We start from the raw sequence: 57,671 nt of genomic DNA on the forward strand, positions 1-57,671 counted from the left end.
CAATTCATATAAACCACAACACGACCTCTCTTCCCAGAGAAGTCGTGTTGTTGTCTTAGCAATAAGACTCTACAAACCTAACATAAAAACACATTTACTATTATGCAATTCTTCTCATATAACTAATGATTTTACGCTAAGATACTAACAATCTATACTAACCCTAAAACTAAAAATCATTGATTAATTTCGATATTCATGAGATGGAGAAAACCGAGGGAGATTACTCTCGGCTGAGGCTTTCTCACATTGCAAAATTATATCTATTCTGAGGCACACGCAATACATCAATGGTTAAATTGAGGCTTTATAAAGTAAATTTAGATATTCCTGTATTGATAATCAGCAGAATACATACTTTGCAATAAATAAAAATATAGAATGTTATGTGCTCTAATTGAGATAAAATATATCGTTTTGTATATTTATGTGCAACAAATGATACCCCTTTTCCAAGTCATGAAACAGATTTTATATTCATTAGATCACCCTCAAATGTCTCTCTTGAGATAGCTCTATTCTTAAGTTTGTTGCGATATGTATAAATGGTGTATACCGAATAGTTCATCATTTGAGCGATACGCGAACTTTCCTCTATTCCAAGTCTCATGAATGCGATAATGCGCAAGTCGGTGTTGAGTTTTTCGCCTTCGCGCAATACAATTTGCTCCTCTGGGCGAAGAAGCTTGTTGACCTCTGCTACAAAGTTTGGATATATATGGAGAAATGCATCATCAAACACATCATAGAACTCTTTTGAGTGCTCTTCAATATATTTGCCTTGCTTGGTTATTTTGAGTAGATCATCAACCTTTCCGGTGGTTATTTTTCGGTTGACCATCTTGTTGAATTGCGTCAGTTTGTCCATGTATATCGAACACAAGTTCAAAAATTGCGATATATATACATCTTTAGTGCTATTGGCTTCTTCCAGCCGTAGCGCCATGCGATTCATCTGCCGATTTTTTCGATGGAGCACATAAAGCGTAATAGCAAGTATCATCAACAAAACCGCCATAACCACCATAATGACATACAGTCTTATGTGGGCACTCCTGATTTCTGCTTTTTGGGCCCTTTCGATTATCGGCAACACTTGCGAAGACTGCAGTATGCGCAATGGAGCATTACACTCTACCGCATCTGACAAGGCTACGGAGAGATAGTCATAAGCATGCTGCACATCGCCATTGAGATAAATAGTCTTGCCAAGCTCCTGTAGGGATGCCACTTCAAGAGTAGCACCACGGGTGTCCGCAATAGCTGACAACGCCAAATAGTATTCATAAGCATAATGCTCCCCTCTCGCCTTTGATATTTCGGCGAGCAGATGACAGGCTCGCGCATAGAGATTGTCCTCCGGTTGCAACTGATCAATCAGCAGCATCGCAAGTGCCTGGGTTTTGGAATACTCTTTATTATAATAGTAGTATTCGCCCATATTCAACATATATCGCGGAGATCCTTCCTCCAGGTGCCCGATCAATGACTTTTGGGCATCATGAGATTTGGCCATATATCGGTCATATACATCCGGATAATTAACATAGTAAGCTGCAATATAGAAATACATCTGCCGTGCAGCATCGAAATACTCTTCCTGAAGACCCTTGGGAAGTGACCTGAAATCAATCCGCGAGAGCTCGTCCTCAGCCTGACTGATAAACGCCAAAAGCGGCAGATAGGTCAGACGCCTCAACTCAAAGCGCACTGCTACAGAATCCTGTTTCAGATCACGTGCCAGACTAGCCCCTTTATCATAGATAGAAACAGCAGAATCCGTATTATAAGCATTATACATATCACCAAGCATCAGGAGCGTAGACAAGCGATCGTCAGAAGAGATCGAGCTGCATTTCAGCACGTTCTTGAGGGAGTCAATAGACGTGCGACGCCTGGATATATACACCTCGCGATTCTCAAGCTCTGAGTCAAGAGTCTTGAGCATTGAAGCGACCTCCCTGCGGCCGATAGTCTCACTGCCGGCCACAAGGAGGTTTGCAAAAATCATCAAAACGGCAAATACTTGAGTTTTGCCGAATCGACCTGATACGTTAGAGAATCTGAACATTAAGTTTGTCATATGCTCGTTCCGCTTTTGCTCTTGCTTCTTCTACTGAGTCTGCGGTGGCGAGTATCACGCCCATGCGGCGATGACCTTTGACTTCGGGCTTGCCGAATATACGCATCTGCACACCGGGCTCTTCAAGAACTTTTTCCAGATTATCCATAATAACCTCAGTACTGTCACCTTCAACCACGACCGCACGAGAGGCCGACGGGCCGAGGAAACGTATTTCCGGAACGGGCAGACCGGTCAGTGCACGTGCGTGGAGGGCAAACTCGCTAAGATCTTGTGAAATCATGGTTACCATGCCTGTGTCATGCGGACGCGGAGAAACCTCGCTGAAAATCACTTCATCACCACAAACAAACAGCTCAACGCCAAAAATGCCATATCCGCCAAGCGCATCAGTCACTTTACGGGCGATTTCCTGAGCAGCCTCCTTGGCCGCGGAATCCATCGGCTGAGGCTGCCAGGAATAACGGTAATCACCATCTACCTGAATATGCCCAATTGGTTCGCAGAACGAAGTGCCGGCAACAGAACGCACTGTAAGCAGTGTGATTTCATAATCAAATTTTACAAAACCTTCCACTATGACACGTCCTGCTCCAGCGCGGCCTCCTTCTTGGGCGATCTTCCAAGATTTTTCAATATCTTCTGCTGTTTTAATTACACTTTGACCATGACCGCTTGATGACATGATCGGTTTCACAACGCATGGAATGCCAATAGCTTCTACGGCAGCCTTGAATTCCTCAAAATCAGACGCGAAACGATATGGCGAGGTCTTCACTCCAAGTCCTTCAGCAGCCAATCGGCGTATTCCCTCTCGGTTCATGGTCAGCAGGGCCGCTTTTGCAGTTGGAGTAACGTGAAACCCCTTTTCTTCAAGTCCAACCAATACCGGAGTAGCAATAGCCTCTACTTCGGGAATTATATGATCAGGCTGTTCCTCTATTATCGCAGCACGCAGCGCATCGGCATCAAGCATGCTGAACACACGACTTCTGTCGGCTACGTGCATGGCGGGAGCATTGGCATACTTGTCACAAGCGACAACCTCCACTCCCATGCGCTGGAGTTCGATTGCCACCTCTTTACCTAACTCGCCACTGCCAAGGAGCATGGCTTTGCGACCGCTTTTGGTCCACTTGCTTCCAATCTTTGTCATCTGGATCTAATAAATGATAATGAGTGATTACAATATGCTGCAAATTTACCGATTTTCCACGAAATATCGTTCAAACTAACAATTTATTTTGTAACTTCGCCCAAACGCCGGAATTTCCACCGGAGAACAAAACATAGTGTTTCACCCTGCCGGAATGGTGACAGAATCACCTATCATGAAAATATATCTGCAGCAAAAAAGGCCGGGCCGTACGCGGCAAGCAATAGTGCCCTGCCCCATAGAACTTCCTGCCGGACTGAATACCACAGGCGAATTGATCAGTTCGCTTGTGCGCATTATAGTATCGGCATACAACGATCGCATTGATGATGTCCCGGCTGATCCAGACGCCGACTACCAGGTAGCCCCGATGACTGAAGATCAGGTTAATAATCTTGCAGAAGCAGGTCGCATTGCATTCGGACTTATCTATAATAACAGAAAGGAAGATCCTGAAAAAGCCATAGCCAATGCCCTGCAATGCCATGAAGACGGCATTTTCAAGATCTTCCTCAACGGGAGCCAGCTCGGTTCGAATGAAAGTCAAGTCGAAATCGCCGAGGGAGACACCCTTACAATAATACGCCTAACCATGCTATCAGGCAGAATGTGGTAAAAAAGCATCAAACTTATGAGAATTCATTGGAACAACAGCTACAACGACCTTTGTGTGTCCTATATTGAAAAATTGAGAAGCGGGTTAAACAACACTCGCAATCTATCCGGCGAAGCACATGAACTTCTCAGGCATTTTTTCAATGATATCGATCAGACGTGCCATGAGTCGCACTTCGAAACAGCATTGCACAGCTACTTTAAACAGCGCGGGGTCTGGAATACATTGGAGTTTCTCGAATGGGGATTACGTCCTGCAATAGACTATCTGTTTGGCAGCAGCTTGGATGGCCCTGCCTCCTGTAAAGAGTGGACAGACCTCTTCGGAGAGTATATCAGACTTGAAGCCAAAGCTCCATATACCACAGGCTATACCCGACATTCCTTGCGTTCCGCTCGTATCAGCCTCCACATTTGCAAAATAGCGCAGGCTCTACGCCAGTTTGTATTGCTCAAAGCTACCGGGTTTTCAACTGCTCAGATCCTACGTAAAGGGCGAACACCTGATGAACAACAGGAATTTTCCACCATAATCGACATTGACAGCTGGCTTGCAGCAAAAATCTCGATTGGAGACAGGGAGTGTATCGACTATCTGACCGAAGCCATGATATCGGAAAATAATACCAATCGCATGTATTTTGATCATTTCCGAGCTATCTCTCTAAGTGGCAATCACGAATTGTTAGAACTTGAGGGCAGATTACTGCTTGCTGCACGTATGCAGGAAGGGCTCCGGCAAGCTATAGTAGAGACTATGGATGAAGGCCAACCGGAAAGTTTCATATATCTACTGAAGATTATAATAGACAATAATCTTCAGCGGTTTTCAGCTATAAAAAGAGGGCTTGCCGTGGCAACGGGATTTGGAGATCAGGAAGCATCAGAACGTATAACAGAAAAATTCTTCACGCTTGTATCCCATCTTATATCAGACCGTGATAATGCAGCGAAAGCGATTGGCTGTGATGACCCCATGACTATTTACTTAGCGCTGTGGGCTATGGCATTCTTTGACACAGACAGCGTGAAGCTGCCTGTCAGAGAGTTGCTTGAGCACTCCCCTGCCCATATTGCAGAAGCAGCTGCTTTGTTTATTGGATATCTTCAGGATGTCGAATTAATAAACGAAATGACATCTCTCGCACTTCGCGTCCGATCTCAAGACCACAAAGTAATAGCAGGACTTCTTGACATGTATCTGAGGGACACACGTTTTCAACTCTATCTGAGAGCAAATGAAAATGACATGCGAATCCCAGACCTCAGCTTTTATTTTGACTCCAGAGAAGATGCTGAAGCTGACTTTACTTTGCTGACAGTTCTGTATACCTCAGTCAAAGACAAAGAGGTCTTTGACCCATATGTGTTCCCTTGGGTCAGCAGAGTCCTTACAAAAAGCCGGATTGCGCAGAAAATTTGCAGACTGGCACTGCTGATATCCTCTCCGGACTATACAGAAAAGGCGCTTGATTATGTTTGTTCGCTGGATCCGTACGACAGAGGGCTTTACATCAAATATCTTTTATATAGGTGTCAGACGCGGCGCCAAGTCGAATTCGCCGTTGCCATGATGGCTGACAAAGGCAGCGATGCTCGTGATCAAGCCTGCCGGATAGTCAGGAATTTGCATGACTGGAATGATTTGGTAGATGAAGACTATCTTGCAATGGAATCACACCTGCGCCTCAAAGCGGCACCGATGCGCACATGTATTATAGAAATTCTCGGTTCACGCCCTGACAACAAAGCCATCAGCTCTGTAAGGCGTCTTTTTTCAGACAAATCAGCAGACCGCAGACTGGCCGGGCTCAGCATACTAAAAAACTGGATTGCCAAAGGCGAGAAAGCCGAAGCCATAAACGCACTTAAACCCGAACTTTCGGCCATAGCCAATCCAACATCCAAAGAACGGGTGCTGCTTGAGTCCATTTTTGCCGAAAACGATTCAAAAGAAAACATATACACACCGGAAAATGGATTCGGTCTATATTCCTGCGATGCCAAAATTTCTGTCTCCGTAACATGCCCGGCTGATTTCAGTTCGGAAAAAGCGCTGACTTTCAAATCTGATGAAAATATCTTAAAGAAGATCCTGCAAAAAGGAAATAACCATGCCGTAGAACTGATTCAGGCTATTATCAATTTGATCGAGAAACATGCCGATTACGAATTTACGGATCGTTATGGAAACATTTCACGCTTAGGCAATACCGTTCTAAAATCATATAAGCTGGGGCTTGAGTCTCTCGCCATGCCCGAAGTCTGGAAAGAGTTTTACTATAATGAGATCCGCTCTCCGGAAAATATTTTGCGTCTTTGGCTTGCAACAATCACCTCCAACGTCTCTGACAAGCCGTTTTATCCAATATTGAAACGAATATTAGGCCGAGCTTTCGATCCTGGCATTCTGAACCCGGTTAAAAATTCCACTTACTTTCATTCGGCAATTGACATAGTATCCGCTTTGGCAGAAGAATACTGTTGCGGGCAGGCCATTTTGGAAATCGCGACCGATTTCATATCGGATTTCGCACTTCGCATAAAAGCAGATGAATGTATAAGGAGCTATAAAGCCCATACATGGGAATTGCCACAAGACCACTGCATTTACAACGTCCAGCCGATAGCCACACTAATGGCAATCTGCAAAAAATCAAGCAGCGACATGCCAGATAACCTGTTTCTGCGGTCCTTTGCCGCTCGCTACGATTTAATATGCAAGACGAAATCCTGCATAGCCGACAACAACTTCTACCTAAACCCGCTCAATGTCATGGAATATCTCCGCGCATGGAATCTCGGAGCGATTTCAGATGAAGCCATGCTTAAAGAAATGATGTCAGGAGCCATGAGAAAGAGCATGATTGCTGAATTTTCACAATGCTTGCCGGCAGCCGAAAAGCCACGTTGGGCCCAACAGCTCACACCACTCAGCGGTCACGAATGCAGACTGATCAACAAGGCCATTGAACGCATACTTGACATCGAGCTGAAAAGGGGTGATTCAGAAACTCCGGTTTCTCCTTTAGCCTATGAAATCAGAGTCATCAGCGGAATCGACAGGCTATTGCAGATCTTGCAGGCCCTTGGAAAAGACAAGCCCGTAGCCAAAGGATATTATGCCAATCTAAATAAACGTGAAATACTGAGTTCCTTACTTCAGGCCTGCACTCCGGCAGACTCAGACACTCCACAAGAGCTAAAGCAAAAAGCAAAAGCAGCCGGAATTACAGATGAACAACTTGCTGAAGCAGCGATGTTCTCCCGACGATGGCTGGAAATCACCGAAGAAGCCATTGGCTGGAAAGGGCTTTCAAGCGGTGCATATTACTTTATGGCTCATACAGCTGACATCCTGGATGACCGCGCTAAGTCGCGCATCTCAAGATACTCAGCGGTAGAACCTGGCGATTTTGCTGATGGCGCCTGCGACCCGGCATGGTTTCATGAGATCTACAAGGCATTGGGACGTAAACGCTACGAATTTATATATGCCTCGGCAAAACATGTGGCCGACGGCAACCGCCACAGTCGTTCCCGGAAACTCTCTGATGCTCTTCTCGGCAATCTGAAAGCAAAACAAGTTATGGAAGAGATTTCAGAGAAAAGAAATAAAGATCTGGTAGTATCCCTTGGCTTGATACCTCTGGGGCGCAACAGACATAGCGACCTCAAAGAACGCTATATTTTTCTTAACAAATTTCTGAAAGACAGCAAGCAGTTTGGCGCACAGCGTCAAGAGAGCGAGGGACGTGCAGTTAAACTCGCTCTTGACAATCTCGCCCGCACGGCAGGTTATGGAGACTCCACACGTCTGACATGGAGCATGGAAGCCACCCTCATTAAAGATGCCGAAAAATACCTTGTTCCAAAACATTTCGGTGGCGTCAGCTTAAGACTGCTTATTGATGACGGTGAGCCTGAGATAATCTGCGAAAGCAACGGCAAGATTTTGCAAAATATTCCTTCAAGACTCAAAAAAGAGACTTATGTAAGACATCTGAAAGAGGTGTATAAACAATTAAAAGAGCAACACACCCGTGGCCGGGCTTTACTCGAACAGGCGATGATAGAATCCGCTGAATTTTCCGGGTATGAGATCAGCAGCCTTAAAGAAAACCCTATAATATGGAAAATGTTTTCACGCCTTGTGCTTGTAACGGACAGCGGGCAGACCGGTTTCCCAGGAGAAGACGGAGCATCAATCATTTCAGCTGAAGGTGTAATCAATGCCATAAGCGCAGACAATCGTCTTCGCATCGCCCATCCTTTCGACCTGTTTTCCAGCAAAGAATGGAGCGCATATCAGTCTTTTGTTTTTGATCATCAGTGGAGGCAGCCGTTCAAGCAGGTGTTTCGTGAACTATACATCCCTACAACTGAAGAAAAAGGTTCAAACCGATCCATGCGCTATTCCGGCAATCAGATCATGCCGTCTCGCGCTGCAGCTCTACTTAAAAAGCGACAGTGGACTGTAGACTATGATTACGGACTCCAAAAAATATGCTTTAACAGCAATGTGACAGCTGTGCTATATGCAATGGCCGATTGGTTTTCACCCGCTGACATTGAATCGCCGACATTGGAATATGTCGAATTTCATGACCGCAGAACATTCAAAGACAAGAAAATTTCAGAAGTCTCCCCGATCGCATTCTCTGAAATCATGCGTGATGTTGACCTTGCCGTGAGTGTGGCCCATGCAGGAGGCGTAGACCCGGAAACCAGCCATTCTACCATTGAAATGCGACGTGCCATTGTCAGTCATACATTGCCTATGTTCGGCATTAGTAATGTCAGCCTGGTCGGCAACTTTGCAAAGGTAAGCGGACAACTCGGCTTTTACAACATTCATCTCGGCAGCGGAACTATCCACAAGGAAGGCGGAACACAGATTGCCGTTCTGCCAGTCCATGCTCAAAATCGTGGGCGCATCTTTCTTCCATTTCTTGACGAAGACCCGAAAACCGCAGAAATCATTTCCAAAATATTGCTTTTCGCAGATGACTCCGGCATCAAAGATCCTTCAATCCTTAATCAACTATGACATGAAGCCGACATTTGACGGCCAAAGGCTTCAGCGAAACAAGATAAGTTGGATTTCTGTTTGAATTATTCATCGGAAATCGTTAATTTTGTCAGCGAATTTTCAACCCAATTTTAATTAAGGTAAAATGAGAAAAAATATCGTAGCAGGCAACTGGAAAATGAACACCACGCTGCCCGAAGGAATCAAGCTCGCCGAAGAAGTCAATGCGGCTCTCGCCGGTGCCGAGCCCAAGTGCGACGTTGTCATCTGTGTTCCTTTCACTCACCTTGCATCAATCAATAATGTGATTGACAAAAACAAGCTTGGTCTTGGAGCTGAAAACTGCGCAGACCACAAATCAGGCGCATACACCGGTGAAATTTCAGCCCCTATGGTTGCCTCGACAGGCGCTACCTATGTGATCCTCGGCCACTCGGAACGTCGTCAGTACTACGGCGAAACTTCTGAAACTCTCCGTGAGAAAGTGCGTCTCGCCCTTGACAATAACCTCACCCCCATTTTTTGCATCGGTGAAGTTCTCGAACAGCGCGAAGACGGTAGCTTCTTCGAAGTAGTAAAAGCACAGATCGAGGAAGGCCTCTTCAACCTTGACGCTGAAGAATTCGGCAAAATCGTTCTCGCTTACGAGCCTGTATGGGCCATCGGAACCGGAAAAACCGCAACTGACGATCAGGCACAGGAGATGCATGCGTTCATCCGCAAGACTATCGCTGACAAGTACGGCAAGGAAGTCGCAGACAACACCTCGATACTCTATGGAGGCAGCTGCAAACCTTCAAACGCAGCCCAGCTTTTTGCCAAACCCGACGTAGATGGTGGCCTCATCGGTGGTGCCGCTCTTGAAGCAGCGTCATTTATGGGCATTGTAAATGCATTCTGATCAGATTTAAACATATATTCCCGCACGTGATCTGAACGACTCTTGGCTCAATCATTTTCCGTGCGGGAATTTCTACTTAACCCAATTACTCCGTCAAACAACACTATCAGCCATGAAGAAAATCCTGCTTCCGCTTGTCGCATTGCTGACCGCTCCGGCAGCTATTGCTGAAACCGAGGTTGTGACCATTGTAGATCACATCACAAGCGGCACATCAAACGTCATCAATCAGCCGGAAGAGCTGCTGAAACGACTGCTCCCGGTCGAAGGTGTTGAAGAGGAGTCAAAAGAAGAAATCGCGCGTCCGGTCAACGGACGCATGGCCGGATTTCGGGTACAAGTGTTTAGCGACAACAACGCGCGTACCGCCAAAAATGAGGCACGCTCCAAACAACGCATCATATCATCCCGTTTTCCGCAGTATCAGACGTATGTCATGTACACATCTCCTTACTGGCGACTGAAAGTGGGAGATTTTCGCACCCAGCAGGATGCAAACGCTGCGGCCGATGAACTTCGCCGGGCATTTCCTGCCTACAGCAAAGAAATTCGCGTGGTGCGCGACCGCGTGACTGTACATGAATAATAAACCACTCACAACAACACAATGGCTGCTGAAATTAGTGACGAGACTATCCGGGAAATCGCATCCCACTACGAAGCTATACTGAAACTTTTAGGCGAAGACACTACCCGCGAGGGATTAGTCAAGACCCCCATGCGCGCGGCAAAAGCTATGGTTTATGCCACTCGCGGCTATCGACAAGACCCTGATGTCATTATCAATGATGCCGTTTTTTCATATGAAGGCTCTCGGATGGTAATCGTCAAGGATATCGAGTTTTATTCTCTGTGCGAACATCACATTCTGCCGTTTTTCGGGAAAGTATCAGTCGGATATATTCCTGACGGCAAAACTATCGGACTGAGTAAACTCGCAAGACTCGTCGACTTTTATGCTCGCCGTCTGCAGGTTCAAGAACGCATGACAGCCCAGATCTGCAATATTATAATGGAGAAACTAAATGCCAAAGGTGTAATAGTTGTGTGCTCTGGCGAACATCTGTGCATGAAGATGCGTGGAGTTGAGAAACAAGACTCAACCACAACTACCATTGAAACAGCCGGTGTCTTCTCAGACAGCAGCACCTTGCGTGATGACTTTTTTCATGCGCTTTCACACTGATCAAGCCGGCAAATCCGTCAGCTCAGACTACTTAAAGGCCCTTTTTATTGGTTGTGTTGCCTGATCAGTTTCGATACTGTTAGAGCCTTCCCATATCAGCCTTTATCTCGTCAAGCTTGACAAGATTTGACACAATAGCATAAATTGTAAGACCTGCAGGAGTGTGGATGTGAAGTTTGGCAGCTATATTTCGGCGATGCGTCATCACGGTATTGACTGAAACCCCCATTTCAGATGCAATTTCTTTATTGGACAAGCCCTTAACAATTCCCACTATAACCTCCTTTTCACGAGGACTAAGATCTTTTCCTCGGTCATCGGCATCTTCAGAATCTATATTGCGCCGCATTATATCTATGATGGAATCCGCCGGATCATAGATGGAAAATGTATCATCAAACCACTTTAACAAACCCTGAGGATATTGCTGGCAGAGCAAAGCTATCAATTTTAACGGATGAGAAGATGCACTTTTCAGCACACTCCAGTCAATACCTATAACAGCCGGATCAACAATAAGTACCGACGGATGAAATGCCGCAATCTCCTCAAGATAATTCAACGCACTGATATCCTTGACAGTAACATTCCCATCCTGAAATCTTCGCAATATGCTTGCCATGCCCGATGCCTGTATGACAGAAGGCAGGAGAAGTCCGATGTTTATATGGCGCATCATTTTATAGGCTCTGATTGTTTTCCATTCGTGTCATAAGAGGGATCAATATATTATTCTCTATATGGGCATGAGAATTCAGATCTTCCTCACAGTTATATATATCCGCCAAGGCATCATACATTCTGAACGGCATGGAAGTAGAATAGTAGCGCAATATGATATTTTTTAGGTCGGCAAGCTTTTCTGCAACCTCATCGTCATGTGAACGGCGGAACACATCAATACTATAATCAGACTGACGACCTTCACACATATCCTTTACATACGGGAATACCACGGTCTCCTCATAACTGAAATGCTTTCTGACAAGATCTGTGTAGTCATCAAAAAACTTTACAATTATAGGATTTATATCACTATGTGTATCATCAAGAGCATTGCAGAGATTCGCACGGATGTGAGGCAGTTTGTATGAAAGATAGTAGTCATGCGAATTGTGAAGAAAATAGACCACATCAACCGGAGAAATCCGGTGTAGCGCCTCGGCGTCAATCTCTCCTGAAAGGAGAAAATTTATTATCAATAAAAACGAATCGGTGTTTATGCCTGATTCCTCACAGAGTTCCTCTATGGTTTTGTTGCCAAAACCAAGAGGAAGTGAGAAACGACTGAGGACAGTGAGGACATTATAGTCATAATCTATAAGATCTACAACACTATCTTTCGCTGCAAATTGTTTGCTGAGCATCACGCAGGTTTTTAAGCTTCAGGTTCTGCGTTTTCTTCCGAAGCTTCTTCCGGTTTGAACTCTGTAATACCGCCTGCAAGCAGCTGATTGTACCAAGTCAGAAGCTTGCGGATATCTGAAGTGTAAACCTTCTCACGGTCAAAATTCGGAAGAATGCCGGCGAAGTATTCACGCACGGCAGCATCGTTGCCGATAGACTTGATATCAACCTGCTCGCCATTGCTTTTTACTTTAACAGATTCAAGAACTTCCCACAGAGGCACATCTCCTTCATCGGTGTAAATTGAGATATCGCCCAATGAAATAACTTTATCACGGGCATATGCAGGAGTGCGCTTACCATCGGCAATAGACTCTACAATCAGCATGTTTTTACCGCGGTTTGACAAGCGGAACAATCCGGGACGACCGGATATTGAAAGAATATTTTTAAGCATGTTTCTTTTTTTAGTGATGAATTTAGTTAGTTGCAGACAAAGGTACAAATTTTGATGGTTGTCTCAAAATTTATCCGAAAAACCATAAAGCGTAAAACCGGCCGGAATCACATTCAGCCACAATGTATGACCAATTTTCACCCTTGCTTATCAGATGTAGTTCCTCCAGCATCTTGTTCAGATGTATAACTGTTAGTCAGAAACACAGTGAAAATCGGGAAAAATATAAGTCCTACTGCCGATAGCACGACTCCAAGAACCCTCCCGGTCACCGTCATCGCATGAATGGAGCATCCGGCCGTTGTCAGGCTCATGATTGACCATAAAAGCGATGACCAATAGTCTGTAACTCCCGGATTGACACCATTCTCTGCGACAAAAAATGTGAGTGAGCAAAAGTAAACACCGACTATCAACACTATCAGATAAGTGGCAAGCATGTTCTTGACCCACTTTGACGAGGTGGTTGCGCCGGTAACTATTGTAAAGACGTAAGCCGCGCGGATCATCGGCACAAATTTCAGCAGATATTCGGCATGATTGTCAAGCGGGATATCAAAATAATGCAATATGTTCAGATAAGGCACCGAAACAAGCAGAAAGAACAGATGGTTTATCAGATATTTGCGTTTTTTAACCGAAAAAAGCATCTCTACAAACACATCGGCCATAAAGAACAGGCAACACCAAAACTGAACTTTCAGATAGGTAGTATCGGCAAGAAAGGAGACATTACGCAATGTATCCAGCGTAATGAGAACGATAAGCAACAAAGACAGTATCACCACATCGAGGTGCATCATTTTCATTATCCGGTCTCTGACTTTTAAATCCGCAGTTGAAACATTCATATGACAACAGACTCTACATTATTATTTATACAACGGTGTAAAGTTTGTTTTTGTTGATTTGTCATATGCCTCGCCCCTACTACTCTGCCGGTCAGCAACCGGCATTCACCACTGCTGATTTTCGGAATTGCGCGAGTTGATAGTAGACCATCACGGCTGTCACCATAGTCGCAACGAGGTCTGACAGCGGGAATGCTGTCCAGACTCCATCGAGCCCCATGCGTGGCGGAAGAACAAGCAGAAGAGGTATCAGGAAGAGCACCTGCCTCGTCAGAGAAAGGAATATGGAAGATTTTGCTTTGCCTATAGACTGAAAAAGAGTAGTGGATACGACCTGAAATCCGACAACCGTAAACGCCAGCAATGAAATATGCAGGCAGCGTGCAGTCTCGCTGATCAAAGCCGGGTCATTTGAAAATGCCCGACCGATATATTCCGGAAACAACAATCCGATTGTCTGACCGGTAGTCACAATGACGGTTGACACTCCTACAGCAAGCCAGAATGTCCGGTGCAGGCGATCAAGCCGTCCGGCACCATAATTGTAGCCTATTATAGGTTGCATTCCCTGGCATATGCCGACAACAACCATTGTCATCATCGAAGTGTAAGAAGTGAATATACCTGCAGCAGCTACCGCCATATCCCCGCCATGAAAATAGAGACTTTTGTTTATAATTACATTTATAAAACAAGCTGCGGCATTGACTACTGAAGGCGCAGCTCCGATGGATAGCACCGGTAGTACTATTTTAGCCTTCAGCCTATACATTTCACGGCTTCCGGAAAAGTGCAATGTGCTTTTCCTTGAGAAAAAATGAGACAGGACAAAGAAGGCTGAGATCATCATGGAGATATCCGTTGCGATAGCAGCTCCTTTAATACCCAGTTTCAAATAGAATATGAAGATAGGAGCAAGTACCAGATTGCAACCTGCACCGATCAGCATTGTCAGCATTGCCTTGACCGGATAGCCTGATGCCCTCATGAAGTTATTGAATGTAAAAGCGAAGTTGGTCATGAACATTCCAGGCAGAATATACAGCATGAACTCACGGGCATAAGGCAGTGTAACTTCACTTGCTCCAAACGCAATGAGAATCTCGTCAATAAATATGGCGAAACAACACAGATAGCAGCACACAATTGCCATCAGAAGTATGAGTGAACTGCACAAAGTGCGTCTTGCATCATCATAATTTTTAGCACCAAGCAATATTGACAGTCGCGCCGATCCTCCGGCGCCGATCAAGACCCCCAAGGCGGCCGACAGATTCATAACCGGGAATGTTATGGCCAGTCCCGCGATAGCTTCCGGCCCTACACCCTGACCTATGAATATGCGGTCAATTATGTTATAAAGAGACATAACCAACATGCCAACCACAGCAGGGAGGCTATACCGCCACAGCAGTCTTCCTGCCGGCGACTCGCTGAGCTCTCTTAATTTTGAGGCATCGTTACCAGACATTTTCATAGTGTTTCTATTACAAAATTACAAAAAGTTCATCTGGCAATTCAAAAATTAGTATTTTTTAGCGTTTAATTGAGATATAAATACTAATTTTGTTTTCTAAGAAAATAAGAATGGTCATCAAAACTCCATAATGAAGTCTGTTAGTTTCGTATTGTTTTTTTTTATGAGCCTTATCTGCAAGGCCAACGATCTCCCTATGTTTTGCCTGGCCGGACCGATTGATTCGCTATGCGTCGTCATGGATGATGCCGGTCTTGAATGGCAAAACGAGTACACCTTTGACTCTGATGGTTCTCTTATCGAAATTGATGGTGACGAAGTAGACTGCGAACGCGATTCAGCCGGACGAATATCATCAATCACCCTCATTGAGGCTACTGAAGATGACGAAGACACATACACCACAATAAAAATGAGGCTGTTTTATGATAAATCCGGTCGGGTTGTCAGAGTCGAGGCCGTTTCAGGTGACGAGCAATGGGTCCAGACTTATGCCTACGATTCAAGCGGGCATCTGACGGAACAATGCTATAATATGAACGGTGTCGAAGAGGTCAGAACATACACGTATCTGAAGCATGACAGATTCGGCAACTGGACAGAACGCCTTGAGAAACTAAAGTCTATGGATCAGACCATCCGGCAATGCCGCAATATAATCTATTTGGAATAACCTTAAATCAATAAACCAATCACTCCAACAATATTCTCTATGTCAACGTACAAAATTATTGAGAAAGAGCATTTTTCCGAAAATGTAGTCAAACTTGAAGTGGAGGCACCTCTGATAGCCCGTTCCCGCCGTCCGGGACACTTCGTAATTGTTCGCACCGGAAATGGGGGCGAGCGCATTCCTCTTACAATTGCTGATGCTGATCTCAAGAAAGGCTCAATCACATTGGTTGTGCAGGCTGTCGGAGAAAGCACACGCAAGATCTGTGCTCTTGAACCCGGAGAGTGCCTGACAGACATTGTCGGGCCACTTGGACAAGCCACACATATAGAGAAGGTCGGAACCGTGGTTTGCTGCGGAGGCGGAGTGGGCGTTGCGCCGCTGCTCCCAATTGTAAAAGCGATGAAAGAAGCCGGCAATCGTGTGGTGTCAATTCTGGCGGCAAGGACTTCTGAACTGATAATACTCGAAAAGGAAGTTGCTGAGTATAGCGATGAAGTTATCATAATGACAGATGACGGATCAAAAGGACAGAAAGGCCTTGTAACCGCCGGCCTTGAAGACGTGATCGCACGAGAAAAAGTTGATCAGGTCGTAGCAATAGGCCCTGCCGTGATGATGAAATTCGTTGCCCTGACTACCCGCAAATACGAAATTCCGACTATGGTCTCACTCAACACCATCATGGTTGACGGCACAGGTATGTGTGGCGCCTGCCGAGTGACTGTTGACGGCAAGACCAAATTTGTCTGCATTGACGGCCCTGAATTCGATGCGCACAAAGTCGATTTCGATGAAATGATAATGCGTCTGAGAGCCTATAACTGATTTTTTCAGAGCAACTCATCTGTGCAACAACCATAATCCAGCCTCTTATATTAACCTCAATATCCTTATTCAGAAATGGATCAGAATACAAGCCGCGATGCAAAGTGGCGTGAAGAACAGCGCAATTCATTAAGCGCAAAACAGCGTTCATCAATACCTCGCACCATAATGCCTCAGCTGAACGCAGCCTATCGTATCACGTGCAACCATGAAGTAAACCAAGGTCTTTCAGCCGAGCAGGCAATTATCGAGGCCACAAGATGCCTTGACTGCCCCGATCCGCAGTGCATCCACGGATGTCCGGTGTCTATCAACATCCCGTCGTTTATAAAGAATATCGAACGCGGAGAGTTTCTTGCTGCCGCAGCGGTTCTGAAACAGACCAGTGCACTGCCTGCGGTCTGCGGGCGTGTCTGCCCGCAGGAAAAGCAGTGTGAATCACGCTGCATATATAATAAGATGAAAAAGGCGCCCGTGGCAATCGGTTATCTTGAACGATTTGCCGCTGATTTCGAACGCATGAACAATCAGGCAAACGGCATCAAGCCGAATGGTGATTCATCAGTCGCAAGAAACGGCCGGAAAATAGCCGTGGTCGGTTCCGGACCTGCCGGACTGTCATTTGCCGGAGACATGATCAAAAAAGGCTATGAAGTCATAGTTTATGAAGCACTCCATGAAATTGGCGGAGTTCTGAAATATGGCATTCCTGAATTCCGTCTGCCGAATTCAGTTGTTGAAGCCGAGATCGATGCTCTCCGCGCTGAAGGAGTGGATTTTGTCAAAGACTGTGTGATCGGGAAGACAATCTCTTACGACCAACTCCACGAGTTAGGGTTCGATGGGATTTTTGTGGCATCAGGAGCCGGGCTCCCCCGATTTATGGGTATTCCAGGAGAGAACCTTATCGGCATCATGTCATCAAACGAATATCTTACACGTATCAACCTCATGGGTGCCGGGCGTCCCGGAGAAGACACTCCGGTGCTGAAAGGCAATCGGGTAGCCGTGGTAGGCGGCGGAAACACAGCAATGGATTCTGTGCGCACAGCTCTCCGCCAAGGGTCTGAGAAAGCAATGATTGTCTATCGCCGAAGCCTTGAAGAAATGCCGGCCCGCGTTGAAGAAGTACACCATGCTCAGGAAGAGGGCGTAGAATTCATTACCCTCTGCAACCCGGTGGAATATCTCTCAGATGACAAAGGCCGCGTCCGGGCCATGAGAGTGCAGCGCATGGAGCTTGGCGAACCTGACGCATCAGGCCGGCGGTCACCGGTGCCGATAGAAGGAGCCATTGACGAAATCGAAGTGGACCTCGTGATTGTCAGCGTAGGAGTCTCCCCCAACCCGCTTATTCCCCATGCGATTCCTGAACTTGAGATTTCCCGTCGAGGCACAATTGTGGTCAATGAAGAGACTATGCAGTCATCATTGAACGACATCTATGCCGGAGGAGATATAGTACGCGGTGGTGCGACAGTCATCCTCGCGATGGGCGATGGACGACGGGCTGCAGCTGCTATGGACAAGGCCCTGTCCGGACAAGACTGACGACAGAGGTTTGCGTATCTGCCCGAATTTTACTAAATTTGGGCATCCAAACCGAATTTCATATACTGACCATATGACTAAACTATTAAAAAATATAGTTATCCTTTCAGCCTTACTCGGAGCGGCAACCCCGCTCCGAGGGGCTGACAATACTGAAATTTCGGCGGCTATCAGTGCAGCCAAGGACGCACCAAGAAATCAGGCAGCAAATCTGAAAGCAGCAGATCTGCTGAAAGATGCCGGCCGTTTTCAGGAAGCTATTCCATTCTATCTAAAAGGTGGCAACTCCGGTAATCTTGGCATTGCAGAGAGTTACTTCTACCTATATGATTTTGACAAAGCCGATGAATATCTTGACAAATATCTGGCCAAACGGACAAAAAACGAAGCCGCCAAAGATATGGGATTTTCTTACGGCAACGGAGATGAAACTCTTGACTGGACTGACTATCTGCGTTCAAGGATAGATCTCGGACGCAGTATGCTTGACCGTGTGGAAAAAATCCAGATTGTAGACAGTATAAACGTTCCGGCTGATCAATTTTTCAAATTTATCAAACTTGCCAAGAGCGCCGGCCGACTGGCTGATGAATTTGAAATCGAGAGTATTGTCCCGAAAGAGTATCTTGATTCTGAATCAATCTCAGGCTTATGGGCTCCTGCATATATTTCGGAATCCGGAGAGGATATGATCTGGTATGGATCAGCAAATGACGGCGAATCGAAAATGTTTGAATCTTACCGCCTGGCCGACGGAAGCTGGGATAACCCGGCGGCTTTGTTTGATTATAAATCCATTTTCGGCAATTCAAACGGCAGCTGGGTCGGTTACCCCTTCCTGATGGCCGATGGGATAACTCTCTATTTCGCCGCTGATGGAGAGAATTCATTGGGAGATCTGGACATATTCATTTCACGCCGTGATGAAGACGGGTTCCTGCAGCCATCTAATATCGGTATGCCGTACAACTCGCCTTACAATGACTATATGTATGCCATAGACGAGCAGACCGGTGCCGGATGGTGGGCCACAGACCGAAACGGGCTGAAAGATTCAGTTACAATCTACACCTTCATTCCTCAGGATCTACGAATCAATTATCCGGTAGACACCCCAAATCTGGCCGATTACGCAAAAGTCACATCAATCGGCATGACTCAGAATCCGGATAGAGATTATTCTAAATTCAGAGACAAAATCGCATCACTGGAATCATCAAAAACATCAGGCAGCAACCGCAGATTTGAATTTGCATTACCAAACGGCAAAATCATAACTTCAGTGTCTGACCTCGCCTCCGGCATGGCACGCGAAGCGATGAGACAGTATCTGGACGAGCAGAAAGCCTACGATGATGCCGTGGCCCATCTCGCCGAACTCAGAAAGGCATATGCTGCGGGCGACAGAAGCGTCGAGCATGAAATTCTGACTCTTGAAAATGGGCTTGATCACCGCCGTGCAGAGCTGAAAAGAATAAAAAACAGCATTATCACGGCTGTGATGGACTAAGACTTGTCTAAGCAACAGACATTCCCAAATGATTGTGTCAGCACAAGCCAAAGAATCCGCTACTGAAACAAATTACTCTCTAACCAATCAAACCGACCGCTTATGGAAGTAACCCTGATTTTGATTCTGATCGCACTGGTGATCATTATCTGCATTTTCTTCTATTATGTTCCATTCTTTCTGTGGATTTCAGCTCGTGTCAGCGGTGTACGAATCTCACTGATGCAGCTTTTTCTGATGCGCATACGAAAAGTGCCTGCATCAGTAATCGTCCGGGCCTTGATCGAAGCTCACAAGGCTGGTCTTAACGATGTGTCACGGGATGATCTTGAAGCCCACTATCTTGCCGGAGGCAATGTAGAGAAGGTAGTCCATGCCTTGGTGTCGGCCTCAAAAGCAAATATTGATCTTGGCTTCAAAATGGCGACAGCTATAGATCTTGCCGGCCGAGACGTATTTCAGGCCGTACAGATGTCAGTGAATCCTAAAGTCATTGAAACTCCTCACGTCACAGCAGTTGCTAAAGACGGCATCCAGCTCATTGCCATAGCCCGCGTAACAGTGCGCGCCAATATCCGGCAGCTTGTAGGCGGAGCAGGAGAAGACACCGTGCTCGCCCGTGTAGGCGAAGGTATTGTCTCTTCTATCGGCTCATCTGAAAGTCACAAGCAAGTACTTGAAAATCCTGACAATATTTCCAAACTCGTATTGCGTAAGGGGCTTGACTCCGGTACTGCTTTTGAGATTCTCTCTATTGACATAGCAGACATTGACATAGGCAAAAACATTGGAGCGGCTCTTCAAATTGACCAGGCACAGGCTGATAAAAGCATTGCCCAGGCCAAGGCCGAGGAACGTCGAGCTATGGCTATAGCTCTCGAACAGGAGATGCGGGCAAAAGCCCAGGAAGCCCGCGCGAAAGTAATTGAAGCTGAAGCCGAGTTGCCACGGGCAATGGCTCAAGCATTTCTTTCAGGGAATCTTGGCATCATGGACTATTACCGCATGAAGAATATCGAATCAGACACGAACATGCGACAGAACATAGCCAATCCTCCCACTGCTAAGTAAAACATCCTACGAGCATTACCAATGCTCAGACCTGAAAAGCATACCATATTATAGCCGATATGACCGTTAAGGAAATCATCTCATCAACGAGATCTTATAACCTGCATTCACACACTCAATTCTGCGATGGGCGCGCCGATATGGCGCGCTTCGCAGATGCGGCTGTGAAAGCAGGCTATAAGCACTATGGCTTCACCCCTCACTCTCCAATTCCTTTTCATTCTCCATGCAATATGGAGCAATCACAGGTTGAGGAATATATCGCTGAATTCAATCGTCTTAAAGACGAATATCGCGGCAGGATTAATCTGTATCTTTCCATGGAAATTGATTATCTGGGAGAGGCCTGGGGTGCTTCACATGACTATTTTTCCTCGCTTCCTCTTGACTACAAGCTTAGTTCAATCCACTTCATACCGGTTGCTGACGGAGAAACGATGATTGATGTCGATGGGCGCCCGGAGAATTTTCTTGACAAAATGAGCAAATATTTTGACAATGATATCCGCTATGTGGTTGACAAATTCTATGAGCGCACTCTTGAGATGATAGAAGCCGGAGGCTTTGATATTATCGGGCATTTCGACAAGATCGGCTTCAATGCTTCACATTTCAAGCCTGGCATAGAATTGGAACGCTGGTATCAGAAACATCTCGACAATGTTATCGACGCAATCGCAGCCAAGGGGATTATAGCAGAAGTGAATACCAAAGCATGGGAAGCTCCGGTCGGGGCTGCTCCAAGCCAGATTGCCACATACGCCCCACGATTATTCCCATCACCTGACACAATAAGAAAACTCGTCTCCGCCGGAATACCAGTTGCAATCAACAGTGATGCTCATTATCCTGAACGAATCAGTGCCGGGCGAGAAGCTGCGTTCCAAATTATCGATTCATGACCAGTAAAACGACAAAGGACCTTACACACACTCTAATGCGTCATGGGGAAACTAAAACTGTTTTGTGAAATATCGCCTCTTACATATCAAATTTCAGTCAAGAAGAACATCTTTCTGCGCAAGATAAAGGACGCTCTGAGCAGACAGCGATTTGCAAGAATAAAGAGCTATGAAAAGCTCCCGGTCATGATCTACAAACACGCGTCCCTCATCCGAATACAGACTTGGAGTTGCAAGAAAATAAAGCGGTCAATCTGGCTCTTTCCGCACCCAAAGTGAACGGAATCCTAATCCGCCCCGGAGAGACATTTTCTTTCTGGCATCTCATCGGTCCTGACACAGCCCGACACGGGTATAAAGTGGGGCTTACAATTTCAAATAATAAACCGTCAACAGGTGTAGGAGGCGGACACTGCCAGTTTACAAACCTTATCCACTGGATGGTGCTGCATTCAGATCTCACGATTGTGGAGCATCACCATCATGACGGCTTTGATCTATTCCCTGACTACAAGCGGCAAATACCGTTTGGTACTGGAACGAGTATAGTCTACAATTATCTTGACTACAGATTCCGGAATGATACAGACAATGTATATCAACTGCTTGTATATACGGATGGAGAATACCTCCAGGGCGAACTCAGGGCCAGTAAAGAACAGAAATCGACATATCATATCTGCGCTGAGAACGAATTCTTCTCCAAAGAAGATGGCATTGTTTTCAGGAACGGAACTGTGATTCGAAAAAAGATCGAGAAGAGAAGCGGTGTCTGCATTCATGAGGAAACTATCCGGACGAATCATGCGCGGGTCATGTATGACACTTCCGGTCTTGAGATCCGAAAAACCGCACCGTCATCAATCCGGGAATAAAACAGTGCGGTCTTTCCGTGCGGCAGGTCCGGCCAATTCTTCAGGGATGAACTTCCAGCCTGATGTAATTTTCGGGGTTATTGACCCGCGCTGTTCAAGAAGTTTTATCAGATAGTAACGCAGATCCTTGTCTGTAGATTTGAGAATGCGCGATTTCAGATCTTCATGAGGTATGCCGGCCCCCTTCGTCAGCAGATCTCCTCCGCCATTGCCCCGATAGGAATTTACAGCAACCTTATATACTTTGTCAAAGTCAAACGGACTACCATCAGCCATCGACTTTATAATAATCTTATCACCCTGTGGCTTGGTCACATCTACATCATAAATTATGCCGGCAGCTGAATCAAAATTGTAGGCTGGATTCTGCAATTTCGCGTAATCACCCTTTGCCGGAGATGTGCCCTCTTTTGTGAAAAGCAACAAATGATCTTCCGGATCGGCCATCTCTGATGTCCAAAGCGAATAGCTCATCTCAAGATAGTTTTTGATCTCCCGACCTGTCATGGCCATTGTATAGAGCATATTCTCATATTTGTACAATGTAAACATGTCGCTCATATGAAGATCTCCTTTGCAGATAACCGCATCAAAAGACAATGGAGCGGCAAAAGAAATGTCAGCACCACTGATTTCAAGCTGAAGATCATGCAGAAGGTCCATAAATGCAGAAGGCCCGAAGTATGCATCTCTCACAGAAAAATCGCCGGTGGCAACACCTATCTTTCTGTTTACAAAGCTGTCAATTTCCTCTTTGACATTGCTGAATTCAGTCATGAAAACTGAATCAGGAGTCAGATCTGTAAGCGGGACAATCCGACCACTTATTTTTTTGCCCAATACCTTCCCTCTGCCGTCAAGAGTAAATTTAACCTCTGCTTCGGCCAGATTCACGGCATTATTGGCGGGATTGAGAACCAGAGGTGACTTTCCATCGCTATCGGCCACCTGTTCCGAATTATAGACCTGATGATCATGGCCCATAAATATAATATCAAAACCCGGCACTTCTTCTGCTACTTTCAAAGAAGCGTTTTCAATCCAGTCACCGGTCTTTTTCGAAGAATCATGACCGGAGTGGAAAAGTCCGACGATTAGATCAGGAGCCTCTTTTACCTTTATGACAGGAATCCATCTGGCAGCGGATTCCACCATATCCTCAAATTTCAGACCGCTCCAGAGATTTTCAGGGAGCCACGCAGGGATGGCCGGAGTAAGAAGTCCGAACACTACAATCTTGATCCCATCACGCTCTATGACATGATATGGTTTGAAGTAAGGCTTACCGGTGGCGATGTCTATGACATTCGCTCCGAGCAGTGGTATTTGGCCAAGATCATTTTTATAACGGTCATATACGGCGTGACCGGCCTCTACGTCATGGTTGCCAATTGTTTCGGCATCATAGCCAAGAGATTTCAGCATCATCGCCACGGGATGTGGTCTGTCAGTGGCTATGAAATTATAATAGTAGGCCGTCGGCTGTCCTTGCAGGATATCTCCGTTGTCCAGAAGTATGACATGATCACTACCGATGGAATCTCGCAGACAGCGGACTCTTGAAGCCACTCTGGCAAGGGAGCCTTCTCCCGGTGTGCGCGTAATGAAATTATACGGAAAAAAGTTGCCATGAACATCGGTTGTCGCTACGATCTTATATGTAAGCTCCTCTGCCGAAACCGATGCTGCGGAGAGGAGCTGCGATGCAATTGTCATTGCCAATAATGCCTTTTTCAAAACCAATATCTTTTATTGCCACAAATAGAGCATATCTGTCAGGGATTGGGACCTGTGTAAAGTGCACGGACTTTGCCTACAGGGAGTGACCCTTCCACCTTGAGCGGTATGCGTTGCCCATCAGTGGAGATCCATCCAGAAATAGGAGCTGAACTTTCTACACCCTTACGTGTAAAAGTGAAGTTTATATAGTACGTAGGGAATTTGCCACCATTGAGAGAAATGGTCTGGGTTCCCATATAAGTTATTTTCAGTTTTTCTTTCTTAGAGCCTGAAAAAATATTGACAGTGACGCTCTGTCCTTTCTTCATGTTAGGAAAATCGAGGGTGCGCAGATAAAAGAACGAGCTCAACATGTCAACTGTCATTCCCTGGGCTTCAAGATGAAGTGTTGAACTTGTCATCGGCTTCCCTTTCCCCGGCTTTTTATACCTGACTGCTTCTGCTGAAAATGTATTTCCTGTATGCGAGAATTTCAATACGTCTTTTTTATATTTTCCATTTTCATGCGCTATGTAAGTATATGACACCGGAAAATATCCGTCTTTTGTCATAGTAGAGTACAATGTGTCTCTCAGCATATAGATGCTGTTGGCCCACGGAGCGTTCTCGGCAAAAACCGAAGCACGATAGAGATCTCCGTCATTACGAAGTGACATAGTGGCATATCCCGCGACTTTGTTTATAAAGCCCCATTTGTAAATCACATCATACGTCAGGGTCTCATCAACCAAAGAAACCGGATTGGCCGCTTGTGCCACCGGCACAAGTCCTGCAAAAGCTACCAGCAGTGAAATCAGTTTCAGTTTCATGATAAATCAGAGTGTGTTTAGGAGGCTTTTTTGCGGCCCCGAATTTCAGTCTTTGGCCAACTCCCTGAACGGAAGTATGGAGCGATAGGACTGTTCTATCCTCTTGTTGCGCCAACATTTGCGACATACAGCGATATATCTGTCATCACCGCCTATTTCGACCTGTTCTCCTTCTTCAACAAAATCTCCATTGCGGTCTATGCGGGCATTTATAATTGTTTTACGGCCACAAGTGCATGTGGATTTTACCTCATCTATCGTATCGGCAATCTCAAACAGTCTGCGCGACCCTTCGAAAAGGTGGCTCTGAAAATCTGTACGAAGCCCATAACAGATGACATTACTGCCAAAGTCATCCACGACTCTTGAGAGCTGGTCGACCTGCGCTGTGGTCAGAAACTGGGCTTCATCAACCAGAAACCAGTCAATAACTGCCATAGACTCCTCAAAAAGACTCTGAGCGAGTTCATAGAGATCTGTCTCGTGATAGATCCACTTGCATTCACGCTGGATTCCAATGCGCGATTTTATAACGTTTGTAAGATCACGGGTGTCGACAACCGGCTTGAGGCAGACATATTTCATCTTTCTCTCCTCAAAATTATAGGCTGTGGTCAGCAACAGAGCAGTCTTGGCAGAGCCCATTGTGCCGTATCGAAAATATAGTTTGCCTTTCCTGTTCATTCAAAGGGTGTATTTTAGATTGAATTGTCAGGCAAAGATAAGCAAATTTTCTTATTGAGCAGCACTCTGACGGGTAAAGACGTAATCGGTATCGCCTATTTCAAATTTCATCAACGGCCCTTTGATTTTCACATCATCCAGTTTCCGGATAGCTGAATATCGGTTTACAAGAGCCATTTTAAGGCTTTGCCCGATTGCCGATGCGACAGACGGCTTGATTGAATCCACGCGAGGCCCGTTCATTTCAGTAATAACTCCATTTACCACTACTGCGTCCGGATCGACACTGACAGTCAAGGTCGACGGATCAAGGCTTACAGCTACTTCATCGTCATCAATCACAGTCCAGGTGCCGCTAATTGTAGAACGACCGCTTACAGTCAGCCCAAGTGGTTCGACGAATCCAGGCTGCCCCACAATCTGAGTATTAGCCGAAAGCATCCCGGCAATAGTCAAAGTGCCGCCATGTACACCTTTTGGCATCATATCCGGATTTGAGGAAATATCAATTGTCTCAATGATCGTAGCCGTCACCGATGCATTATCAGTGAAATTTTCCGGAGTCCCGGCCCAGCTGCCAGGCAGTTCTTTTGCCAGTCGGGCTGTTTCGTCACATGAAACCATTGAAAAAGCTCCTAAAAGTGTCAATCCGTAAATCAGACCTTTCATATTATACATCTTTGTGTTTTGAGAAACTATTTAGATTATTTATGTCATATACATAAACGCACAGGGGTTAAAATTTGTTTCATATACGCTAAAAAATGATTAATTTTGCCATTGTCTAACAAAAATCCGAAGAAAACGTGAGCGTCAATAAAGTCATATTAATAGGCAATGTCGGGACAGATCCTGAAATACGTTATATTGAGACGAGGCCTATCGCTTCGTTCCGAATGGCGACAAACGAGCGAGAGCGCACACTGCCTGACGGATCAAAAATCCCGGAACGCACCGAATGGCACAGTATCGTCATGTGGGATGGAGCTGCTGAATTCGCAGAGAAGTATATCCGCAAAGGGTCACGTCTTTATGTGGAGGGCAAAATTCGTTATCGAATCTGGGAAGACCGTAACGCCATCAAACGTAATGTGACCGAGATATATGTGGACAATTTTGAATTGTTAGGATTCAAATAGTCCCTGATCGAACAGAGACGGGTATGACGAAGAGCTGGCAGCGGGCTGCTCTTTGTGGGGTGCGGATGGATTATTATTAATGACCATTGTGTGTTGCTGCACCCACCCTTGGGTGCTATTGCGCAAATATAATGTCATGACTCCCTTATGCCCCTGAGCTGTGTTCAATACATGACGATAGACTTCAGTGAGGCTACTGACTCCACTGACGCTAAGTGTAGCCAATGTTCTGCGCCCAATCATGACTGTGAGATAGAGTCTGTCAGTGGAGTTAATTGGATTAGTTGTTCTCATAAGCCTATTGTTTTTTTACAAAGGCAAAGGTAAATGCACGCATGGGCAACATTGATGCACACAAAAGTTAATTACATGTAATGCCGATTCTATTTCTTTATGTCATAAGTTGAAATCAATAAACCCTTTTCAGATAGTGGATGTTATAATTTCAACTATTTTTGACTATGAGAAAAATATTTTACGCTTTAACTATTTTGAGTGGAATCGGATGCGCTTCAACACGAATTTCCGCAAAGGATAACAGCACAGGCTATTTGAATGAGAATATGCCTGCAAGCTGGAATTATTCTACATCTGTCACTGCATCTGAACCGCCGGAGGATACTGACTGGTGGCTAAACTTTGACGATCTACTGCTTGATTCGCTTATTGATGAAGGTCTGAAAAACAATTACAATGTCAGTATGGCGGTGAAGCGCATCAACGTGGCAAATATACAAGTCCGTCAGGCTATGTCAGGCTATTATCCGACTGTCGGTCTGAGCGGAGCTTATAACTATAGCCGAAACGCCGGTGCGATTTCAGGATCTTCAGTTCCATCATCGACATCAAGCCATTTTTCGCTTGGAGCTAAGATGAACTGGGAAATTGATCTATTCGGGAAAATAGCATCTCAAGTGAAAGATAAAAAAAGCCTGCTGAAAGTAAGTAAAGCCGATTTTGACGGGGCCATGTTGAGTATCGCCGCCAACATAGCCACTTATTATATGAATATGAGGACATTTCAGGAGAAAATATTTGTCACGAAAGAGCATCTTGCCTCTCAGGCAAAAGTAGTGGAAATTGCAAAAGCACGTTTTGAAGCAGGCCTTGTGTCCAAACTTGATGTAACCCAAGCAGAGAGCGTATATTACTCAACTGAAGCACAGATTCCACAACTTGAGACTTCGCTAAACGAAGCTGTCAACGCGCTTGCTGTATTGTTAGGTGTCTATCCTGATGCCATCCGGCCACGATTGTCAGCAGCTTTCATTCCTCCTCAATATCGCCATTTGGTCGCAACCGGAATTCCCGCAGATCTGCTCCGCAGGAGACCGGACATCATAGCGGCCGAAGCTCAGCTTGAGTCATATGCAACCCGAATCGGAATTGCCAAAAAGGACTATCTCCCCAATCTGTCATTGGAAGGCACAATCGGTGTTGCCGCTCATAACGCAAAAGACCTTTTCGGCAAAAACAGTGTTGAATATTCCATCACTCCTACCCTTTCATGGACTCTATTTGATGGCTTCAGTAGAAAATATGCAGTTCAAGAAGCTAAAGAGCAACTTGAAGAAGGGATTGACAATTACAACCTGACTGTACTGACTGCTGTCAATGAAGTTGACAACGCAATGAGTTCATACCTTGCCTCACTGCAGACAATGGACAGCAACTCCAACGGTCTGAAACAAAGCACAGAATCGTTTGACCTGTCAGTCAGTCTCTACAAACAGGGGCTTACCCCATTCACCAATGTGGTAGATGCTCAGATTAATACACTGACATATGCCAACTCCCTCATAACAGCCCGTGGGGATGCTCTTGTGTCACTGATCAATCTTTACAAAGCATTAGGAGGCTCCATCACAGCCCAATAACACGCAACATAATCCATAAACGCAAAACCAGACGAAAGACATGAATACAAAGTTTATATCATCAGGCATACTCCTTATAGCCACCATGCTGGTTTCATCTTGCAGCAAGAGTCATAGCCATAATTACGAAGATGCTGAGGAAACAGTTGATGTGGCATTCCCTGAAACTGATTCTGTGACTCTGACCAATACTTATCCAGGATATTTCACTCCTGAGGCCAAAGTCGATGTCGTGGGTCGTGTCAGCGGACAGTTGCTTAGCAAAAATTTCAGCAATGGGCAATACGTCAATAAAGGGTCTGTGCTCTTTCGCATAGAAGCCAGCAAATATCGCGATGCCGTGCAGCAGGCGCAGGCTGAACTCGCTACGGCAAAAAGTTCCAAAGACTATGCCCAAAGCCACTACGATGCAGTAAAGAAAGCGCTGGAAAGTGATGCGGTTTCTAAAATGGAAGTCATTCAGGCCGAAAGTGACTTAAGACAGGCAGAAGCAGATATAAAAAATGCACAGGCTGCATTGGAGACCGCCACGACAAACTTAGGATACTGCACAGTCATCGCCCCTATATCCGGCTATGTCACATCGGCCTCTTATGATGTCGGATCATATATCAACGGAGAAGGGAGTCCGGTGATCCTTACTACTCTCTACAATAATTCGACTCTGACGGCTCAGTTTTCAATTGAAGACGAAAAATTGCTGGAACTTCTACACAACAATGATTACCGGAATATGCCTGAACTGAGAAATGTCGAACTGAGTTTTTCAGACACCATCGGTCACAGATATTATGGCGATCTAACATATATGGCTCCTATGGTAGACACATCAACCGGGACTGTCGCGTTGCAATGTAAGATTGATAACAAATATGATGAACTCCGCCCCGGAATGTTTGTCAAGATCAATCTGCCATATAAGAAATTAAAGAAGGCAATACTGGTAAAGGACTCTGCTTTGAGCACAGATCAGCTTGGCAAATATCTCTATGTTGTCAATGATTCAGACAAGATCGTGTACACACCTGTATCCATTGGTCCGCTCTATCACGATTCTCTGAGAGTGATCCTTTCAGGCATCTCCCCCGATTCCCGTTATGTGACAAAGGCCATGCTGAAAGTCACTGACGGCATGAAAGTAAAGCCTATCATTGTTAAATAATCACAACCTGAGTCCCGAATCTTCCTAAACGCACATTTATGTTCTCCAGATTCTTCATAGATCGTCCGATTTTCGCCACGGTCATCGCTATAATAATGGTATTGATTGGGTTGATGACTGTCAAAAGCCTGCCTGTGTCACAATATCCCGACATAACACCGCCTACAGTTATGGTGTCAGCATCCTATCCGGGGGCGGATGCAGCAACCATTGCCGAAGTCGTCGGAACTCCGATCGAAGAACAGATCAACGGAGTCGAGGGCATGATGTATATGAGTTCGAGCTCAAGCGATGGGTCATACAGCCTGACCATTACTTTCGAAAACGGAACAAATCTTGACGATGCTGTCGTCAAAGTCCAGAATCGAATTTCATTAGCCGAAGCCACTCTTCCTACAGCTGTAAAGGAGCAGGGAGTCTCGGTCATGGCCGAATCTTCAGACATCATACTTTTCATTGCGCTCGAAGGAGATAACCCCGACCGCTACAACGCCTTGTATCTGACCAATTACGCACAGCTCAATATTATCGATGAGTTGTCAAGAATTGATGGTGTGGGAGGCGCAGGTGCGTTCGGAGCCGGCAAATACAGCATGAGGGTGTGGCTTGACCCTGAAAAAATGAGAGTCCGCGGCATTACGCCTTCAGATGTCAGCGAAATGATCCAGTCTCAGAATCTTGAAGTTTCATCAGGCAGTGTCGGAGCACCGCCGGCGCCATCCGATGTCGATTTTGAATTTACTTTGACGTCCGACGGGCAATTGCAGACTGCTGAAGAATTCGGCAATATCATTTTGAAAACAGATCCGAACGGTTCGATATTACGGCTGAAAGATGTTGCAACCGTTGAATTAGGCAGTGAAAGCTATTCAACTATCTCACATGTGTCCGGTAAGCAAGCCGGGCTGATCGGTGTGCAGCAGCGTCCAGGCGCCAACGCGCTTGATGTCGCAACAAAGGTCAAAGCTAAAATGGATGAGCTTTCTGAATATTTTCCGGATGGAGTCCACTATGAAGTGATCATGGACACGACATCGTTTGTCAACGCTTCTATCGACGAAGTGCTTGTGACATTCGTAGAAACAACCCTCATTGTGATGATCGTCATCCTGATTTTCCTGCAAAGCTGGCGAGCAGTAATCATTCCGATGATTGCGATTCCTGTTTCACTGATAGCAACATTTGCAGTAATGAAACTGCTTGGATTCTCCATAAACACTCTGACTTTATTCGGCCTTGTACTTGCGATTGCAATTGTGGTCGATGATGCAATTGTGGTGGTGGAAGACTGCGCCAGACTCGTGCAGGAAGGGAAACTCACGCCAAGACAAAGTTCAGAGAAAGCTATGACGGAACTGCAAGGGCCTGTGGTTGGCGAGGTCCTTGTGTTGTTGTCAGTCTTTATACCTACCGCTTTTATCAGTGGTATTACCGGTGAGCTCTACAAACAATTCGCCCTTACGATTGCAACCGCTGTTGCATTTTCCGGATTTAACGCTCTGACATTCACTCCGGCTATGTGTGCACTTTTTCTTAGAAAAAAAGAAGGCCCTAATCCTCATTTCTTTATTTACAAATGGTTTAACAAAGGATATGGGAGTGTCATGAAGAAGTACACATCCGCCATCGGATGTTTGCTCCAAAGGCCATTGATCGCCATAGGAATATATGTCATCATATGCCTTTTCGCATTCTGGGGATTCATGAAACTACCTACCAGCTATATCCCGCAGGAGGATATGGGTTATTTCATGACATCCGTGCAGCTTCCGACCGGAGCATCGCTGGACCGAACGGATAAGATTGTGACAAGCCTGGCAGATCAGATAAAAAAAATACCTGAAGTAGATAATGTGATCTCTATTTCAGGTTCATCCATGATGGGCGGAGGGTCTGGCACCAATATGGGATCATTATTCGTTGTCCTCAAACCCTGGAGTCAGCGCAAAGGCAAAGGACAGGATGTGGATGCCATCATGGCTCATGTCAGTGAAATCGCTGGCAGCTACCAGGAACCCATAGTATTTTCAATCAATCCTCCTGCCATACCCGGTTTAGGCATGACCTCCGGGATGCAAATGCAGATACTCGACATAAACAACCTCGGCGCAGATGCCCTTCAGAAAGTACTGGCAGCAATGAAAGAAGCGGCTAAAAAGGATGACAGAATCGCACAACTCACCACCCAATATCAGGCAGGTGTGCCTCAATATGCAATCAGAGTGGACCGTGACAAAGCCAAACTGCTCGGACTCTCTGTTGATGACATATATTCTACACTTGCTCAATTCATGGGCGGTAGCTATGTGAACGACTTTGTCAAATTCGGGCGTACATATCAGGTAAATCTGAGTGCTGACAGTGAATCCCGTAGCCGTATAGGAAAACTCGGCAGACTCTCTGTGCGCAATGCAAACGGAAACATGGTGCCGTTCTCTTCATTCATATCTATAGAACCCGCCATCGGACAGTCAACAGTCAGCCGATATAATATGTACACCACCGCCTCAATTACCGGGACTCCGGCCGGCCATGTGTCAAGCAAGGAGACCATAAAGGCGATGGAGGAAATTCTGGATGAAGCCGCAGGTGACCAGTTTGCATATGCCTGGACCGGAGAAGCCTATCAGGAAACCCAGGCTGGGACCACAATAACATTCGTATTGCTGTTTGCTGTCATCGTTACAGCCCTGGTTCTCGCAGCACAATATGAAAGCTGGACCGATCCGATAGCTGTTGTCATATCTATGCCTACGGCGATATTAGGCACTGTGATCGGGTGTCTGCTTCTGTCACAATCGATTTCAATCTACACACAGATCGGCATAATCCTGCTGCTCGGCCTTTCTGCAAAGAACGCCATACTCATAGTCGAATATGCACGCGACTTCCACCAAAGCGGCCAGACTGTCAGACAAGCAGCATCTGATGCTGGTGTCATTCGTTTCCGCCCCATCATGATGACTGCATTTGCTTTTGTTTTCGGCGTATTGCCTATGCTTTTCGCCACCGGAGCCGGAGCTAATTCACGCATTGCGTTGGGCACAGCCGTTGTCTTCGGTATGGCCGTCAATGCCATTGTAGGCACTCTGTTTGTGCCGGGCTTTTGGGAACTTTTGGAGAATTTTCGTGAGAAGCATCTTTCCAGAATCTTCGCCGGTTCAGATCAAACGTCCAAGAGGCTGCAAAACACCGATAAAAGCGCTTCCGGTGAAGAAAATTGATATGAATTTTTCGTTAACATTATTTAATTATTTTCCATTGATGAAATAATTAGCGTATCTTTGTAGGTGAAAACATATATCCAAAGCTACCAATGGCGTCGAAAACCCGCGAAAGACTCCTTGAGGTTGCCCATCAGCTTTTCACCAGCAATGGTGTTGAACGGACAACAATGAACGATATTGCCACTGCTTCTGACAAGGGGCGGCGCACTATCTACACCTATTTTAAAAACAAGAGGGAGATCTATGAAGCGGTAATTGAGCGGGAGAGCGATGCCATAGTCATGAAATTGCGTGGTATCGTCAATTCCGATCTTGAGCCTGAAGAAAAACTTCGCCGTTTTCTGAATGCCCGCTTCGACATCGTGGAAGAAACCATTCGGACATCCACCACAAGCCAGTTGCTTTCATATCTTACGCTTGACTATAAACGTCTTGAGCGGATAAGACTGCTTGCTGTAGCCAAAGAACAGGAACTCATCAAAGAAATGATTGACGAGGGAGTCGGGAAAGGCATCTTCGATCCTCTTCAGGCATCATTGCTTCCGGAAGTATATCAGATGATTTTCCAGGGAATTGACTATTGCCATCTGAGAGACAATTTCAGCCAGTTGGGTATAACCCCGGCAGGAATCAGGGAGTCTGTTATCAGTTTCGTGCTAAATACGCTCTTACTTAAATCAACTATATAGTAAACCCAAACGACTATTCAGAAAATGAAATTACTTGAAGGAAAAGTAGCTCTCATCACCGGCGCCGCCCGTGGCATCGGAAAGAGCATCGCCGTTAAATTCGCACAGGAAGGTGCTGACATTGCATTCACCGACCTCAATCGCGACGAAAATATGGAAGCGACCGAAAAAGAACTGCAGGCTCTTGGCGTGCGCGCTGTCGGTTATGCCTCTAACGCTGCTGATTTTGCACAGACTGAAGAGGTTGTCAGCAAAGTCAAAGAAGATTTCGGCCACATTGATATCCTTGTCAACAATGCCGGCATCACTAAAGACGGTCTGATGATGCGAATGACCGAAGCCCAGTGGGATGCTGTCATTGCCGTAAACCTCAAGAGCGCATTCAACTTCATCCATGCTGTTCTCCCTATCATGATGCGTCAGCGTCAGGGTTCAATCATCAATATGGCATCTGTAGTGGGCGTTCATGGAAATGCCGGACAGTCAAACTATGCAGCATCAAAAGCCGGTCTTATCGCTTTGGCCAAGAGCATCGCTCAGGAAGTCGGTTCACGCGGCATTCGCGCCAATGCTATTGCCCCTGGCTTCATAGAGACTGCCATGACCGCAGCTCTGCCTGAAGACGTGCGCAAAGAATGGGCTCAGAAGATTCCTCTGCGTCGCGCCGGTCAGGTTGAAGACATCGCTAATGTAGCGACATTCCTTGCTTCTGACATGTCAAGCTATGTATCTGGTCAGGTGATCCAGGTAGATGGCGGCATGAACATGTAATACCGGACCAACGTTAATCACATAAGGATATTTCCCTGATCAGCAAACAGGCGCTGAAAGAGAATATCCTTATGTTATTCAATTAAAAGGTGCCAAAAACGGCCCATAACCACCCCAATATAATGCTGACTTACAATACACAATTAAAGCATCTGAAATTGCCTGAGTACGGGCGCAACATTCATCAGATGGTGGAACATTGTCTGACTATTGAAGACCGGGATGAACGCACTCGTTGCGCACATTCCATAATCAACTGCATGAGCAAACTGTTCCCCAAACTGCGTGAAGAAGAAAACTATCAGCAGAAATTGTGGGATCATCTCGCCATCATGAGCGACTTCAGACTTGATATTGACTATCCTACAGAAGTTGTCAAAGCCGAGAATCTGAATACAGTGCCCCAAAAGATTCCATATACATCCGAACATATCCGCTATCGTCACTATGGCAAGGATGTGGAACGATTGATCGCAAAAGCTGTCAGCATGGAACCCGGAGAAGAGCGAAGCGAGCTTGTACTGCTTATTGCCAACCACATGAAAAAGCAGCTACTTGCTGCAAATTCAGATGGCGTGGATGACATAAAGATTTTCAAGGATCTGGCAGAGTATTCACATGGTCAGATTCAGCTTTCTCCGGAGACGACAGTTCTTCACGAGTTCAAAATCGTGGCTCCGCCAAGCGGGAAAAAGAAAAAGAAGCGATAAGCAGACACAGCAATTTCTTCTAAAAAACATCATATAACCCATAAAGCCACTCCAAGTGATCAGACTATCAGAAATAGCAGAGGTAGGTCGCTTTAACAAGCCTCATGGCATAAAAGGCGAAATTTCCGTCTCGATTAACACCGACATTGACCTGAACGATGTCAAATGTGTCATCGTTCCTATTGACGGGATATTCGTTCCATTCTTCCTGCAGACGGTTAGACCCAAAACCGCCGATACTTCTCTGATTACTATTGACGGCATAGATTCAGAAGAGAAAGCCCAAAGCCTCACCAACCGCCCCCTTTTTATACTTCGTTCCGATCTCCAGGATGACGATGATGACAATAACGAAGACGGCTTTTATGCGTCTGACCTGATCGGTTTTAAAGTCAATGACATGACCCACGGAGTTATCGGAGAGATTTCTGACATCAACGATTCCACCCAAAACATTCTCTTTATCGTAAAAACGCCTGACGGCAAAGAGCTGATGATTCCGGTGGTTGATGAATTCATTCTCTCCATCGATCCGGAAAACGAGACTATCAACACAGATATACCTTCAGAAATACTGACACTAAACGACTGATTCCAATATGAAAGAATTCGATGAAAAGCAAGCCATAAAAGTAATGCGAGGGGCTCTTTCTCCTGAGTCTTCGAAACTCTATGTCGATGATGAGATCCTCAACATTATCGACATAATCTGGGATTGGTATGAAGACAACGGGCTTCTCGACATCGACACCGAAGCGGATGACGAAGATGTCAATACCAACGCACTGATCAAGCATGTCAGAAAAATGCTGTCTAAGGACCCCGACTCTCCGATAAACCCCGATGACGTTGAGGCGCTCGTCATGGCAGAACTACGCTATGAGCAATCACTGGATTGCTTCGAAGACTAAAAGCATCCAATAACAAATATTCTCGCCAATATGAAAAAATATCTGTCAATAATTCTATCGGCTTTAGCCGCCTTAATGCCTGCTTGGATCTCGGCAAAGAGCAACAGCACTGATCCATATAAGGATTATGATGAGACACGCTTTATGGATATGAGTTTGGATGAGAATATCCTGACCCCTGCCGTCGGGAAAAACGAGCATGCGGCAATCAAGACATACATGACCAGACTCGCCCAGGATCTGGCGAAAAAAAACTACATCGTTGATATGACCCGAAACGATGAGGTTGTTGTGGTCACAGTCCTTTCTGATGATATTTTTCTCCCGAACGACACTCTTCTATCTCCGTCAGCACCCTCGCGGCTCACTCCAATACTGAAATTATTTTCCGATCCGTTCATGATGAAAATGGTTTATTCCGTCCATACCGACAACACCGGATCGGCTCCGTATAATATGCGTCTTTCCCATGAGCGCAACAATTCAATCTACGACTGGATGCTTGACAACATCAATGAAGATCTGATAGTGATCCCTTACGAAATGGGCGACACTGATCCGGTTGCGGCAAATGACACTCGCGACGGACGGCGCGAAAACCGGCGTGTAGAGATTTTCATGATCCCAGGACCGAAAATGATCACACTGGCCCGCAAGGGACAGCTTTTGAAATAGCAGCAACAGTCATTACCTCTTTCAGACTATTATAATTGCAATATATTATCACAGAAACATATTAAAAATGGCAAAAGAACTTAAGGATCTGACCAAACGCAGCGAAAACTACTCGCAGTGGTACAATGAGCTCGTGGTCAAAGCCGATCTCGCAGAGCAGTCGGCGGTTAGAGGCTGTATGGTTATCAAGCCCTACGGTTATGCAATTTGGGAAAAAATGCAACACGAACTTGACCGTATGTTCAAGGAAACAGGTGTACAGAACGCCTACTTCCCGCTTCTCATTCCAAAATCGTTCCTCTGCCGCGAAGCCGAGCATGTCGAAGGGTTTGCCAAAGAATGTGCGGTTGTCACACACTACCGCCTCAAGAACGACCCCAACGGCAATGGTGTTGTAGTAGACCCTGATGCACGCCTTGAGGAAGAACTGATTGTGCGCCCTACTTCTGAAACTATTATCTGGGGCACATATAAGAACTGGATCCACAGCTATCGCGATCTCCCCGTGCTGTGCAACCAGTGGGCGAATGTGATGCGCTGGGAAATGCGCACCCGTATGTTCCTGCGTACTGCCGAATTCCTTTGGCAGGAAGGCCACTGCGCACATGCGACAGCCGAGGAATCGGAAAATCGCACCGTCCAGATGATCAACATCTACGCCAAATTTGCGCGTGATTATATGGCTATGCCTGTCATAATCGGTGTAAAAACCGCAAACGAACGTTTTGCCGGAGCGCTCAACACCTACACAATTGAAGCCATGATGCAGGATGGAAAAGCCCTTCAGGCCGGTACAAGCCATAACCTCGGACAGAATTTCGCTAAGGCCTTTGACGTTACATTCGTCAACAAAGACAACAAGCCTGAATATGTATGGGCAAACTCCTGGGGCGTATCAACCCGTCTTATGGGCGCTCTCATCATGACGCATTCAGATGACAACGGGCTTGTGCTCCCTCCCCACCTCGCTCCGATCCAGGTGGTCATTGTACCTATCTACAAGAACAGTGATCAGCTCGCTGAAATTTCAGCCAAAGTAGACCCGATAGTCAACGAACTACGCGCGATGGGCATCAGCGTAAAATACGATGACTCTGAAAACAAGCGTCCGGGCTTCAAGTTTGCAGATTATGAGCTTAAGGGAGTGCCTGTGCGTCTTGCCATCGGAGCGCGCGACATCGAAAACGGCACAGTCGAAGTCATGCGCCGTGACACGCTTGAGAAACATGTTGCCCCGCTGGAAGGAATCGCGGATTATATTAAAGGTCTGCTTGAAGAAATTCAGGCAAACATCTATCAGAAAGCAATAAACCACAGAGAATCCATGACCCGGACAGTCGACTCTTATGAGGAATTCAAAGAAGAGATTGAAAAGGGAGGATTCATCCTGGCTCACTGGGACGGCACCACCGAAACCGAAGAACGCATCAAAGAGGAAACAAAAGCCACTATCCGTTGCATTCCTCTGGATGGTGATCAAACACCGGGCGTCTGTATGGTAACCGGCAAGCCTTCGGCTCGTAGAGTACTCTTTGCCCGCAACTATTAATTTCGGCAACAATCCACGGTTTCATTACTCATCTCCTTCTCTCCTTAATCTCATTTAACGAAGCTGCCAGAAAATTCATATGCCATCCCCGCCAGTCATAGCAATTGTTGTACCCTGCTTCAACGAAGAAGCGGTATTGCCTTTTTCTATTCCCAAACTGCTGGCTATATTAGCCCGCATGGCGCAGCAATCATTAGCTTCTCCAGACAGTTACATACTCTGCTGCGATGACGGGAGCCGGGATGCGACATGGAAAATCATCTCCGATCTGCACCTTAGAGACCGACGCGTCAAAGGAATATCCCTTGCGCACAACCGAGGACATCAGTATGCGCTTTTGGCAGGGCTTATGACCGCAAAAGACCATTGTGACGCAGCTATTTCCATCGATGCCGATCTTCAGGATGACACTGACGCCATAATCGAGATGGTCCGGCGCTTTATTTCAGGCAAAGAAATAGTGTTCGGAGTCAGGGATGACAGAACGTCTGACTCTTGGTTTAAACGAACCACCGCCCATGCTTTCTACTCTTTGCAAAGGAAAATGGGCATTGAAACCATCTACGACCATGCAGATTTCAGGCTTATGAGCCAAAGAGCTCTTGAACTGTTGAGCGAATATGGCGAATCAAATCTGTTTCTCCGAGGGATTGTTCCACAGTTAGGGCTTGAAAGCGACACCGTCTCCTATGCCCGTAAACAAAGAGCCGCAGGCGAATCAAAATATCCGCTTGTCAGAATGCTTTCGTTTTCGATTGACGGAATCACCTCTTTTTCAGCTCGCCCTATGAGATGGGTTTTCTTCACAGGTCTGATCCTGCTGGCTATTGACCTGCTGGTCGGAATCTATGTTGGTTTCTCCATTCTCTATTCTGACAAACTTGAGGCCGGATGGGCTTCGATATTACTATCTATATGGTTCCTTGGGAGCCTGATTCTAATGTCCATCGGTTTGATCGGAGAATATATAGGAAAAATATTTATAGAAGTTAAACAACGTCCGCGATATGCAATTCGCGACATTTTATTTGATTGACACGTGGATAACAAACAATTTATTTCACGACTCGGCAAGAGACTAAACCGGGAAAACGCAGAAGTGGCCACACTCGTTGAAGGTCTGTGCAAAGTATTCAAAGAATGCGGAGCCGATCTTGACTCAATCGCCATCCCCGGATTCGGAACATTCAAATCTGTAAAATCAGATGAGGCGATTGTTTATGACGAAGTAAACGGCAAACGCACATTGGTTCCGCCAGCCATCAGAATGGAATTTGCCCCCAGCATTGTATTGCGAAAAAAAATGACTAAACAATGAATCAGAAAATACCATTCCATCAGCTGTCCGCACGTATTGCATCTGCAACCGGCATAAGCGAAGACAGTGCCGAGATTTTTGCTAAAAATTTCTTTGATATACTTTCTGAGGAACTGATCAAAGGAGAAACAGTCAAAATCAAAGGCCTCGGCGAATTCGCGCTTTATGAAGAAGAGAATGGAGAAAAAGATATCAGGTTCACTCCTGACAAAGATCTCGCTGAAACGCTCAATGCCCCATTCGCAATGTTTGAGCCTGTTACGCTGAATGACGAGGTCACCGAATCAATGCTCTCCATCGAGAAAGATCAAACAGAATCGTCATTGCCTGAGACAGAAAATCATGAGCCTGAGGCCAAGGTCGAAGAAACAATTATCTGTGAGAATATCGCAACAACAATCGAACCCCAACCCGAAACATCCACAGAAGCTATACAGCCCGAAGAACATCTGGCATCACCAGATCCTAAAGCAGAAATCGCGCCTGAACCGGAAACTATCCTGACCGACGAAAAGCCGGTTCAGCCGAAAGAAGCCATTAAGCCCCCCGTTGCCACAATTTCGGCTGAGGCAACTGCAACTACAGCTGAACCTTCGGTCAAAACCGCAAACAGCAATCTTGCGGAACGACAGCCGGTAAGACCTGTAGCTCCGAAAATCATACCACTTGAAGAAGATCCGGAAGAATACGTCAGTCCTGCCAAAGGACAGCAATCGGAAGGCAATTTCTGGTGGGGACTGATCATAGGCCTGATTATTGGACTTGCCATAGGGGCATGCGGAGTCTACCTTGCTATCGACCATCTATTCCCCAATAGCCGTCAGCAGGCTGAAGCCATAACTCCCGAAGAGTCAACTCCTATGCAGACAGAGGAAACCGCAGGTGAAATTGCCATGCTATCAGATTCTGTAACATCGGACGCTGAAGTTGCTCAGGCTGAAGCAGAACAAATCCCCTCACAACCTGCTGTCGCAGAAAACTCAAGTCCGAAAGTGCGTAAAGACACCGTTAAAAGAGGCTACCTTATCCATGATATGGCAAAAAAATTCTTCGGGAGCAAAGATTATTGGGTCTACATCTACGAAGAAAACAAATCAAAAATCGGGAACCCCAATAACATGCAGCCGGGAGTGGTTCTTGATATCCCGGATGCTGAAAAATACGGAATTGTTCCCGGCAATGCAGAAAGTTTGAAGAAAGCGCGCCAGAAAGCCGGTGAAATCCTCGCCAGATATCCCCGTTAAGCCAACACCGCTAAAAAGAAACCTTATGACAACATCGTCGACTCCAATATCGGCGATGTTGTCATTGTTAAAGGAAAAATATATAAAATTAACACACTTTTCTCGCCTAATAATTGTTGTTATTTATAATTTTGTAAACCGTTTATCTATTATAGCGGATTAAAATATCTTATATATCTAATTTAGAACCCTCACTACTCAGACTATGAGCGAATCGGTTAATATTCGAGAACTTAATGATCTTGTTGCCGGCAAGAAGGATTTCATCAACCTTGTTACACGTGGGATGGATCAGACCATCGTGGGGCAAAAGCATCTCGTTGACTCACTTCTGATCGCACTTCTATCTAACGGACACGTCCTTCTTGAAGGCGTCCCCGGTCTCGCAAAGACCCTTGCCATCAAGACTCTTGCTCAAATTATCGATGCCAAATACAGCCGTATCCAGTTTACTCCTGACCTTCTCCCTGCCGATGTGATCGGAACAATGATCTACAGTGTGCAGAAAGAACAGTTCCAGATCAAGCGAGGCCCGATTTTCGCCAATTTCGTTCTGGCTGACGAAATCAACCGCGCCCCGGCTAAAGTACAGAGCGCTCTGCTCGAAGCCATGCAGGAACGCCAGGTGACCATCGGCGAACGTACATTCAAACTTGACGAACCGTTCCTGGTGATGGCCACCCAGAACCCCATTGAGCAAGAAGGCACCTACCCGCTTCCTGAAGCTCAGGTTGACCGTTTCCTTCTCAAAGTCATTATCGGCTACCCGACCAAAGAAGAGGAAAAACTTATCATACGACAGAACATTTCCGGTGTAAAACCTGAAGTCCGTCCTCTTCTCCGTCCGGAAGAAATCCTGGAGGTTCAGAAGATCGTAGAAAAGATATATCTTGACGAAAAAATCGAACGTTATATCGTAGATATCGTATTCGCAACCCGTAACCCCGGCGATTATGACCTCAAAGATCTTGCCGGAATGATCAGCTTCGGAGCGTCTCCGCGAGCATCAATCGGTCTGGCCAAAGCCGCGAGAGCATATGCGTTCCTCCGTGGCCGCGGTTATGTGATTCCGGAGGATGTCCGCGCCGTATGCCACGATGTTTTGCGTCACCGCATCGGCCTCACATATGAAGCCGAAGCAAACAACATCACCACCGATCAGGTAATATCCGAGATCCTTGACAAGGTCGAAGTACCCTGATGACACGTCTGTAAAATCCCCCTTCTAATGTTTTCTAAATGGAAGCAAACGAACTACTCAGGAAAGTCAGAAAAATCGACATAAAAACCCGCGGCCTCTCCCAGAACATCTTCGCCGGAGAATACCACACGGCTTTTAAAGGGAGAGGTATGACCTTTTCTGAAGTGAGGGAATACCAGTATGGCGATGATGTCAGAGATATAGACTGGAATGTGACCGCCCGTCATAATCATCCTTATGTCAAGGTCTATGAGGAAGAACGAGAACTGACCGTGATGCTCCTTGTCGACGTGTCGCGCAGCCGTCTGTTCGGTGCTGTCGGAGAAGAAAAGAGAGAGATGATAGCTGAAATAGCCGCCACCCTCGCCTATTCGGCCATCACCAACAATGACAAAATCGGAGTCATATTCTTTTCAGACAAAATTGAGAAATTCATCCCTCCGAAAAAGGGCAAAAAACACATACTTCTGATAATCCGCGAATTGCTGGATTTCACTCCGGAGAATCAAGGAACCGACATCAGCGTTGCATTACGTTATTTCACTGATGCTCTGAAAAAGCGATGCACTACCTTCCTGATCTCTGACTTCATAGATACCCATGACTTTACACGTCAATTGCAGATAGCCTGCAACCGCCATGATGTCATTGCCATTCAGGTATATGACAAACGCGACACAAGTCTGCCGGATGTAGGTCTCATGCGGATGACCGATCTTGAAACCGGTGCCTCACGCTGGATAAACACGTCATCCAAACGGACACGGCAGGCCTACAGCAAATGGTGGTATGAGCGGCAGCAGTCCATGAGCGATACATTCAGCAAATGCCGAGTCGATCATGCCTCGATAGCCACTGATGAGGATTTCGCCCATTCATTGATGGCTCTATTCAAAAACCGGGGTGTGCGCTGATAAAACCGCAGCCCGCCCAAGACTCTTTAATTGATTGCCAAATATGAATTTCATCCGACATATCCGTTTTCTGTTGCTGACAACAGCTATTTTAATATCAGCATCAGCACTCGCCGGAGTTTCCAGCCTGAAAGTCAGTCTTGATTCCGCTTTCCTGCTCATGGGGCGCACTACCCCTCTGCACATCGAGCTTGTCACAGATGACAATTCTGACGGGCACCTCGTCATTCCAAAAGATTCCGTCTGTGACAAAGTTGAAATTCTGAAATATCTCACACCTGACACCACAGGTCTCGGAAGCGGACGCAGAGAAATCAAACAGGATCTTGTGCTCCAGTCATTTGATTCCGGCGTCTATCGGCTGAATCCGATTCTATACGTTGAAAATGGCGAAACCATCGCTTCAAACCGTCTTGTACTGAAAGTATATCCGGTTGTAGTTGACTCACTGGAGACTATCCATGACTATGCTGATGTAGCAGACGTGGACCGCAGTTTCATTGATTACCTCCCGGACTTCGTTGTCGATTATGGATTGTGGATTCTGGCAGTAATCGTAGTCCTTGCACTTGGAGGATTCGCGTTCTACATGATGAAGAAAAAGAAGAATCCCTTTGCCGCACCTGCAACCAAACCGATACCGCCATATGAAAAAGCCATCGGCGAACTTTCGCGTCTGCGGGCTGAAAAACTCTGCGAGCAAGGCAAGGAAAAAGAATACTACACCCGTCTCACTGACATTCTCCGCATCTATCTCAATGGCCGTTTCGGCATAAATGCAATGGAAATGACCTCCACACAGATCAGACGCATGCTGAATGCCAATGAAGAGACACGTCTGTCAAAAGAGAATATGGAACGTGTGCTTGAAACGGCTGATTTTGTAAAGTTCGCCAAAGTACGCCCGCTGCCTGATGACAATGTCAAAGCGTTCAATTCTGCAATGCAGTTTGTCGAAGATACAAAACCTCGTCCTGTTGTAGCTGAAACCGACGGACAGCAGGAACCCTCAAAAGAAGAATCTACTAAAAAATAGATAATACAATGTTATTGGCACATCCCGAATATCTTTGGCTGTTTTTACTTTTCATACCGCTGATTGCCTGGTATGTATTCAAACAGCGTGGCCTCCATGCCTCTATGGAGGTATCGACCGTATCGGCATTTGGCCGTATAGGTCGATCCAAACTCGCAGCCATGCGCCATATATTGTTTTTGTTGCAGCTTGGTGCCATAGGCTGTGTCATAGTGGTCCTCTCCCGTCCTCAGACACGCGACTCATGGAATACGTCAAGCGTAGAAGGCACCGACATCGTGATCTCAATGGATATATCAACCAGTATGCTTGCGCGCGACTTCAAGCCAGACCGATTTGAAGCAGCCAAAGAAGTTGCCTCCAAATTTGTGGCAGGGCGCGAAGGCGACAACATAGGGGTCGTTATTTTTGCAGCTGAAAGTTTCACCGCAATTCCGATGACAACAGACAGATCCATGATTGCCAATTACATCGGAGACATAAAAATGGGTATGCTGCAAGACGGGACTGCGATAGGTGACGGTCTCGCCACATCAATCAACCGAATAAAAGAAGGGAAAGCCAAATCCAAAAGCATAATCCTGCTGACTGACGGTTCGAACAATACCGGTAATGTCGCTCCGCTCACAGCCGCCGAGATTGCGAAACAGCTTGGGATAAAAGTCTACACTATAGGTATCGGCACAAATGGCACTGCCCCCTACCCTCAGGAAAACATGTTCGGGCGCATCGAATATGTCAACCTTCCGGTAGTTATTGATGAAGCGACTTTGAGGAGCATCGCTGAAACAACCGGAGGAAAATATTTTCGTGCGACGGGCAACAACGTCCTCAAAGAGATATTCGCCGAAATTGATCAGCTGGAAAAAACTAAAATGGATTTAAGGAACTTCACAAGTACTGAAGACGATTATCTGCCTTGGGCAATCGCAGCTTTAAGCCTGTTTGGTCTTGCGGTGTTGCTAAGATACACCTTGTTCCGGACAATTCCATAAGAAATATATATTTGAAAATATGATTTCGTTCGCTTATCCACACCTGCTATATCTTCTTCTGCTGCTCCCGTTAGTGGCAGGCCTTTTCATATGGAGCCGCCTGAGTCGCCGGCGCAAAATGAACCGCTATGGCAAACCTGAAGTTATCGCCCACCTGATGCCTGAGGTCTCAAAATATATGCCTTGGATCAAAATGAGCCTTGCACTTCTCATTATCGCCGTACTGGTCATTATGATTTCCCGCCCGCGCGCAACCGGAGGCCGTGATGCTGACGCCTCAGAGACTACATCGTCACGCGGTATAGAAGTTATGGTATGTCTTGACGTTTCAAATTCAATGCTGGCCTCCACCACCGATGACGATCATGGCATAAGCCGTCTGCAAAGGGCTAAGCACATACTTGAAAAGTTGATTGACAAGATGACCAATGACAAAGTCGGTCTGATAGTGTTTGCAGGCGATGCCTATACCCAGCTCCCGATCACGTCTGACTATATTTCAGCCAAAATGTTTCTCAACGGTATCACCACAGATATGGTCCCTACTCAGGGAACAGCTATCGGAGCCGCGCTTGAGATGGCAATGAACTCATTCACCCCAACCGATGACATGGGAAAAGCCATAATAGTCATCACCGACGGAGAAAATTTTGAAGACAATGCGGTGGATGCAGCCAAACGGGCTGCTGATGCCGGAATTCAGGTGGATGTAATCGGACTCGGCACTGCAAAAGGAGCCCGAATACCCCTCGGCAACGGTCACTATATGATCAATCCCATGACCGGAGAAGAAGTTGTCACCCGGCATGACGAAGCTACAGCTTCACAGATTGCATCAGCCGGCAAGGGCATTTATGTAAACGGAGCCTCTAATTCCGCTATCAACGCCATTGATTCAAAAATGGACGAGTTGACCCAAGGTGAGTTCGAACGCAAATCTTTCTCCCCGCAAAGCGAACAATTCCCGATTGTAGCCTTTATAGCTTTGATATTGCTTCTTATTGACTCTATTACTGTCACACGCAAAATATCATGGCTCAAAAAATATCGTTTCTTCACAAAAGAGGAAGGAGGAAACAAATGAAAAGACTTATAACTTTCGTATTCTTTATATCGGTTCTGACATCTGCATTTGCACAATCAGGGTCGACAAGGCATGAGCGCAACTATATTGTGGAGGGCAACAATCTTTATCACGAAGAGCGTTATGCCGAAGCAGAAGTCGCATATCGGAAAGCGCTGCAGGAAAATGCGATGAACGAAATCGCACAATTCAACCTGGCAGCCTCTCTACTGCGACAAGGGTCGGCATCAGGCGAGACCCAGAAAGAAGCCACTACAATTCTTCAGAATCTGACTCGTGATGCCGAGAATATATCAATTGCAGAAAAAGCGTTTTATAATCTCGGAAATATTACCTTCAACGCTCAGGATTATGCAAAAAGCATTGATCTCTATAAAAATGCCCTGCGCAAGAATCCTGACAATGATCAGGCCAGAGAAAACCTGCGTATAGCCCAGAAGCGCCTTCAGGATCAACAAAACAACCAAGATCAGAACAAAGACCAGAACAAAGATCAGGAGAAGAAAGATCAAGACAAAGATCAGAAACAAAATCAGGATCAAAACAAGAATCAGGATCAAAATAAAGACCAGAACAAAGATCAGGATAAACAGCAACAGCAAAATCAGGATCAGCAGCAACAACAGCAACAACAACAGCAACAACAGCAAGGCGGCATAAGTCAGCAAAATGCAGAAAAGATTCTGAAAGCTATGGAAAATGAAGAGAACGCCACTCGCGCCCGCATAAATGCAGAGAAGAAAAAGAACGGCGCTCCTTCACGCAGACCCGTTACCAATCCTTGGTAATCCCTCATTAAACGACCTCTTATAATTTTGAGAATTTAAGGAATGAAACGTTTTTCACTATTTATATTATTAGGGACTCTGCTGATCTGCCAGAATGTGTTCGCACAGGTCAGTTTTTCAGTTCAGCCGCCGACCCGCGTCTATGAAGGAGACCGCTTCCCGATCACCTTCAGATTAAGCAACGCCGACGGTTCAGACCTGAGTGTCTCTCAGATCAATGGCTGTACGCTTCTCTACGGTCCTTCGGTCTCTCAGCGGCAAAGCTATCAGGTGACCAACGGCAAAGCCGTTTCATCATCATCGGTTGAATATACTTATTACTATAAAGCCGGCAAGGCAGGACAATATACTATCCCTGCCGCATCCGTCATGGCTGACGGCAAGCGCTACTCAACCAAAGCCGTATCTTTTACAATTCATGAGAGCGCCGACCGTGACAAACCCGCTTCACAGCGCCCGGTCGATGTCGATGATGTCGACACTCAGACCGCCGGTCGCCGGGTCAACAGTGATGACGTGTTTGTACGCATCATTTTGTCCAAGTCATCCGCGTATGAACAGGAAGCTATCGGATGTACCATCAAGCTCTATACCAAATACAGCATTTCATCATTCATGCCGACGAAACAGCCTTCGTTTGACGGCTGTCTGATTCAGGAACTTGATGTTCAGCCTTCACTCAATGAGATGGAGACATACAATGGGCAGAACTATATGACAGCCGTGCTCAAACGCTGCATAATTTTCCCGCAGAAAAGTGGCAAACTTACCATCAACTCCGGCAATTATGACATTTCAGTGGTCCAGTATGACAATGTCAACATGGGTATGTTCCAGGTGCGCCAGCCACGCGAAGCAAAAATCAAAGTTAGTTCTAACACCGGCTCTCTCAACATCCTGCCCCTCCCCCAGCCTCAACCCGATGGATTTACCGGAGCTGTAGGCTCATTCAGCATTGACAGCCGTATGGTCGGCAACACATTCCGCACCAATGACCCGGCAACTCTGATCTATACAATCAAGGGAACAGGCAATATCAAATACGTCAAAGAGCCTGAAATTGATTTCCCGACTGAATTCGAGCAGTATACTCCTAAGAGCGACATCCAGACCGAAGTCCACGGAAATGAAGTCTCCGGATCTATGACTGTCGAATATACATTCGTGCCCCAAAGTGTGGGAGACTTCTCCATCGGCAGTGACAAATTTGTATATTTCAATCCACAGACCAAACAATATGTGACTCTCACCACTCCGGCCTATTCAATCAAAGTAGCAAAAGGGTTGTCAACTCCGGTGTCCGCAGAACAGAAAGATGTCGAGAATAAAAACTCAGACATCCGTCACATTCACCTTGGAGAAAAGAATCCACAACAGGCGCACATATTGGTCGTTACCAAAGGCTGGTATTGGGGACTATATGCCGGGCTGCTCGTATTGACCGTGGCGCTTATCGTTATCAACCGGCGCCAGACAAAACTCTCCGCAGACGTCACCGGCCGCCGGACAGCCAAAGCAAGCAAAGTGGCAAAGAGACGTCTCAAAGCCGCAGAAGCATTCATGAAAGCCGGAAACAGTGAAAAGTTCTATGAGGAAATGCTTCGGGCTCTTTGGGGCTATCTGTCTGACAAGCTTTCAATGCCTGTGTCTCAGCTCTCCCGTGAGAATATTTCATCGACTCTTGCATCAAAAGGATATTCGGAAGAAAGCACAGCCGGGCTTGTTGAAGTGCTTGACGACTGTGAAATGGCCCGTTACACTCCTGACAGCTCAAGCCGGATGGACAATGTCTATGAAAAGGGAGTCAATGTCATCAATAACCTCGAAAACTGCAAACGATGAGAAAACTAATATTCCTGCTGACTGCAATCTGTCTTTGCTCGGTTATTCCGGTCAAGGCTTCTGACATACTGCACCAGGCAGACTCAGCATACACAGCCGACAATTTTCAGGAAGCCGCAGCCGCATATCAGCATGTCATCAAAGAGGAAGGCACATCAGCTGAAATTCTTTACAACCTTGGAAACTGCTATTACCGGATGGGAGAACTGGGCAAAGCTATTCTCTCATACGAAAGAGCACTACGCCTTGACCCAACCTTTGACGATGCCCGCAACAATCTGGAATTCATCAACTCCAAGATTGCAGATCGGGCCGGAGAACGCGGTACATTCATGGGAAACGCTCTGGACTCCGTTGCTAATTCGGCAAAATCCAACACATGGTCATGGCTTGCATTCGCGTTTTTCGTCATTACGCTTACCGGAGTAGTCGCATATATATTCTCCAGCCAGGTGGCAGTCCGCAAAACCGGATTCTTCGGAGGTATCGTTGCTTTCATAGCCTGTCTCTGTTTCATTTTTCTGGCTTTCAGATCAGCCTCTATAGCTATGGCTGATGATGTTGCCATAGTGACAGCACCATCTACAATTCTCAGCACATCGCCCCGTGAGCCAAAAGATCGTGATCAGGAAGCAATGCTGCTCCACGAAGGAACGCGAGTGCAGATCCTTGATTCTGTCCGCTCGACATCTGACTCGATCAGCACACTTTGGTATGATGTTCAGGTTGACAATGCCCACAGGGCTTGGATCAACGCCGCTGCAGTAGAAAAAATATAGCGGACTCCACCTGTGACGTCATAATATCCAGACGTAAAATCTCAAAACCAAACCTCATAAGAACCGGTTCGTTAATTTTCATTATCGGACCGGTTCTTAATTATTGAAACACACTAAGTTAATTTATATTGAAAAAGTTTAGTTAAAAAAGGTGTTATTAAACATAGAAATTTTTAGCGTTTTTATTTGTTTGATTAGAAATTAAAACTTAATTTAGTGACGTGGAACATTTCAAGCCACAACACTATTTAATTAAACAAAGTACTAACCCCCAAACACCTATAAGTATCATGACTAAGACTATCTCGTTCAACGACCTTCGCCGCATCAAAGACAGTTTGCCTGATGGTTCAATCCGTCAGATCGCTGACAAACTCAATGTCACTCCCCAGACTGTAAGAAATTACTTTGGCGGCACAAATTACGAGTTCGGAAAGAATTGTGGAGTTCATATTGAACCCGGTCCTGATGGGGGCATAGTAGTTCTTGATGACACCACTATCTATGACATGGCTGTTGAAATCATTCAGGCTCAGAATAAAGAAGATTAAGTATATCTATAAATAGCATAAAAACATTTTTGGAAGGGTAAAAAGTCTGCTATGCCAACGGCTTTTTGCTCTTCCATTTGTTTTTAAGGAAGCAGCAGCCCGCTCAGTCTTAACTTCAATAGAATAATCAAATCTTAATAAATTAACGTCTATGCAGGAGGACCGTTTGATAACAATCGCCATACACACTTATGAAAAGGCACATGAGTTGAAGAATATTCTTGAATGCGAAGGAGTGAAAGTTACATTACAGAATGTCAATCTTTCAACCCCGGTGGTATCCTCCGGCATCAGAGTCAGGATCAGAGAATGCGATCTGCCGTTGGCTCTGAGAGTGATTGAAAACATAGAAATTTTCGCTCCGGCAGCACTGAAAGAATGCGCCGATGGATCTGCCGAGATTCTTGTACCTATTGACTTTTCCAATTCATCAAAACAAGCCTGTTTCATGGCATTCAGAATTGCATCAGCGCATAAAGCGAAAATCAAACTTCTTCACACTTACGTAGATCCGATGCTGACAAACACTGCATCGCTCCAATTGACAGATGCAATGACATTTGACACTTCTGCCGATGCAGTCATGGAGATCCAGGAAGAAAAAGAGCTCAACAAACTCGGCAATTCGCAGATGAAAGAGTTTGAAACTTTGTTGCGTGATAAAATGAAAGACGGAGTGATTCCTCCGGTCATTTTTTCATCGGAAGTTTCGGAAGGTTTGCCGGAAGAGGTTATCACAGACTATGCCTCGACACACCATCCAATGCTTATTGTCATGGGAACTCGCGGAGCCAACAGGCAATCGAGAGATATGCTCGGAAGTGTTACCGCTGAGGTTCTGGACTCATGCCGCTCAAGCATATTCACTGTGCCCGAATCTCCGAGGTTCAAGACTGTGGCCGATATCCGCGAAGTGGTTTACTTTGCGTCTTCCCGTCAGCAAGACATTCTCGCTCTTGATGCCCTCTACCGGATTTTCCCGGAACAATCGCTGTCTGTCACCCTCGCTTCTATACCCTCAAAGAAAAAGCCCAAAGGCGATGCGGAGGCTCTCGGCAATCTGAAAGAATACTGTGTAAAAAATTATCCAGCCTATGCATTCAAAGCCCTCCAATTGTCACAGTCAAACGAAATTGAAGAATTTAAAGTCCTTGACAATCAGAACAAGATCGAGCTCATAGTCGTTCCGACCCCACATAAAAATATATTTGCCAGGCTGTTTAACCCGTCACTTGCCCATAAACTTCTGTTTCACTCAGACATTCCCATGCTTTCGATTCCAGTCTGAAACCACAAAACTTGATTGCGGAAGTGTCATGATGCCGAAACATAACATTCAGGCCATGCCACCGCCCATGATATTTGTTGCAGAATACACAAAAAGGATAACGAGGGCTCGTTGTTTAGATAAAAATTTTGTAATTTTGTAAAAACTTTTGTCAAACAAGTTCCAACTCACGTTTGTTAAATTATCATCTACGAGAAATTATGAGTGACCAGCGCTATAATCTCCGCGGTGTATCTGCCTCAAAAGAGGATGTGCACAACGCAATCAAGAATGTCGACAAAGGGATATTCCCTCACGCATTTTGTAAGATCATCCCTGACATCTTAGGCGGTGACCCTGCCTGGTGCAACATAATGCACGCCGACGGAGCCGGCACTAAATCGTCACTGGCCTATGCCTATTGGCGTGAAACCGGCGATCTGTCTGTATGGAAAGGCATCGCGCAGGATGCACTTGTAATGAATATCGATGACCTTCTTTGTGTCGGCGCCACCGATAACATTCTTGTATCCTCGACTATCGGCCGAAACAAGAATCTTATACCCGGCGAAGTCATTTCTGCCATTATCAACGGTACAGAGGAACTTCTCGCTACGCTGCGTGAGATGGGCGTAGGCATTTATTCGACCGGCGGCGAGACTGCCGATGTCGGAGACCTTGTGAGAACCATTATTGTAGATTCAACCGTTACCTGCCGCATGCGACGCGCCGATGTGATTGACAACGCCAATATCAAAGGAGGCGATGTTATAGTTGGCCTTGCATCTTTCGGACAGGCTAAATATGAAAGTCGCTACAATGGCGGAATGGGCAGCAACGGACTCACATCGGCCCGTCATGATGTCTTTGCAAAATATCTTGCAGAAAAATATCCTGAAACTTTCGATGCTGCCGTGCCTGAAGACCTTGTTTATTCCGGCTCTAAGAAACTTACTGATCCTGTCGATGGCACTCCCCTGACTGCAGGCGAGCTGGTGCTTTCACCCACACGTACATATGCTCCCGTCATCAAAAAGCTCCTCAGCGAGATGCGGCCTGAAATCGACGGCATGGTCCACTGCACCGGAGGCGCACAGACCAAGGTGCTCCACTTCGTGGAAAACAAACATGTGATCAAAGACAACATGTTCCCTGTTCCTCCTCTGTTTGATCTGATTCAGAAAGAGAGTGGGACTCCGTGGAGCGAAATGTATAAAGTATTCAACATGGGCCACCGCATGGAAATATATGTCCGTCCGGAAGCAGCTGAAAAGGTAATGGCGATTGCCGAGGAATTCGGAATCGAATCACGTATAATTGGCCGTGTAGAGGATGCGCCTGCAAACAAGTTGACAATCAAGTCATCGGCCGGCGTATTTGAATATTGACCTGACCAGGTCCCCTTGACCACCATCTCTCATTGAGAACTATGCGCAAATATAATAACTGAGAAAAGAACTATTAACCCGACGCATATCTTATGAAGAATGGTTTGAAAATATTGGCTCCTATAACATTGGTACTCTGCCTGGCCACTCTTTACAGTTGTGGCCGGAACGGAGTGTCAGGTAATACTACATCAGCAGCCGGAAACCACCTATTGCCTGACACGCTGAAGGTTGTGACACTATACAGTCCTGAAGCATATTTTATCTACAAAGGACAGGAAATGGGCTATGACTATGAACTTGTGACGTCTTTGGCGGTCGACAAGGATATAGCCCTGAAAATAGAGATCGCCCCTACTCTTTCACGGGCGGTTGAAATGCTTGACTCCGGACTGGTCGATCTGATAGCCTATGAAGTGCCTATAACAGCTGAATATAAAGACAATGTAGTTGCCTGCGGCCCGGAAACTGTGACAACCCAAGTACTTGTACAACCCAAAAAGGGTGAAGCAGAACTCATCGATGATGTCACTGATCTTGTAGGCAAAGATGTTTACGTAGAAGCCGATTCAAAATACGAAGCCCGAATCCGCAATCTAAACGATGAACTCGGAGGCGGAATAAACATCCACACTGTCAGCCGTGACACGATGATCACAGAAGATCTCATCGCAATGGTCAGCGAAGGCTCCATTCCGCTTACCATTGTAGACAGCGATATTGCCCGAATCAACAAGACATACTACAACGATCTCGACATCACTCTCCCGCTCAGTTTCGAACAACGAGCAGCATGGGCTGTAGCTCCGGACAGAGCTTGGTTTGGCGACAGCATCAACGCATGGCTTAACAGTGACAAGCCAAGAGAAGAACAGGCAATGCTGCTCAAACGTTACTTTGAAATGAGCAAAAACGAACCCGGAGGCCGCTACGCATTCAACGGAAGCAGAGTCACACCATTTGACCATCTGTTCAAGCAGTATGCGGCAAACTATGGCTGGGACTGGAAACTTCTCGCCTCCCAAGCATATGTAGAAAGCAAATTTGACTCTACGGCTGTATCGTGGGCTGGAGCAAGAGGCTTGATGCAGATAATGCCTAAGACGGCAAAAGGTTATGGCCAGACAGCAAAAAGCGTGATGAAAAATGATGTAGCGATTGAAACCGCGCTTAAGCTTCTTAAAGATCTTGACAAACAACTGGCTGCAAAAGTCCCAGACGAAAACGAGCGGAAGAAGTTCGTTATCGCCGCCTATAATTCCGGTATAGCGCATGTCTATGACGCCATAAATCTTGCAAAAAAATATGGACTAAACCCTCAGAAATGGGACAACAATGTGGCCAAAGCAATCCTTTGGAAATCAAATCCAAGATACTATAAAGATCCGGTGGTAAAATACGGATATTCCCGTGGACGTGAAACATTTGACTACGTCAACCGAGTCTACCGCTTTTACAACAAAGCACGGATCAAAGCCTGATTGCCAAACCACACTCCGAATCCGGATAATATTTAATAATCACTTTCAACTAATGTTTTTATCCTTATGAAAAAACGCTATTTACCTGTTGCAATCGCGCTTGTTCTTACAGGCTCTCTTCTCTCGACTTCATGTATCGGCAGTTTTGCTCTTACAAACAAGCTCCTGTCATGGAACCAACAAGTTGGCAACAAATTTGTGAATGAACTCGTGTTCTTCGCATTCTGGATCATTCCCGTCTATGAAGTTTCATGCCTTGCCGATGTCATTGTGCTCAACTCGATTGAATTCTGGAGCGGTGACAACCCCGTAGCATCAGGCAAGAAAGTGATTGACGGTAAAGACGGCCGTTACATAGTAGAATGTGACGGAAAAGGCTATACCATAACCTCTGAAAATGACAAATCCGTAGTCCGTCTTGATTTTGACAAGGATGACCAGACTTGGAGCGTTGCTATTCCCGGCGGCGAAAGCTATGAGCTCATGACATTCATCGATGACACCCATGTGGCGCTGCCTGCTCCTGACGGCACACGCAGCATCGTCGAACTTTCTGACAACGGGCTTATGGCATACCGTGACATGGTCAGCTCAAATCTTATGGCTGCCCGCTAACGGACACCCTATAAATGAAAGCATTACGATTCATACCGCCCTACCAGCTCACGCTGGCTGTGGCAGTTATAATCCTGTATCTCACCCTCCTTCCCAAGCCTTTTGGGGAGGAGGAACTTCCTTTATTTCCAGGGGCTGACAAGCTTGCCCACTGCTGCATGTTCGGAGGGCTGGCGCTTACCTTTATATTCGAACGCCATATAGCCGGCAAGTGCCTCTCCATTGGCCGGGCTTTGATCGCAAGCCTCGCGGTGACGCTGTTCGGCATCGCAGTGGAATTCATTCAGAATGCAATGGGGCTCGGCCGCAGCGGAGACTGGGCCGACGGACTTGCCGATGCTATCGGAGCATTCGCGGCTGTCCCGCTATGCTATGCATTACATTGGATCAACGTCGTAGTAAAGCACCGCCCCTAAGAGCTGGCGGCTGTTGGTCATCTCTATCCTTATATCATTCAGCAGACTTTTTACTTTTGAGATTGAGGCCTGAGTTTCGATTTTAAGCATTATGCGCCTTATGTATAAAGTCTGGATCCTTGCTACATATGGTTCGTCAGGGCCACTGACCCTATTCCCAAGCAACACACGCAGGCGCGAAGCAAATTCAAATGCGATAGTCGATACTGCCGCCGGATCCTTGTGCTTTATATATACATATATTATCCTCACGAAAGGCGGATAATTATATCGCTGACGTTCTTGAATTTCACGCTGATAGTAATCCTTGTAATCATGGCGGACAAGGAAATCAAACAAAGGATGAGAAGGATTGTAGGTCTGAACCGCCACCACTCCATTGTCACTTTTCCGACCTGCTCGTCCGGCTACCTGCTCAATCATATTGAACGCGCGCTCTGATGCCCGGAAGTCCGGGAAGTTTACTATACTGTCGGCATTTATGACACCCACCATGCTCACTCGTCCGAAATCCAGGCCTTTGGTTACCATCTGAGTCCCGACCAATATCTGGGACTTCCCTTTCGAAAAATTGTCGATTATAGTTTCGTATCCGTCTTTGCTGCGCGTCGTGTCAAGATCCATGCGTGCGATCGCAGCAGTCGGAAACAAGGAGTCAATTTCCTCTTCAACACGTTCGCTTCCATAACCGAGCACTTCTATGCCAGGCTCCTTGCATGCCGGACAGACATCAGGCACACCGTAGGGAGTACCGCAATAATGGCATATCAGCTTGTCGGAATGCCTGTGATATGTCAGCGAAACATCACAATTCTCACATTTCGGCACATAGCCACATAGCTTGCAGCGGGCAATCGGAGCATAGCCTCTGCGGTTGATAAAAAGTATCGACTGTTCGCCCCTCTGAAGAGATTCGTTAACAAGCCTCCTTGTCAAAAGAGAGAAAGCACCTTCAACCTCACCCCTCTTTCTTGCTGCCGCCATGTCGATGATCTCTACCTGAGGAAGACGGAGGCCTTCATAGCGTTCTGTGAGTTCAATCAACCCGAAGCGGCCTGTCAGAGCTTTGTAATATGTATCGACTGCCGGAGTGGCACTTCCGAGAAGAGTTTTTGCACCATGCATTGAAGCCAGCACGATAGCCGCATCGCGTCCATTGTATCTCGGAGCCGGGTCCTGCTGCTTGTAAGCGCTTTCATGCTCCTCATCAACTATCACAAGCCCCAATGACGCAAACGGCAGAAACACGGCAGAACGGGCCCCAATAACCACGCATGGTTCTGAAGAGGCGAGTAGCTTTTTCCAGATATCGACACGGTCATTATCCGAGAATTTCGAATGGTAGATCACCACCTTGTCGCCGAACACCCTCTGCAGTCTACGGGTCAACTGGGTTGTCAGCGCTATTTCAGGCACAAGATATAGAGCCTGCCGCCCCTGCCGCAGAACATAGTCAATCAGATGAATATAGATTTCAGTCTTTCCGCTTGAAGTGACTCCGCGGAGAAGGGTGATATCCTTTTCAAACCATGATTTATGAATACTATCGAGAGCCGAGGCCTGAGCTTCGCTCAGTACAGGCAACTCACCTGTGACAAGTCCTGAATATGAAAACCGGCTGATCTCTTTTTTATAAATATCTACAATACCTTTCTTTGCCATCGCCGCGATCACAGTAGTCGTTACTCCTGACCGCTCCATCAGTTCCGTGCGTGTCACCTCCTGAAGTTCCGAATCCTGGCGCATGAAAGCCGAAATCTCAATCAGGGCCAGAAGGGCTTTTTCCTGCATGCTGCCAGACCTGACAGAATCAAAAGCCTTGTGCAAACCATCGGAATCACCTTTATCAACCGTCAGTCTTACATAAGTTTCCTTACGAGAACGATAACGCTCTACAAGATTTTCTGAAATCTGCACCGCTCCCTTTTCAAGAAGTGAATTTATTATCGGGCCTATGTTTGCAAATCCGGTCTTCTTGCCGATCAGATCAAGAGGCTGCTTCTTCTCACAGCCCAGAATATAGTTCATCACAGCCATTTCCCTTTGCGAGAGTCTCTCATCAGGCTTTTCTTCATAATCCGGATCGGCAGACACGAAAGTCTCACTCTCTATTTTCAATCCCGCCGGCATGGCAGCTCTCATCACTTCGCCAGGGGTGCAGAGGTAATAGTCAGCCATCCAGTGCCAAAGTTTCAACTGCAGATGTCTGACCACAGCCCATTCATCTAAGATCAAAGCGATGTCTTTTACCTCATACCCCTGAGGAGCAACCGGTGTCTGAGAGGCAATAATAC

General features: G+C 46.1%; 52 protein-coding genes (1 of these 52 only partly in view). 40 read left to right on the forward strand and 12 right to left on the reverse strand.

Annotated elements, in window-relative coordinates; translation table 11 throughout:
- Positions 1-457: 457 nt before the first annotated feature.
- Both C5O23_RS02810 and purT read right to left on the reverse strand, forming a co-directional pair.
- A complete protein-coding gene (locus tag C5O23_RS02810; protein WP_133166490.1) occupies positions 458-2,083 on the reverse strand; it encodes a DUF6377 domain-containing protein in 1,626 nt (541 codons plus the stop codon).
- Positions 2,055-3,239 (reverse strand): formate-dependent phosphoribosylglycinamide formyltransferase, encoded by a 1,185-nt coding sequence (gene purT, locus C5O23_RS02815; RefSeq protein ID WP_107031443.1) that lies wholly within the window; start codon positions 3,237-3,239, stop codon positions 2,055-2,057. The genes C5O23_RS02810 and purT overlap by 29 nt, the downstream gene beginning before the upstream one ends.
- Positions 3,240-3,414: 175 nt before the next feature.
- Between purT and C5O23_RS02820 the strand changes: the two genes are divergently transcribed.
- The 5 genes from C5O23_RS02820 (at position 3,415) to folE (ending at position 10,973) form a co-directional block, all read left to right on the forward strand.
- Positions 3,415-3,855, forward strand: a complete 441-nt coding sequence (locus C5O23_RS02820) for a hypothetical protein (protein ID WP_133166491.1) — start codon at positions 3,415-3,417, stop codon at positions 3,853-3,855.
- Positions 3,856-3,870: 15 nt separating this feature from the next.
- Positions 3,871-8,904: a DUF4132 domain-containing protein gene (locus tag C5O23_RS02825; RefSeq protein ID WP_107031445.1), complete on the forward strand. Its 5,034-nt coding sequence runs from the start codon at positions 3,871-3,873 to the stop codon at positions 8,902-8,904.
- A 127-nt stretch (positions 8,905-9,031) separates the two neighbouring features.
- Complete coding sequence (tpiA, locus tag C5O23_RS02830; protein ID WP_107031446.1) at positions 9,032-9,787, forward strand: triose-phosphate isomerase; 756 nt, start codon at positions 9,032-9,034, stop codon at positions 9,785-9,787.
- A 112-nt stretch (positions 9,788-9,899) separates the two neighbouring features.
- Positions 9,900-10,373 carry an SPOR domain-containing protein gene (locus C5O23_RS02835; protein ID WP_107031447.1) on the forward strand — a complete coding sequence of 158 codons (474 nt, stop codon included), beginning with the start codon at positions 9,900-9,902 and terminating at the stop codon, positions 10,371-10,373.
- Between the two features lie 21 nt (positions 10,374-10,394).
- Positions 10,395-10,973 (forward strand): GTP cyclohydrolase I FolE, encoded by a 579-nt coding sequence (folE, locus tag C5O23_RS02840; RefSeq protein WP_107031448.1) that lies wholly within the window; start codon positions 10,395-10,397, stop codon positions 10,971-10,973.
- 79 nt (positions 10,974-11,052) lie between these two features.
- On the opposite strand, the gene C5O23_RS02845 is transcribed toward folE, so the two are convergent.
- From C5O23_RS02845 to C5O23_RS02865, 5 genes are all read right to left on the reverse strand, one after another.
- Positions 11,053-11,652, reverse strand: a complete 600-nt coding sequence (locus tag C5O23_RS02845) for a LuxR C-terminal-related transcriptional regulator (RefSeq protein WP_107031449.1) — start codon at positions 11,650-11,652, stop codon at positions 11,053-11,055.
- A gap of 1 nt (position 11,653) precedes the next feature.
- The gene (locus C5O23_RS02850) at positions 11,654-12,340 is read right to left on the reverse strand and encodes a hemerythrin domain-containing protein (protein WP_107031450.1); all 687 of its coding nucleotides are present in this window, start codon (positions 12,338-12,340) and stop codon (positions 11,654-11,656) included.
- A gap of 11 nt (positions 12,341-12,351) precedes the next feature.
- Positions 12,352-12,777, reverse strand: coding sequence for a DUF5606 family protein (locus C5O23_RS02855; protein ID WP_107031451.1), 426 nt, complete (start codon positions 12,775-12,777; stop codon positions 12,352-12,354).
- Between the two features lie 137 nt (positions 12,778-12,914).
- Entirely contained in the window at positions 12,915-13,586 is a 672-nt protein-coding gene (locus C5O23_RS02860) for a two pore domain potassium channel family protein (protein ID WP_133166492.1), read from the reverse strand.
- Positions 13,587-13,719: 133 nt separating this feature from the next.
- Positions 13,720-15,099, reverse strand: a complete 1,380-nt coding sequence (locus tag C5O23_RS02865; protein WP_107031499.1) for an MATE family efflux transporter — start codon at positions 15,097-15,099, stop codon at positions 13,720-13,722.
- 169 nt (positions 15,100-15,268) lie between these two features.
- Between C5O23_RS02865 and C5O23_RS02870 the strand changes: the two genes are divergently transcribed.
- The 7 genes from C5O23_RS02870 (at position 15,269) to C5O23_RS02900 (ending at position 22,515) form a co-directional block, all read left to right on the forward strand.
- Positions 15,269-15,778, forward strand: a complete 510-nt coding sequence (locus tag C5O23_RS02870; RefSeq protein WP_160631909.1) for an RHS repeat domain-containing protein — start codon at positions 15,269-15,271, stop codon at positions 15,776-15,778.
- A gap of 39 nt (positions 15,779-15,817) precedes the next feature.
- Positions 15,818-16,606: a sulfide/dihydroorotate dehydrogenase-like FAD/NAD-binding protein gene (locus C5O23_RS02875; RefSeq protein ID WP_107031454.1), complete on the forward strand. Its 789-nt coding sequence runs from the start codon at positions 15,818-15,820 to the stop codon at positions 16,604-16,606.
- Between the two features lie 75 nt (positions 16,607-16,681).
- A complete protein-coding gene (gene gltA, locus C5O23_RS02880) occupies positions 16,682-18,157 on the forward strand; it encodes an NADPH-dependent glutamate synthase (RefSeq protein ID WP_107031455.1) in 1,476 nt (491 codons plus the stop codon).
- 73 nt (positions 18,158-18,230) lie between these two features.
- A complete protein-coding gene (locus C5O23_RS02885; protein WP_107031456.1) occupies positions 18,231-19,667 on the forward strand; it encodes a hypothetical protein in 1,437 nt (478 codons plus the stop codon).
- Between the two features lie 102 nt (positions 19,668-19,769).
- Positions 19,770-20,738 carry a flotillin-like protein FloA gene (floA, locus tag C5O23_RS02890; RefSeq protein ID WP_107031457.1) on the forward strand — a complete coding sequence of 323 codons (969 nt, stop codon included), beginning with the start codon at positions 19,770-19,772 and terminating at the stop codon, positions 20,736-20,738.
- Positions 20,739-20,797: 59 nt separating this feature from the next.
- Positions 20,798-21,640 carry a histidinol-phosphatase gene (locus tag C5O23_RS02895; protein ID WP_107031458.1) on the forward strand — a complete coding sequence of 281 codons (843 nt, stop codon included), beginning with the start codon at positions 20,798-20,800 and terminating at the stop codon, positions 21,638-21,640.
- 230 nt (positions 21,641-21,870) lie between these two features.
- A complete protein-coding gene (locus C5O23_RS02900; RefSeq protein ID WP_262497251.1) occupies positions 21,871-22,515 on the forward strand; it encodes a VanW family protein in 645 nt (214 codons plus the stop codon).
- Here C5O23_RS02900 and C5O23_RS02905 read toward each other — a convergent pair.
- Genes C5O23_RS02905 through C5O23_RS02920 form a run of 4 tightly spaced genes read right to left on the reverse strand, consistent with a single transcriptional unit; the run spans position 22,501 to position 26,417 of the window.
- Entirely contained in the window at positions 22,501-24,231 is a 1,731-nt protein-coding gene (locus C5O23_RS02905) for a bifunctional metallophosphatase/5'-nucleotidase (protein WP_107031459.1), read from the reverse strand. The genes C5O23_RS02900 and C5O23_RS02905 overlap by 15 nt on opposite strands.
- A 59-nt stretch (positions 24,232-24,290) precedes the next feature.
- On the reverse strand, positions 24,291-25,064 hold the full coding sequence (locus C5O23_RS02910; protein WP_107031460.1) for a DUF3108 domain-containing protein: 774 nt from the start codon (positions 25,062-25,064) through the stop codon (positions 24,291-24,293).
- 45 nt (positions 25,065-25,109) lie between these two features.
- Positions 25,110-25,748 carry a thymidine kinase gene (locus C5O23_RS02915; RefSeq protein WP_107031461.1) on the reverse strand — a complete coding sequence of 213 codons (639 nt, stop codon included), beginning with the start codon at positions 25,746-25,748 and terminating at the stop codon, positions 25,110-25,112.
- Positions 25,749-25,799: 51 nt separating this feature from the next.
- Positions 25,800-26,417 carry a hypothetical protein gene (locus tag C5O23_RS02920; protein ID WP_124075850.1) on the reverse strand — a complete coding sequence of 206 codons (618 nt, stop codon included), beginning with the start codon at positions 26,415-26,417 and terminating at the stop codon, positions 25,800-25,802.
- 137 nt (positions 26,418-26,554) lie between these two features.
- Between C5O23_RS02920 and C5O23_RS02925 the strand changes: the two genes are divergently transcribed.
- From C5O23_RS02925 to C5O23_RS03060, 28 genes are all read left to right on the forward strand, one after another.
- On the forward strand, positions 26,555-26,887 hold the full coding sequence (locus C5O23_RS02925) for a single-stranded DNA-binding protein (RefSeq protein ID WP_107031463.1): 333 nt from the start codon (positions 26,555-26,557) through the stop codon (positions 26,885-26,887).
- A gap of 461 nt (positions 26,888-27,348) precedes the next feature.
- On the forward strand, positions 27,349-28,764 hold the full coding sequence (locus C5O23_RS02930; RefSeq protein ID WP_107031464.1) for an efflux transporter outer membrane subunit: 1,416 nt from the start codon (positions 27,349-27,351) through the stop codon (positions 28,762-28,764).
- Positions 28,765-28,804: 40 nt separating this feature from the next.
- Positions 28,805-29,926, forward strand: coding sequence for an efflux RND transporter periplasmic adaptor subunit (locus C5O23_RS02935; RefSeq protein ID WP_107031465.1), 1,122 nt, complete (start codon positions 28,805-28,807; stop codon positions 29,924-29,926).
- Positions 29,927-29,964: 38 nt separating this feature from the next.
- Positions 29,965-33,150 (forward strand): efflux RND transporter permease subunit, encoded by a 3,186-nt coding sequence (locus C5O23_RS02940; RefSeq protein ID WP_107031466.1) that lies wholly within the window; start codon positions 29,965-29,967, stop codon positions 33,148-33,150.
- Positions 33,151-33,242: 92 nt separating this feature from the next.
- Positions 33,243-33,842, forward strand: a complete 600-nt coding sequence (locus C5O23_RS02945) for a TetR/AcrR family transcriptional regulator (protein ID WP_107031467.1) — start codon at positions 33,243-33,245, stop codon at positions 33,840-33,842.
- 24 nt (positions 33,843-33,866) lie between these two features.
- Positions 33,867-34,613, forward strand: coding sequence for a 3-oxoacyl-[acyl-carrier-protein] reductase (fabG, locus tag C5O23_RS02950; RefSeq protein ID WP_107031468.1), 747 nt, complete (start codon positions 33,867-33,869; stop codon positions 34,611-34,613).
- Positions 34,614-34,738: 125 nt separating this feature from the next.
- Positions 34,739-35,323 carry a DUF4290 domain-containing protein gene (locus C5O23_RS02955; RefSeq protein WP_410520468.1) on the forward strand — a complete coding sequence of 195 codons (585 nt, stop codon included), beginning with the start codon at positions 34,739-34,741 and terminating at the stop codon, positions 35,321-35,323.
- A 55-nt stretch (positions 35,324-35,378) separates the two neighbouring features.
- On the forward strand, positions 35,379-35,915 hold the full coding sequence (gene rimM, locus C5O23_RS02960) for a ribosome maturation factor RimM (protein ID WP_161553535.1): 537 nt from the start codon (positions 35,379-35,381) through the stop codon (positions 35,913-35,915).
- 7 nt (positions 35,916-35,922) lie between these two features.
- Complete coding sequence (locus tag C5O23_RS02965) at positions 35,923-36,234, forward strand: hypothetical protein (protein ID WP_107031471.1); 312 nt, start codon at positions 35,923-35,925, stop codon at positions 36,232-36,234.
- A gap of 30 nt (positions 36,235-36,264) precedes the next feature.
- A complete protein-coding gene (locus C5O23_RS02970; RefSeq protein WP_107031472.1) occupies positions 36,265-36,909 on the forward strand; it encodes an OmpA family protein in 645 nt (214 codons plus the stop codon).
- A gap of 67 nt (positions 36,910-36,976) precedes the next feature.
- Positions 36,977-38,458: a proline--tRNA ligase gene (gene proS, locus C5O23_RS02975; protein WP_107031473.1), complete on the forward strand. Its 1,482-nt coding sequence runs from the start codon at positions 36,977-36,979 to the stop codon at positions 38,456-38,458.
- A 79-nt stretch (positions 38,459-38,537) separates the two neighbouring features.
- Positions 38,538-39,494: a glycosyltransferase family 2 protein gene (locus tag C5O23_RS02980; protein ID WP_107031474.1), complete on the forward strand. Its 957-nt coding sequence runs from the start codon at positions 38,538-38,540 to the stop codon at positions 39,492-39,494.
- 3 nt (positions 39,495-39,497) lie between these two features.
- Positions 39,498-39,776, forward strand: coding sequence for an HU family DNA-binding protein (locus C5O23_RS02985; protein WP_107031475.1), 279 nt, complete (start codon positions 39,498-39,500; stop codon positions 39,774-39,776).
- Positions 39,773-41,020: an HU family DNA-binding protein gene (locus C5O23_RS02990; RefSeq protein WP_107031476.1), complete on the forward strand. Its 1,248-nt coding sequence runs from the start codon at positions 39,773-39,775 to the stop codon at positions 41,018-41,020. Before C5O23_RS02985 ends, C5O23_RS02990 begins: the two co-directional genes overlap by 4 nt.
- 205 nt (positions 41,021-41,225) lie before the next feature.
- Positions 41,226-42,221, forward strand: a complete 996-nt coding sequence (locus C5O23_RS02995) for an AAA family ATPase (protein ID WP_107031477.1) — start codon at positions 41,226-41,228, stop codon at positions 42,219-42,221.
- Between the two features lie 38 nt (positions 42,222-42,259).
- Positions 42,260-43,135: a DUF58 domain-containing protein gene (locus C5O23_RS03000; RefSeq protein ID WP_107031478.1), complete on the forward strand. Its 876-nt coding sequence runs from the start codon at positions 42,260-42,262 to the stop codon at positions 43,133-43,135.
- A gap of 43 nt (positions 43,136-43,178) precedes the next feature.
- Positions 43,179-44,171, forward strand: a complete 993-nt coding sequence (locus tag C5O23_RS03005; protein WP_107031479.1) for a cell wall anchor protein — start codon at positions 43,179-43,181, stop codon at positions 44,169-44,171.
- An 8-nt stretch (positions 44,172-44,179) separates the two neighbouring features.
- Positions 44,180-45,166, forward strand: coding sequence for a vWA domain-containing protein (locus tag C5O23_RS03010; protein ID WP_107031480.1), 987 nt, complete (start codon positions 44,180-44,182; stop codon positions 45,164-45,166).
- Positions 45,167-45,185: 19 nt separating this feature from the next.
- The gene (locus C5O23_RS03015; RefSeq protein ID WP_107031481.1) at positions 45,186-46,250 is read left to right on the forward strand and encodes a VWA domain-containing protein; all 1,065 of its coding nucleotides are present in this window, start codon (positions 45,186-45,188) and stop codon (positions 46,248-46,250) included.
- Positions 46,247-47,038, forward strand: a complete 792-nt coding sequence (locus tag C5O23_RS03020; protein ID WP_161553536.1) for a tetratricopeptide repeat protein — start codon at positions 46,247-46,249, stop codon at positions 47,036-47,038. Before C5O23_RS03015 ends, C5O23_RS03020 begins: the two co-directional genes overlap by 4 nt.
- A 42-nt stretch (positions 47,039-47,080) precedes the next feature.
- The gene (locus C5O23_RS03025) at positions 47,081-48,880 is read left to right on the forward strand and encodes a BatD family protein (RefSeq protein WP_107031483.1); all 1,800 of its coding nucleotides are present in this window, start codon (positions 47,081-47,083) and stop codon (positions 48,878-48,880) included.
- Positions 48,877-49,659 (forward strand): tetratricopeptide repeat protein, encoded by a 783-nt coding sequence (locus tag C5O23_RS03030; RefSeq protein WP_107031484.1) that lies wholly within the window; start codon positions 48,877-48,879, stop codon positions 49,657-49,659. The genes C5O23_RS03025 and C5O23_RS03030 overlap by 4 nt, the downstream gene beginning before the upstream one ends.
- A 290-nt stretch (positions 49,660-49,949) precedes the next feature.
- Positions 49,950-50,210: a DNA-binding protein gene (locus C5O23_RS03035; RefSeq protein WP_107031485.1), complete on the forward strand. Its 261-nt coding sequence runs from the start codon at positions 49,950-49,952 to the stop codon at positions 50,208-50,210.
- A gap of 151 nt (positions 50,211-50,361) precedes the next feature.
- Entirely contained in the window at positions 50,362-51,498 is a 1,137-nt protein-coding gene (locus C5O23_RS03040) for a universal stress protein (protein WP_107031486.1), read from the forward strand.
- 200 nt (positions 51,499-51,698) lie between these two features.
- Entirely contained in the window at positions 51,699-52,865 is a 1,167-nt protein-coding gene (locus tag C5O23_RS03045) for an AIR synthase related protein (RefSeq protein WP_107031487.1), read from the forward strand.
- 92 nt (positions 52,866-52,957) lie between these two features.
- Positions 52,958-54,346, forward strand: coding sequence for an MltF family protein (locus tag C5O23_RS03050; RefSeq protein WP_107031488.1), 1,389 nt, complete (start codon positions 52,958-52,960; stop codon positions 54,344-54,346).
- 66 nt (positions 54,347-54,412) lie between these two features.
- On the forward strand, positions 54,413-54,961 hold the full coding sequence (locus C5O23_RS03055) for a DUF3332 domain-containing protein (protein ID WP_107031489.1): 549 nt from the start codon (positions 54,413-54,415) through the stop codon (positions 54,959-54,961).
- A gap of 14 nt (positions 54,962-54,975) precedes the next feature.
- A complete protein-coding gene (locus tag C5O23_RS03060) occupies positions 54,976-55,377 on the forward strand; it encodes a VanZ family protein (protein ID WP_107031490.1) in 402 nt (133 codons plus the stop codon).
- Here the strand turns inward: C5O23_RS03060 and priA are convergent.
- A protein-coding gene (gene priA, locus C5O23_RS03065; protein WP_107031491.1) for a replication restart helicase PriA crosses the window boundary here: on the reverse strand, positions 55,339-57,671 show its 3' portion. The gene runs 136 nt beyond the window's last position; 2,333 of the gene's 2,469 nt are visible here — the last part of the coding sequence; its start codon lies off the right edge, out of view; it ends in the stop codon at positions 55,339-55,341. The genes C5O23_RS03060 and priA overlap by 39 nt on opposite strands.

The sequence above is a fragment of the Duncaniella muris genome (assembly GCF_003024805.1).
In the GTDB taxonomy this organism is placed as follows: Bacteria; Bacteroidota; Bacteroidia; order Bacteroidales; family Muribaculaceae; genus Duncaniella; species Duncaniella muris.

What these genes read in the sequence shown, in the direction of transcription:
- C5O23_RS02850 (WP_107031450.1), bottom strand. Translation starts at nt 12,340, where the DNA reads ATGCTCAGCAAACAATTTGCAGCGAAAGATAGTGTTGTAGATCTTATA.
- tpiA (WP_107031446.1), top strand. Translation starts at nt 9,032, where the DNA reads ATGAGAAAAAATATCGTAGCAGGCAACTGGAAAATGAACACCACGCTG.
- C5O23_RS03050 (WP_107031488.1), top strand. Translation starts at nt 52,958, where the DNA reads ATGAAGAATGGTTTGAAAATATTGGCTCCTATAACATTGGTACTCTGC.
- C5O23_RS02855 (WP_107031451.1), bottom strand. Translation starts at nt 12,777, where the DNA reads ATGCTTAAAAATATTCTTTCAATATCCGGTCGTCCCGGATTGTTCCGC.
- purT (WP_107031443.1), bottom strand. Translation starts at nt 3,239, where the DNA reads ATGACAAAGATTGGAAGCAAGTGGACCAAAAGCGGTCGCAAAGCCATG.
- C5O23_RS02905 (WP_107031459.1), bottom strand. Translation starts at nt 24,231, where the DNA reads ATGACAATTGCATCGCAGCTCCTCTCCGCAGCATCGGTTTCGGCAGAG.
- folE (WP_107031448.1), top strand. Translation starts at nt 10,395, where the DNA reads ATGGCTGCTGAAATTAGTGACGAGACTATCCGGGAAATCGCATCCCAC.
- C5O23_RS03035 (WP_107031485.1), top strand. Translation starts at nt 49,950, where the DNA reads ATGACTAAGACTATCTCGTTCAACGACCTTCGCCGCATCAAAGACAGT.
- C5O23_RS02910 (WP_107031460.1), bottom strand. Translation starts at nt 25,064, where the DNA reads ATGAAACTGAAACTGATTTCACTGCTGGTAGCTTTTGCAGGACTTGTG.
- C5O23_RS02835 (WP_107031447.1), top strand. Translation starts at nt 9,900, where the DNA reads ATGAAGAAAATCCTGCTTCCGCTTGTCGCATTGCTGACCGCTCCGGCA.
- C5O23_RS02870 (WP_160631909.1), top strand. Translation starts at nt 15,269, where the DNA reads ATGAGCCTTATCTGCAAGGCCAACGATCTCCCTATGTTTTGCCTGGCC.
- C5O23_RS02980 (WP_107031474.1), top strand. Translation starts at nt 38,538, where the DNA reads ATGCCATCCCCGCCAGTCATAGCAATTGTTGTACCCTGCTTCAACGAA.
- C5O23_RS02875 (WP_107031454.1), top strand. Translation starts at nt 15,818, where the DNA reads ATGTCAACGTACAAAATTATTGAGAAAGAGCATTTTTCCGAAAATGTA.
- C5O23_RS02990 (WP_107031476.1), top strand. Translation starts at nt 39,773, where the DNA reads ATGAATCAGAAAATACCATTCCATCAGCTGTCCGCACGTATTGCATCT.
- C5O23_RS02895 (WP_107031458.1), top strand. Translation starts at nt 20,798, where the DNA reads ATGACCGTTAAGGAAATCATCTCATCAACGAGATCTTATAACCTGCAT.
- C5O23_RS03020 (WP_161553536.1), top strand. Translation starts at nt 46,247, where the DNA reads ATGAAAAGACTTATAACTTTCGTATTCTTTATATCGGTTCTGACATCT.
- gltA (WP_107031455.1), top strand. Translation starts at nt 16,682, where the DNA reads ATGGATCAGAATACAAGCCGCGATGCAAAGTGGCGTGAAGAACAGCGC.
- C5O23_RS02935 (WP_107031465.1), top strand. Translation starts at nt 28,805, where the DNA reads ATGAATACAAAGTTTATATCATCAGGCATACTCCTTATAGCCACCATG.
- C5O23_RS03010 (WP_107031480.1), top strand. Translation starts at nt 44,180, where the DNA reads ATGTTATTGGCACATCCCGAATATCTTTGGCTGTTTTTACTTTTCATA.
- C5O23_RS02920 (WP_124075850.1), bottom strand. Translation starts at nt 26,417, where the DNA reads ATGAAAGGTCTGATTTACGGATTGACACTTTTAGGAGCTTTTTCAATG.
- C5O23_RS02820 (WP_133166491.1), top strand. Translation starts at nt 3,415, where the DNA reads ATGAAAATATATCTGCAGCAAAAAAGGCCGGGCCGTACGCGGCAAGCA.
- C5O23_RS03025 (WP_107031483.1), top strand. Translation starts at nt 47,081, where the DNA reads ATGAAACGTTTTTCACTATTTATATTATTAGGGACTCTGCTGATCTGC.
- C5O23_RS02915 (WP_107031461.1), bottom strand. Translation starts at nt 25,748, where the DNA reads ATGAACAGGAAAGGCAAACTATATTTTCGATACGGCACAATGGGCTCT.
- C5O23_RS03045 (WP_107031487.1), top strand. Translation starts at nt 51,699, where the DNA reads ATGAGTGACCAGCGCTATAATCTCCGCGGTGTATCTGCCTCAAAAGAG.
- fabG (WP_107031468.1), top strand. Translation starts at nt 33,867, where the DNA reads ATGAAATTACTTGAAGGAAAAGTAGCTCTCATCACCGGCGCCGCCCGT.
- C5O23_RS02970 (WP_107031472.1), top strand. Translation starts at nt 36,265, where the DNA reads ATGAAAAAATATCTGTCAATAATTCTATCGGCTTTAGCCGCCTTAATG.
- C5O23_RS02860 (WP_133166492.1), bottom strand. Translation starts at nt 13,586, where the DNA reads ATGAAAATGATGCACCTCGATGTGGTGATACTGTCTTTGTTGCTTATC.
- C5O23_RS03060 (WP_107031490.1), top strand. Translation starts at nt 54,976, where the DNA reads ATGAAAGCATTACGATTCATACCGCCCTACCAGCTCACGCTGGCTGTG.
- C5O23_RS03030 (WP_107031484.1), top strand. Translation starts at nt 48,877, where the DNA reads ATGAGAAAACTAATATTCCTGCTGACTGCAATCTGTCTTTGCTCGGTT.
- C5O23_RS02885 (WP_107031456.1), top strand. Translation starts at nt 18,231, where the DNA reads ATGACTAAACTATTAAAAAATATAGTTATCCTTTCAGCCTTACTCGGA.
- C5O23_RS02940 (WP_107031466.1), top strand. Translation starts at nt 29,965, where the DNA reads ATGTTCTCCAGATTCTTCATAGATCGTCCGATTTTCGCCACGGTCATC.
- C5O23_RS02810 (WP_133166490.1), bottom strand. Translation starts at nt 2,083, where the DNA reads ATGACAAACTTAATGTTCAGATTCTCTAACGTATCAGGTCGATTCGGC.
- C5O23_RS03055 (WP_107031489.1), top strand. Translation starts at nt 54,413, where the DNA reads ATGAAAAAACGCTATTTACCTGTTGCAATCGCGCTTGTTCTTACAGGC.
- C5O23_RS03005 (WP_107031479.1), top strand. Translation starts at nt 43,179, where the DNA reads ATGAATTTCATCCGACATATCCGTTTTCTGTTGCTGACAACAGCTATT.
- C5O23_RS03015 (WP_107031481.1), top strand. Translation starts at nt 45,186, where the DNA reads ATGATTTCGTTCGCTTATCCACACCTGCTATATCTTCTTCTGCTGCTC.
- C5O23_RS02825 (WP_107031445.1), top strand. Translation starts at nt 3,871, where the DNA reads ATGAGAATTCATTGGAACAACAGCTACAACGACCTTTGTGTGTCCTAT.
- C5O23_RS02865 (WP_107031499.1), bottom strand. Translation starts at nt 15,099, where the DNA reads ATGTCTGGTAACGATGCCTCAAAATTAAGAGAGCTCAGCGAGTCGCCG.
- C5O23_RS02930 (WP_107031464.1), top strand. Translation starts at nt 27,349, where the DNA reads ATGAGAAAAATATTTTACGCTTTAACTATTTTGAGTGGAATCGGATGC.
- C5O23_RS02995 (WP_107031477.1), top strand. Translation starts at nt 41,226, where the DNA reads ATGAGCGAATCGGTTAATATTCGAGAACTTAATGATCTTGTTGCCGGC.
- C5O23_RS03040 (WP_107031486.1), top strand. Translation starts at nt 50,362, where the DNA reads ATGCAGGAGGACCGTTTGATAACAATCGCCATACACACTTATGAAAAG.
- proS (WP_107031473.1), top strand. Translation starts at nt 36,977, where the DNA reads ATGGCAAAAGAACTTAAGGATCTGACCAAACGCAGCGAAAACTACTCG.
- C5O23_RS02845 (WP_107031449.1), bottom strand. Translation starts at nt 11,652, where the DNA reads ATGATGCGCCATATAAACATCGGACTTCTCCTGCCTTCTGTCATACAG.
- C5O23_RS02945 (WP_107031467.1), top strand. Translation starts at nt 33,243, where the DNA reads ATGGCGTCGAAAACCCGCGAAAGACTCCTTGAGGTTGCCCATCAGCTT.
- C5O23_RS03000 (WP_107031478.1), top strand. Translation starts at nt 42,260, where the DNA reads ATGGAAGCAAACGAACTACTCAGGAAAGTCAGAAAAATCGACATAAAA.
- C5O23_RS02965 (WP_107031471.1), top strand. Translation starts at nt 35,923, where the DNA reads ATGAAAGAATTCGATGAAAAGCAAGCCATAAAAGTAATGCGAGGGGCT.
- floA (WP_107031457.1), top strand. Translation starts at nt 19,770, where the DNA reads ATGGAAGTAACCCTGATTTTGATTCTGATCGCACTGGTGATCATTATC.